At 60.1% G+C, this 42,161-nt stretch carries 38 protein-coding genes (1 of these 38 running past the window's edge); 13 read left to right on the top strand and 25 right to left on the bottom strand.

Translation table 11 applies throughout. The features are described from left to right. Window positions 1-58 precede the first annotated feature (58 nt). Window positions 59-1,192, bottom strand: coding sequence for an AAA family ATPase (locus AC07N8_RS23965; protein WP_493145958.1), 1,134 nt, complete (start codon window positions 1,190-1,192; stop codon window positions 59-61). A 176-nt stretch (window positions 1,193-1,368) separates the two neighbouring features. Here AC07N8_RS23965 and AC07N8_RS23960 point away from each other — a divergent pair, with 176 nt between their 5' ends. From AC07N8_RS23960 to AC07N8_RS23950, 3 genes are read left to right on the top strand one after another with little or no spacing between them, the layout of a single operon-like run. Next, window positions 1,369-2,472, top strand: coding sequence for an efflux RND transporter periplasmic adaptor subunit (locus AC07N8_RS23960; protein WP_483840882.1), 1,104 nt, complete (start codon window positions 1,369-1,371; stop codon window positions 2,470-2,472). Next, window positions 2,469-3,545, top strand: a complete 1,077-nt coding sequence (locus AC07N8_RS23955) for an efflux RND transporter periplasmic adaptor subunit (protein WP_493145959.1) — start codon at window positions 2,469-2,471, stop codon at window positions 3,543-3,545. Before AC07N8_RS23960 ends, AC07N8_RS23955 begins: the two co-directional genes overlap by 4 nt. After that, a complete protein-coding gene (locus AC07N8_RS23950) occupies window positions 3,542-6,592 on the top strand; it encodes an efflux RND transporter permease subunit (protein WP_483840884.1) in 3,051 nt (1,016 codons plus the stop codon). Before AC07N8_RS23955 ends, AC07N8_RS23950 begins: the two co-directional genes overlap by 4 nt. Before the next feature lie 127 nt (window positions 6,593-6,719). Here AC07N8_RS23950 and AC07N8_RS23945 read toward each other — a convergent pair whose 3' ends face one another. The 13 genes from AC07N8_RS23945 to AC07N8_RS23885 form a co-directional block, all read right to left on the bottom strand. Beyond that, on the bottom strand, window positions 6,720-7,349 hold the full coding sequence (locus AC07N8_RS23945) for a class I SAM-dependent methyltransferase (RefSeq protein ID WP_483840885.1): 630 nt from the start codon (window positions 7,347-7,349) through the stop codon (window positions 6,720-6,722). 163 nt (window positions 7,350-7,512) lie between these two features. Continuing rightward, window positions 7,513-7,872 carry a DUF6124 family protein gene (locus tag AC07N8_RS23940; protein WP_493145960.1) on the bottom strand — a complete coding sequence of 120 codons (360 nt, stop codon included), beginning with the start codon at window positions 7,870-7,872 and terminating at the stop codon, window positions 7,513-7,515. Between the two features lie 537 nt (window positions 7,873-8,409). Next, complete coding sequence (locus AC07N8_RS23935; protein WP_027922257.1) at window positions 8,410-9,054, bottom strand: methionine ABC transporter permease; 645 nt, start codon at window positions 9,052-9,054, stop codon at window positions 8,410-8,412. Continuing rightward, a complete protein-coding gene (locus tag AC07N8_RS23930; RefSeq protein ID WP_493145961.1) occupies window positions 9,044-10,165 on the bottom strand; it encodes a methionine ABC transporter ATP-binding protein in 1,122 nt (373 codons plus the stop codon). Before AC07N8_RS23930 ends, AC07N8_RS23935 begins: the two co-directional genes overlap by 11 nt. Window positions 10,166-10,167: 2 nt before the next feature. Further along, the gene (locus tag AC07N8_RS23925; RefSeq protein WP_493145962.1) at window positions 10,168-10,977 is read right to left on the bottom strand and encodes a MetQ/NlpA family ABC transporter substrate-binding protein; all 810 of its coding nucleotides are present in this window, start codon (window positions 10,975-10,977) and stop codon (window positions 10,168-10,170) included. 126 nt (window positions 10,978-11,103) lie between these two features. Then, the gene (locus tag AC07N8_RS23920) at window positions 11,104-12,462 is read right to left on the bottom strand and encodes an LLM class flavin-dependent oxidoreductase (RefSeq protein ID WP_493145963.1); all 1,359 of its coding nucleotides are present in this window, start codon (window positions 12,460-12,462) and stop codon (window positions 11,104-11,106) included. After that, window positions 12,462-13,655: an SfnB family sulfur acquisition oxidoreductase gene (locus AC07N8_RS23915; RefSeq protein ID WP_493145964.1), complete on the bottom strand. Its 1,194-nt coding sequence runs from the start codon at window positions 13,653-13,655 to the stop codon at window positions 12,462-12,464. Before AC07N8_RS23915 ends, AC07N8_RS23920 begins: the two co-directional genes overlap by 1 nt. Before the next feature lie 38 nt (window positions 13,656-13,693). Next, window positions 13,694-14,935 carry an SfnB family sulfur acquisition oxidoreductase gene (locus AC07N8_RS23910; protein WP_483840890.1) on the bottom strand — a complete coding sequence of 414 codons (1,242 nt, stop codon included), beginning with the start codon at window positions 14,933-14,935 and terminating at the stop codon, window positions 13,694-13,696. 368 nt (window positions 14,936-15,303) lie between these two features. Continuing rightward, window positions 15,304-16,068: a hypothetical protein gene (locus tag AC07N8_RS23905; RefSeq protein ID WP_483840891.1), complete on the bottom strand. Its 765-nt coding sequence runs from the start codon at window positions 16,066-16,068 to the stop codon at window positions 15,304-15,306. 492 nt (window positions 16,069-16,560) lie between these two features. Beyond that, entirely contained in the window at window positions 16,561-17,313 is a 753-nt protein-coding gene (gene tcyN, locus AC07N8_RS23900; protein WP_483840892.1) for an L-cystine ABC transporter ATP-binding protein TcyN, read from the bottom strand. 3 nt (window positions 17,314-17,316) lie between these two features. Then, window positions 17,317-17,982: a cystine ABC transporter permease gene (tcyL, locus tag AC07N8_RS23895; RefSeq protein WP_483840893.1), complete on the bottom strand. Its 666-nt coding sequence runs from the start codon at window positions 17,980-17,982 to the stop codon at window positions 17,317-17,319. Next, window positions 17,982-18,782, bottom strand: coding sequence for a cystine ABC transporter substrate-binding protein (tcyJ, locus tag AC07N8_RS23890; protein WP_483840894.1), 801 nt, complete (start codon window positions 18,780-18,782; stop codon window positions 17,982-17,984). Before tcyJ ends, tcyL begins: the two co-directional genes overlap by 1 nt. Before the next feature lie 368 nt (window positions 18,783-19,150). Next, the gene (locus tag AC07N8_RS23885) at window positions 19,151-20,143 is read right to left on the bottom strand and encodes a D-cysteine desulfhydrase (protein ID WP_493145965.1); all 993 of its coding nucleotides are present in this window, start codon (window positions 20,141-20,143) and stop codon (window positions 19,151-19,153) included. A gap of 190 nt (window positions 20,144-20,333) precedes the next feature. Between AC07N8_RS23885 and epsC the strand changes: the two genes are divergently transcribed. Continuing rightward, window positions 20,334-21,260: a serine O-acetyltransferase EpsC gene (epsC, locus tag AC07N8_RS23880; protein WP_027922246.1), complete on the top strand. Its 927-nt coding sequence runs from the start codon at window positions 20,334-20,336 to the stop codon at window positions 21,258-21,260. Window positions 21,261-21,631: 371 nt separating this feature from the next. Beyond that, entirely contained in the window at window positions 21,632-23,587 is a 1,956-nt protein-coding gene (gene betT / locus AC07N8_RS23875; RefSeq protein ID WP_177327593.1) for a choline transporter BetT, read from the top strand. Between the two features lie 17 nt (window positions 23,588-23,604). Here betT and AC07N8_RS23870 read toward each other — a convergent pair whose 3' ends face one another. After that, window positions 23,605-23,865 carry a hypothetical protein gene (locus AC07N8_RS23870; protein WP_483840896.1) on the bottom strand — a complete coding sequence of 87 codons (261 nt, stop codon included), beginning with the start codon at window positions 23,863-23,865 and terminating at the stop codon, window positions 23,605-23,607. Window positions 23,866-24,002: 137 nt separating this feature from the next. Further along, window positions 24,003-24,740: an SDR family oxidoreductase gene (locus AC07N8_RS23865; RefSeq protein WP_493145966.1), complete on the bottom strand. Its 738-nt coding sequence runs from the start codon at window positions 24,738-24,740 to the stop codon at window positions 24,003-24,005. 117 nt (window positions 24,741-24,857) lie between these two features. On the opposite strand from AC07N8_RS23865, the gene AC07N8_RS23860 reads away from it, so the two are divergent. From AC07N8_RS23860 to mgrA, 4 genes are all read left to right on the top strand, one after another. After that, window positions 24,858-25,748, top strand: coding sequence for a LysR family transcriptional regulator (locus AC07N8_RS23860; RefSeq protein WP_483840898.1), 891 nt, complete (start codon window positions 24,858-24,860; stop codon window positions 25,746-25,748). 128 nt (window positions 25,749-25,876) lie between these two features. After that, a complete protein-coding gene (locus AC07N8_RS23855) occupies window positions 25,877-26,059 on the top strand; it encodes a type II toxin-antitoxin system HicA family toxin (protein ID WP_483840899.1) in 183 nt (60 codons plus the stop codon). Further along, a complete protein-coding gene (locus AC07N8_RS23850; RefSeq protein WP_483840900.1) occupies window positions 26,056-26,520 on the top strand; it encodes a type II toxin-antitoxin system HicB family antitoxin in 465 nt (154 codons plus the stop codon). The genes AC07N8_RS23855 and AC07N8_RS23850 overlap by 4 nt, the downstream gene beginning before the upstream one ends. A 136-nt stretch (window positions 26,521-26,656) precedes the next feature. Further along, on the top strand, window positions 26,657-27,694 hold the full coding sequence (gene mgrA / locus AC07N8_RS23845; RefSeq protein WP_027922241.1) for an L-glyceraldehyde 3-phosphate reductase: 1,038 nt from the start codon (window positions 26,657-26,659) through the stop codon (window positions 27,692-27,694). A gap of 163 nt (window positions 27,695-27,857) precedes the next feature. Here the strand turns inward: mgrA and tauD are convergent, their stop codons facing one another. The 7 genes from tauD to AC07N8_RS23810 form a co-directional block, all read right to left on the bottom strand. Then, window positions 27,858-28,700 (bottom strand): taurine dioxygenase, encoded by an 843-nt coding sequence (tauD, locus tag AC07N8_RS23840; RefSeq protein ID WP_493145967.1) that lies wholly within the window; start codon window positions 28,698-28,700, stop codon window positions 27,858-27,860. Window positions 28,701-28,845: 145 nt separating this feature from the next. Next, on the bottom strand, window positions 28,846-29,679 hold the full coding sequence (tauC, locus tag AC07N8_RS23835) for a taurine ABC transporter permease TauC (protein ID WP_483840903.1): 834 nt from the start codon (window positions 29,677-29,679) through the stop codon (window positions 28,846-28,848). Beyond that, window positions 29,676-30,470, bottom strand: a complete 795-nt coding sequence (gene tauB, locus AC07N8_RS23830) for a taurine ABC transporter ATP-binding subunit (RefSeq protein WP_493145968.1) — start codon at window positions 30,468-30,470, stop codon at window positions 29,676-29,678. The genes tauC and tauB overlap by 4 nt, the downstream gene beginning before the upstream one ends. Window positions 30,471-30,486: 16 nt before the next feature. Further along, window positions 30,487-31,464: a taurine ABC transporter substrate-binding protein gene (gene tauA / locus AC07N8_RS23825; RefSeq protein WP_123436317.1), complete on the bottom strand. Its 978-nt coding sequence runs from the start codon at window positions 31,462-31,464 to the stop codon at window positions 30,487-30,489. 246 nt (window positions 31,465-31,710) lie between these two features. Further along, window positions 31,711-33,294 carry a glutamate--cysteine ligase gene (gene gshA, locus AC07N8_RS23820; RefSeq protein ID WP_493145969.1) on the bottom strand — a complete coding sequence of 528 codons (1,584 nt, stop codon included), beginning with the start codon at window positions 33,292-33,294 and terminating at the stop codon, window positions 31,711-31,713. A gap of 256 nt (window positions 33,295-33,550) precedes the next feature. Next, on the bottom strand, window positions 33,551-33,934 hold the full coding sequence (locus tag AC07N8_RS23815; protein WP_483840906.1) for a PaaI family thioesterase: 384 nt from the start codon (window positions 33,932-33,934) through the stop codon (window positions 33,551-33,553). Further along, window positions 33,934-36,258 (bottom strand): Tex family protein, encoded by a 2,325-nt coding sequence (locus AC07N8_RS23810; protein WP_493145970.1) that lies wholly within the window; start codon window positions 36,256-36,258, stop codon window positions 33,934-33,936. Before AC07N8_RS23810 ends, AC07N8_RS23815 begins: the two co-directional genes overlap by 1 nt. A gap of 361 nt (window positions 36,259-36,619) precedes the next feature. On the opposite strand from AC07N8_RS23810, the gene ompR reads away from it, so the two are divergent. After that, entirely contained in the window at window positions 36,620-37,360 is a 741-nt protein-coding gene (gene ompR / locus AC07N8_RS23805) for an osmolarity response regulator transcription factor OmpR (protein WP_427632099.1), read from the top strand. 114 nt (window positions 37,361-37,474) lie between these two features. Beyond that, window positions 37,475-38,788 (top strand): ATP-binding protein, encoded by a 1,314-nt coding sequence (locus AC07N8_RS23800; RefSeq protein WP_123436312.1) that lies wholly within the window; start codon window positions 37,475-37,477, stop codon window positions 38,786-38,788. Window positions 38,789-38,899: 111 nt separating this feature from the next. Here AC07N8_RS23800 and rimK read toward each other — a convergent pair whose 3' ends face one another. Together rimK and rimB are read right to left on the bottom strand one after the other, a co-directional pair. Then, complete coding sequence (gene rimK / locus AC07N8_RS23795) at window positions 38,900-39,805, bottom strand: 30S ribosomal protein S6--L-glutamate ligase (RefSeq protein WP_007949201.1); 906 nt, start codon at window positions 39,803-39,805, stop codon at window positions 38,900-38,902. Continuing rightward, on the bottom strand, window positions 39,802-40,281 hold the full coding sequence (gene rimB / locus AC07N8_RS23790; RefSeq protein WP_007949200.1) for a retropepsin-like aspartic endopeptidase RimB: 480 nt from the start codon (window positions 40,279-40,281) through the stop codon (window positions 39,802-39,804). Before rimB ends, rimK begins: the two co-directional genes overlap by 4 nt. A gap of 216 nt (window positions 40,282-40,497) precedes the next feature. Between rimB and AC07N8_RS23785 the strand changes: the two genes are divergently transcribed. Beyond that, on the top strand, window positions 40,498-40,905 hold the full coding sequence (locus tag AC07N8_RS23785; protein ID WP_027922234.1) for an RNA-binding S4 domain-containing protein: 408 nt from the start codon (window positions 40,498-40,500) through the stop codon (window positions 40,903-40,905). A gap of 413 nt (window positions 40,906-41,318) precedes the next feature. After that, window positions 41,319-42,161 carry the 5' portion of an Hsp33 family molecular chaperone HslO gene (hslO, locus tag AC07N8_RS23780; protein WP_483840908.1) on the top strand. It continues 60 nt past the right edge of the window, so the window shows 843 of its 903 coding nt (coding positions 1-843); the start codon lies at window positions 41,319-41,321; its stop codon lies off the right edge, out of view.

Raw genomic sequence — 42,161 nt, 5'->3', positions numbered from 1 at the left:
CCAAGGACGGTGAAGATCTCAAAGACCCGGTTTCCAGTGGACCGTAAGGCTGCTCCGCTTAAGTGAACAGCATTACGGTCTGGCCGAGGTTTTTCTCCAGCACGATGCAATTGCATTCCGGGTCTTCCTGCAACGCCGAAATCAACCGCCGCGCATGAGACACCACCCACACCTGGCACTGCTCCGAGGCCCGGATAATCAAGCGAGCCAAGGCCGGCAACAGGTCTGGATGCAGGCTGGTTTCCGGTTCGTTCAGCACCATCAACGTGGGTGGGCGGGGTGTCAGCAGCGCAGCGACCAGCAGCAAATAACGAAGCGTGCCATCCGACAATTCGGCGGCCGATAACGGCCGCAATAGCCCTTCCTGATAAAACTCAATGGCAAACCTCCCGCCCTGCAATGGCGCGATGTTCAGCCGCGCGCCGGGAAAGGCATCGCTGATCGCCGCCTGCAACGCCTCGGGATCGCCGATTTCCCTGATGGTCTGCAACGCCGCCGCCAGGTCACGACCGTCATGGTGCAACACGGGCGTGCGGGTACCGAGTTGCGGCTGGCGAACCGGTGCGTCGGCATCACTGCGAAAGTGATCGTAGAAACGCCAGCGCCGAATAAATTCACGCAGTTTCATGACTTCCGGCGTGGTGCGAAAGCTGCCGACCTGATCAAACAGGCTGTCGAAATCCGGCGTGTGTTGGGCCAGCACTTCCCACTGGCGACCGTCCCGGGCACGGACCATCGGGCCATTGCGGTCCACCAGCAGGCTGGCAGGACGGTAAGCGGCGCCGGCCCAGATACATTCTCGCTTGATCTCGGGGTCCAGCGAAAAATACGTGATGTGATCCGGTTGCGGCATCGGCAGGCCCAGAGCGATGGCGTAGCTGAAGTCTTCACCGGCAAAGCCCAGGCGCAAACGCATGGGCGATTGACGGACGCTGCCTTCGACCGAGACTTCACCATTGCGCATGCGCCGGGTGATGTTTTCCGGCCCGGCCCAAAAAGTTGAATCCAGCCCACCCTCACGGGCCAGCGCATTGACCACGCCGCCCTGAGCCGTTTCCGCCAGCAGGCGCAACGCGCGGTAGAGGTTGGATTTACCGCTGCCATTGGGGCCGGTGATCAGGTTCAACCGGCCCAACGGAATCACCAATTTATTGATCGAGCGGTAATTGGCCACCGCGAGAGTTTTGAGCATGCGTGTTCCTTGGGCGGGATCAATCGGCGGGCATTGTCAGGTACGCGCAGGCGTCTACGGCAAGTGTTTTCAGCAGAAATCGTTAAAAATTTTTTCCTCATAAGTCGGTCGTGCAAGGTCGCAACTTTGTTCTAAGCTCTCTGTCGTGTTGTCCAAAAAAAGGCCAAGGAGTTTGCATGGCGGTTTCCGGATTGAAAGTCATCATGGCCTTGAGTGTCGCAACCCTGCTGACGGCGTGCGACGAGAAAAAACCGATTCAGGAATACCTTCCAAGGGTATTCGTACAAGTGGTCAAACCGGCGGATTACGCGGCCTCGGTAACGCTGACGGGAGACATACAGGCACGCGTCCAGACCGAGCTGTCATTCCGCGTTGGCGGCAAAATCATCCAGCGTTCGGTGGATGTCGGTGATCGGGTGACCGCCAAGCAAGTGCTGGCGCGGCTCGATCCCAAGGATTTACAGACCAGCGTCGATTCGGCCCAGGCCCAAGTGGCCGCCCAACAGGCGCTGGTTAAGCAGAATGCCGCGGCGTTCGTACGCCAGCAAAAACTCCTGCCCAAGGGCTACACCAGCCAGAGCGAATATGACTCGGCGCAGGCAGCGTTGCGCAGCAGTCAGAGCGCCTTGGCCGCTGCCCAGGCGCAGTTGGCCAATGCCCGGGATCAACTGAGTTACACCGCATTGGTTGCCGATGCCCCCGGCATCATTACCGCGCGTCAGGCAGAAGTCGGTCAGGTCGTGCAGGCAACCATGCCGGTGTTCAGCCTGGCTCGTGATGGCGATCGGGATGCGGTGTTCAATGTGTATGAAGCGCTGCTGGCCGAGAAGCCGGCGGATCAAACCATTGTCCTCAGCCTGCTCGACAACCCCGCCATCAAAACCACCGGCACCGTACGCGAAGTGACCCCGTCAGTGTCCGCTCAGTCCGGCACCGTACAGGTCAAGGTTGGCCTCAACAGCCTGCCCGACGGCATGCAACTGGGCTCGGTGGTGAGCGCCACGGCCAAAGGTTCGGGCAAGTCGGCGATCGAGCTGCCGTGGTCGGCCCTGACCAAAAACATCAGTGAGCCTGCTGTCTGGCTGGTCGACGACAAGGGCCAGGCCCAATTGCACTCGGTCACCGTTCTGCGCTACCTGACGGGCAGGGTCATTATCAGCAAAGGCCTGCAGGAGGGTGACAAAGTCATCGTCGCCGGCGGACAGTTGTTGCACCCGGGCATGGAAGTCGAAATTGCCGAAAATACTTATAAGGATCTGAGTTGGGGAGCCAAGCCATGAAGCCTTTGTGGGCATTGCCCCTTGGATTGTCCCTCGGGCTGGTGCTGAGCGCCTGCTCGAAAAACGAGCCACCGCCGGAGCCGGTACGCCCGGTGCTGTCGGTCAAGGTCGAGGCGTTGAACGAAGAGGATCTGGGCCGGTTTGCCGGTAGCATCCAGGCGCGCTACGAAAGCAATACCGGCTTCCGGGTGGGCGGGCGCATCGCCAGTCGTAACGTCGATGTCGGGGCCGAGGTCGAGAAGGGCACATTGCTCGCGACCCTTGATCCTTCTGATCAACAAAACCAGTTGCGTTCGGCTCAGGGCGACCTGGCGAAAATCTACGCGCAATTGATCAATGCCAAAGCCAGTGCGTCGCGCCAGCAGGCCCTGTTTGATCGCGGAGTGGGTGCGCAAGCGCAGCTGGACGCCGCCCTGACCGATCTGAAAACCACCCAGGCCTCCCTCGAGCAAGCTCAGGCGGCGGTCAGCCAGAGCCAGGATCAACTCGGCTACACCGAGTTGCGCTCCGACCATAAAGCCGTGGTCACCGCATGGAACGCCGAGGCCGGCCAAGTGGTTTCTGCCGGCCAGCAAGTGGTGACCCTGGCGCAACCGGACATCAAGGAGGCGGTCATCGACCTGCCCGATACCCTGGTCGATCAACTGCCCGAGGATGTGGTGTTTCAGGTCGCCGCCCAACTCGATCCGAACACCAATACCACCGCGATCATCCGCGAAATCGAACCCCAGGCGCAGAGTGCCACGCGCACCCGTCGCGCGCGCCTGACCCTCGCTGAAACGCCGGAAGGCTTTCGCTTGGGCACCGCGATAAGCGTCACCCTGAGTTCGGCGATCAAGCCGCGCATCGAACTGCCTCTCACCTCGTTGCAGGAGGTCGACGGCAAACCCCGCATCTGGGTGATTGATACACAGAAAAAGACCGTGGCACCCAGGGACGTCAAGGTCATCAGCCGTACTGACAGCACCGTGGTGTTGGCCGGCGGCGTCAAGAACGGCGAGCGCGTCATCACGGCCGGCGTAAACAGCCTCAAACCGGGGCAATCAGTGAAATTTGACGAGGACAGTCAATGAAAGGGCCTTTCAACCTCTCCGAATGGGCCCTCAAGCATCAGTCGTTCGTCTGGTACCTGATGTTCGTCGCGTTGCTGATGGGGGTGTTCTCGTATTTCAACCTGGGGCGCGAAGAAGACCCTTCCTTCACCATCAAGACCATGGTGATCCAGAGCAAATGGCCGGGGGCGACGCAGGAGGAAACCCTCAAGCAGATCACCGACCGCATCGAGAAAAAACTCGAGGAACTCGATTCCCTCGACTATGTGAAAAGCTACACGCGCCCCGGCGAGTCCACGGTCTACGTGTACTTGCGTGACACCACCAGTGCCAAGGACATCCCGGAAATCTGGTACCAGGTGCGCAAGAAGATCAACGACATCAAGTACCAGTTCCCGCAAGGCATACAGGGACCGTCGTTCAACGACGAGTTTGGTGACGTCTTCGGATCGATCTATGCCTTTACTGCCGACGGCCTGACCTTGCGTCAGTTGCGCGATTACGTGGAACAGGCCCGCATGGAAATTCGCGGTGTGCCGGGTCTGGGCAAGATTGAAATGGTCGGCCAGCAGGATGAAGTGCTGTACCTGAACTTCTCCACACGCAAACTCGCAGCGCTGGGCATTGATGAGCGTCAGGTGGTGCAGAGCCTGCAAAGCCAGAACGCCGTGACCCCGGCGGGTGTCATCGAGGCCGGGCCGGAGCGGATTTCGGTGCGCACTTCAGGGAAGTTCGCCTCGGAGAAAGACCTGGCCGAGGTCAACCTCAAGCTCAACGACCGCTATTACCGTCTGGCCGACATTGCCGACATCAGCCGTGGCTACGTCGATCCGGCCTCGCCGGAATTTCGCTACAACGGCAAACCGGCCATCGGCCTGGCGATTGCCATGCAGAAGGGTGGCAACGTCCAGGCGTTCGGCAAGGCCTTGCATGAGCGGATCAACCAACTGACCGCCGACCTGCCTATAGGCGTCGGCATTTACAACGTCTCCGACCAGGCCGTGGTGGTGGAAGAGGCCGTCGGCGGCTTCACCAGTGCGCTGTTCGAGGCGGTGATCATCGTGCTGGTGGTCAGTTTCATCAGCCTCGGCGTGCGCGCCGGGCTGGTGGTGGCGTGCTCGATCCCGTTGGTGCTGGCGATGGTGTTTGTGTACATGGAGTACAGCGGCATCACCATGCAGCGGATTTCCCTGGGTGCCCTGATCATCGCCCTCGGCCTGTTGGTGGACGACGCGATGATCACCGTGGAGATGATGGTCACGCGCCTGGAGATGGGCGAGACCAAGGAGCAGGCGGCCACGTTCGCCTACACCTCGACCGCGTTCCCGATGCTCACCGGTACGTTGGTGACGGTGGCGGGTTTTGTGCCGATCGGCCTTAACGCCAGCTCCGCCGGTGAGTACACCTACACGCTGTTTGCGGTGATTGCCTGCGCCATGTTGGTGTCGTGGGTGGTGGCGGTGCTGTTCGCGCCGGTGATCGGCGTGCACATTCTCAGCACCAACGTGAAACCTCACGAAGGTGAACCCGGACGCATCGGCAAAGCCTTCAATGGCGGGCTGCTGTGGTGCATGCGCAATCGCTGGTGGGCCATCGGCATCACCGTGCTGTGCTTTGCATTGGCGTTATTCAGCATGCGCTTCGTGCAGAACCAGTTCTTTCCGTCTTCGGATCGACCGGAAATCCTGGTGGACCTGAACCTGCCGCAAAACGCCTCGATCGACGAAACCCGCAGGGCTGTCGATCGTCTCGAAGCCACGCTCAAGGACGATCCGGATATCGTGCGCTGGAGCACCTACGTCGGTCAGGGCGCCATCCGTTTCTACCTGCCACTGGACCAGCAACTGCAAAACCCGTTCTACGCGCAGTTGGTGATCGTCAGCAAAGGCAAGACCCGTGAGGCCATGATGCAGAAGCTTCGCGAGCGCTTGCGCAACGACTTCGTCGGCATCGGCAGTTATGTCCAGGCACTGGAAATGGGCCCGCCGGTAGGGCGTCCGATCCAGTACCGCGTCAGCGGCAAAGACATCGATCAGGTGCGCCGACATGCCATCGACCTGGCCACAGAGCTGGACAAGAATCCGCACGTTGGCGAAATCATCTACGACTGGAACGAGCCGGGCAAAGTGCTGCGGATCGACATCGCCCAGGACAAGGCGCGGCAGTTAGGGCTGTCTTCCGAAGACGTGGCCAACTTGATGAACGGCATCGTCAGCGGCCAGGCGGTGACCCAGGTCGACGACGACATCTATCTGATCAACGTGGTCGGTCGTGCCGTGGACTCCGAGCGCGGTACGCCGGAAACCCTGCAAAACCTGCAGATCCTCACACCGAGCGGCACCTCGATTCCGTTGCTGGCATTCGCCACGGTGCGCTACGAACTGGAGCAGCCGCTGGTGTGGCGTCGCGATCGCCTGCCGACCATCACCATCAAGGCGGCAATACGCGATGAGATCCAGCCGACGGACCTGGTGAAAATCCTCAAGCCGTCCATCGATGCCTTCGCCGCCAAGCTGCCGGCAGGCTACAAGGTCGCTACCGGCGGTACGGTGGAGGAGAGCGGCAAGGCCCAAGGGCCGATTGCCAAGGTTGTGCCGTTGATGCTGTTCTTGATGGCGACCTTCCTGATGATCCAGTTGCACAGCGTGCAGAAGCTGTTCCTGGTGGCCAGCGTCGCGCCGTTGGGCCTGATCGGCGTGGTCATTGCGTTGGTGCCGACGGGGACGCCGATGGGCTTTGTGGCGATCCTCGGGATTCTGGCGCTGATCGGCATCATCATTCGTAACTCGGTGATTCTGGTGACCCAGATCGATGAGTACGAGAAGAAGGGCTATGCGCCGTGGGACGCGGTGGTCGAGGCCACCGAGCATCGACGTCGGCCGATCCTGCTGACGGCTGCGGCGGCGAGCCTGGGGATGATCCCGATTGCCCGGGAAGTGTTCTGGGGGCCGATGGCCTACGCGATGATTGGCGGGATCATCATCGCGACGTTGCTGACGCTGCTGTTTTTACCGGCGCTGTATGTGGCCTGGTACAAGATTCGCGAACCGAAGAAAGAGGCGGCTTAAAAAATCGAGCGCTTCGCGCTCTATTCGTCGGAGCGCCGCCCGGAGCCGGCGCGCTCCCACAGGGTGATTTGTGAACGCCACAGATCCAATGTGGGAGCGAGCCTGCTCGCGAAGGGGCTTTGACGGGTTACACAGCCTTACGCCAAACACTCGCCAACCAAGGCTGCTGCTCCCGCGGCAGCCCCGCTGGCCGATAGTAATGCTCCAACTCCACAAACCCCGCCTCAATCAGCAAATCCTGCCACGCCGCAAGATCGTGATAAGCCCCATAACGCGGCCCATTCCAGCCTTCCTGATTTTCCCCGCGAGGATTGGAACTGAACAACACCCCACCCGGTTTCAACGCCCCACGCAATTGCTTCAACACCCGAGGCAGTTCCTGGCGCGGGATGTGAAACAACACCGCGTTGGCAAAAATCCCGTCGAAGCGCTCGGCCGGTAAATCAAGTTTCAAAAAGTCCTGCTGCCAGACTTCGCAACCGCTGTCCTCACGTGCCATCTGCGCAAACTTTTCCGAGCCGTCGAGGCCGACGGCGGTATGTCCCATGCGCGTGAACGTTTGCAAGTCGCGGCCGGGGCCGCAGCCGAAGTCGAGAATGTCGAACGGCGCCTCGCCCTGAATGTGCCGTAACAGGGCATCGATGTTCTGGCTGACATCGTGATCACGCGTGCCTTCGCGAAATCCTTCGGCCACCGAGTTGTAATGGCCCAGGGTGGTGGCGGTGATTTGCTGGAGGTCGTCGGGGGTCTGTTTCATGAGGGGCTGCGCAGGCAATTGGGGTTTGCCGAATATACGCCATCAACCCCGGGGCTGCTTCGCAGCCCATCGCGAGCAGGCTCGCTCCCACAGTGATTTATGTCGCTCACAAATCCCCTGTGGGAGCGAGCCTGCTCGCGAAAGCGGCATCACTGACAACCCATCACTCAGCCTGCTTCATCCCCAGGCAATCAATCGAGCGATCCACCATGGCTTTGGCAATCTCCAGCAAATGCCAGACCGAAAACACCATGGCGCGCTCCGCCCCTTTGAGGTGATCGCCACACTGATACGCCGTCACCGAAGCACAGCGCAGCAGGTCGGCGACATAGAGTTGGGTGTCTTCGAAGCTCACGTCTTTGCTGACGTTGTAGAAGCGCAATTCATCAGGCGGTGAGGGTTGATCACCCGTGAGGTAGAAATCAATGGCGCGGTAGAGCGCTGATCGATCCCTGGGCGGGTCGTCAGTGGTGGTTTCGTTGGTGGAGGTTTCGGGAGGCGGATCGGGTACGGATTTCTTCATTGGTAAAACTCCTAGTGCTAATGGGAGCCAACCGATATCGCGACTAAACGATCAGGGGTGGCGGCTGCGCACAGGTTAGTCGACCGGTCACTAGGCAACCCGGCGCACCCGAAGGTGCCCTGCGCACAGCCACCATAACGTTCAGGTAGTAGAACCTGAAATGAGGTGACGCTGTACGCCTAGTAAAATCCGGGCGACTAAACCCGATCACTGATGAGCAGTGACGGACCGAGACTAGCCACGGAAATTGGCAGGCGCAAGCGAGCGGAATGATCTAGGAAATGTCCTTCAAAGGAAAGGGAACGGACCTTCAGGAGCTCTGATTTTCCTGTACGAAAACTTCCCCCTTTAAGGTCGGTTATTACTGTGGCGAGGAGGCTTTTGTGGCGAGGGGGCTTGCCCCCGTTGGGTCGCGCAGCAACCCCAAAACCTGACGATCTGATTTACCTGACACACCTCGTTGAATGGCTTGGGGCTGCTTCGCAACCCAACGGGGGCAAGCCCCCTCGCCACAAAAGCTCGACCAGTGCGTCAGGTTCAGCGCTTGTTGAGCCCCCGAGCCAACCGATCCCCGCCCAGTTGGATGATTGCCACCAACACCACCAGCAACACAATCACCGTCAACATGATCTGGCTGTCAAAACGCTGATACCCATACCGGTACGCAATGTCGCCCAACCCTCCGGCCCCAATCGCCCCTGCCATGGCCGATGAGTTGATCATCGTCACCAGCGTAATCGTGAACCCGCCGACAATCCCAGGCAGAGCTTCCGGCAGCAACACATGCCAGACGATGTGCCAACGCCGGCAGCCCATCGCCTGCGCGGCCTCGATCAAGCCGAAATCGACCTCACGCAAACTGACTTCGGCAATCCGTGCAAAGAACGGCGTTGCGGCGATAGTCAGCGGCACCACGGCCGCCCAGACGCCATACGTGGTGCCGACAATCAGCCGGGTAAACGGAATCAGCGCCACCATCAGAATCAAGAATGGAATCGAGCGGAACAGATTCACAAACGCGCCCAATGCACGGTTCAGCGTCGGTGCTTCGTAGATGCCGCCCTTGGAGCTGGTGACCAGAAATACCGCCAGCGGAATGCCCACCAACAGCGCGATCAATGACGACACACCGACCATCAGGAAGGTGTCGATGAAGCCTTGCAGCAAGCGATCAAACCACATAACCCAGCACCTCCACCTGTTGTGCCCATTGGCTGGCGCGCTGGCATAAATCTTCGGCATCCAACGGCGAGCCGGTGACCGCCAACAACAACTGCCCCAACGCATGGCCCTGAATCCGTTCCACGCCACCTTGCAGCAAGCGCACGCGACCACCGAGGGCGCTGAACAACGCGGCCAGGTCCGGCTCGTCGGTGGCGCTGCCGGTGAACTGCAAACGCAGCACCACCGCCGCGTCCGAGGATGGCGGCAGTGGGCGCAAACGGCTTTGCAGTTCTTCCGGCAGGGCGTGTTGCAGCGGGGCGAGCAAGGTCTTGCTGACTTCATGCTGCGGGTTGCCGAAGACTTCCCAGACCGGCCCTTGCTCGACGATTTTGCCGTGTTCGAGCACCACGACGCGGTCGCAAATATCGCGGATCACCGCCATCTCGTGCGTGATCAGGACGATGGTCAGGCCCAGGCGCTGATTGATCTCGCGCAGCAGGCCGAGGATCGATTGAGTGGTCTCCGGGTCCAGCGCTGAAGTGGCTTCGTCACACAGCAGAATCGCCGGGTCATGCACCAACGCGCGGGCGATGCCGACGCGCTGTTTCTGCCCGCCGGACAACTGCGCCGGATAGGCGTTGTGCTTGCCTTGCAGGCCCACCAGTTCCAGCAGTTCGCGAACCTTCTGCTCGCGTTTGCCCTTGGGCACACCGGCGACTTTCAGCGGCAGCTCGACGTTCTGCCACACCGTTTTGGCCGACATCAGGTTGAAGTGCTGGAAGATCATGCCGATCCGTCGACGCAGCGCCACCAAGCGGTCTTCATCGAACTCGCCGATGTCCACCTGATCGATCAGCACGCGGCCGGTGCTCGGCTGCTCCAGCCGGTTGATGGTGCGGATCAGCGACGATTTGCCGGCACCGCTGCGGCCGATGATGCCGAACACTTCACCGTGCTGGATCGCCAGGTCGATGCCGTGCAATGCCGCCACCGGACCCTGCTGACCGTTGTAGGTTTTGCCCAGACCGATGAAACGTACGTGGGCGCGGTTCAGGTCCGGGTGCAGTTCGGTTTGTATAGCGTTATGGGGCTCTGGAATTTCCAGTCGCAGTTGGGTGGCTACCGTCATCCTCAGCTTTCCCAGCCAGCTTGGTAGAGCTTGCCGTGAGCCTTGTCCAGCGCTGCACGAACGGCCGGCGAATGCTGGTAGATGTCGACGAACTTGATCAGGCGCGGGTCGGTTTTGCTCTTCGGCTGGATCACGAACTGGATCACGTATTCCTTGTGGTCGAGGCCGTCGAACAGCAGCGCGGAACCGGCATCGAAGGTCTTCGAAAGACGGATGTAAGCGGGGTAGCCCTGGACCAGATCAGCATCGTCGTAGGCGCGCACCAGTTGCACGGCTTCGACCTGGAGGATTTTGATTTTTTTCGGGTTGGCGATGATGTCTTCTTCGGTGGCTTTGTAGCCGACTCCGGGTTTGAGTGTGATCAGGCCGGCCTTGGCCAGCAGTTGCAGGCCGCGACCGCTGTTGATCGGGTCGTTGGCGATAGCGACGCTGGCGCCTTGTGGGAGTTCGTCGAAGCTTTTGTATTTCTTCGAGTAGAGGCCGACGTTGTTGATGATTCCCGGTGCGAACGGCACCAGGTCAAAACCGGAAGCGGCCTTGGCGTTTTCCAGGAACGGGATGTGCTGGAAATAATTCACGTCGATGTCACCGGCGGCGAGGCTGACGTTGGGGGCGATCCAGTCGCTGAACTCCACCAGCTCGACTTTCAGGCCTTGTTTGGAGGCCTCTTCGACGGCGGCTTCGAGGGGGATGGCGAAGGCGGCGGTGGTGCCGATTTTCAACGGCGCGTCGGCGGCGAATACCACCGAGCTGAACAGGCCGAGGGCCAGGGCCAGTGCTTTGACTGGGTGAGAGAAGTAGGTCTTGGTCATGATGGTTTTCCAGTCAGTGCATAAATTTGGGGTGATTGGGCGGGCCTCTTCGCGAGCAGGCTCGCTCCCACAGTGGTTTTTTGGTGTTCACACATCCCTGTAGGAGCGAGCCTGCTCGCGAAGCTTTTAGCGGCGGTAAGCCGAGCCGATGTGTTGCTCAGGCAAATGCGCCTCTGCGTGAAACAGCTTCTCCCGCAAGCTGCCATCGTCATAAGCGGTCTTGTACGACCCACGCTTTTGCAACTCCGGAATCACCAGTTCAATGAAATCCACATAACTTTCCGGGGTGACAATCCGTGTCAGGTTGAAACCGTCCAGGCCGGTTTCGGCGATCCAGGATTCCAGTTCATCTGCCACTTGCTCAGGCGAACCGACCACCGTGATGTAGCGGCCGCCGAGGGCGTGTTGCTCGAGCAATTTGCGCCGGGTCCAGTCGTTGTTTTGCAGGTTTTTGGTCGCCGACTGGATCGCGTTGCTCTTCACGTACTGGATCGGTTCGTCGATGGTGTATTCGGAAAAATCGATCCCGGTCGATGCTGAAAAATGCGCCACGCCAGCCTCGGCACTGGCATAGCTCAGGTACTCGGCGTGCTTGGCCCAGGCCAGTTCTTCAGTGGCGCCGACAATCACGTTCAGGCCCATGAACACCTTGATGTCCTCGGGATTACGTCCGGCCTCAACGGCGCTGGCGCGGACTTTGTCCACTTGAACCTTGGTCGACGGTTTGTTCTGGCCACTGATGAACACGCACTCGGCATGGCGCCCGGCGAACAGCAAACCGCGATCCGAACTGCCGGCCTGGAACAGCACCGGTGTGCGCTGCGGTGACGGCTCGCACAGGTGATAACCCTCGACCTGATAGAACTCGCCCTTGTGCTCGACCTTGTGCACTTTCTCCGGTTGCGCGTAGATCCGTTGCTCGCGGTCGTTGAGCACCGCGCCGTTTTCCCAGCTGCCTTCCCAGAGTTTGTAGAGCACTTCCAGGTACTCCTCGGCCTGGTCGTAACGACGGTCGTGCTCGACCTGTTCGCTCAGGCCCATGGCCTTGGCGGCGCTGTCGAGGTAGCCGGTGACAATGTTCCAGCCGACCCGGCCACGGCTCAGGTGATCGAGCGTCGACATGCGTCGGGCGAACAGGTACGGCGGTTCGTAAGTGAGGTTGGCGGTCAGGCCGAAGCCGAGGTTTTTGGTCACGGCGGCCATGGCCGACACCAGCAGCAGCGGGTCGTTGACCGGCAGCTGGATCGATTCTTTCAGCGGCACGTCCACCGAGTTCTGATAGACGTCGTACACGCCGACGATGTCGGCGATGAACAGTCCGTCGAACAGCCCGCGCTCCAGCAGCTGCGCCAGTTCGGTCCAATATTCGATGGTCTTGTACTGCGTGGAATTGTCCCGTGGGTGCGTCCACAGGCCATGGTTGATGTGCCCGATGCAGTTCATGTTGAACGCGTTGAGCAGGATTTTCTTTTTCGCGTCGGCCATCAGATGGTCCCTCGTAGCGGAGGGTTTTCATCGTTGAGGTAGTAGTTGCCCACCGCGTGATACTTCCAGCGCACCGGGTCGTGCAGGGTATGCACGCGGGCGTTGCGCCAGTGCCGGTCCAGGCCGTGTTCGATCAGGGTCGCCTGGCTGCCGGCCAGTTCGAACAGCGTGCTGCCGGCGGCGAGGGAAATTTCGGTGCTGATGGCCCGGGCTTCGGCGACGGCAATCGAGGCGGCGGCGACAGTCTCGGCGTTGGTGTCGGCCTGGGCCTTGTCGAGGAATTCGCCGGAGCGTTCCAGCAGGGCTTCGGTGGCGTGCAGGCGAATGCTCAAGTGCCCGAAACTCTTGATCGTCAGCGGGTCGTCAGTGGCTTTTTCATGGGTGGCGTCGATCCATGGTCGGGTTTTGGTGCGCACAAAATGCAGCGCGTCTTCATAGGCGGCGCGGGCGATGCCGGTGTCGATGGCGGCGTGGAGGATTTGCGCGAGCGGGCCGACGGTGGTCGGGCGTTCGAATGCACTCTGGAACGGGATCACGTCCTCGGCCGCCACGTACACGTCTTCGAACACCACCGAACCGCTGCCGGTGGTGCGTTGGCCAAATCCGCTCCAGTCGTCGATGACGGTCAGGCCTTTGCTGTCGCGAGGGACGAAAGCCAGTTGCTGCACACCGTGTTCATCCACCACCGAGGTCGGGATGCGTTGCGCGTAAATCGCGCCGGTTGCGTAGAACTTGCGACCGTTGATGCGATAGCCGTCGCCATCACGCTTGAGGCTGGTGACGCGGTCGTGAGCGGTTTTGGTGCCGAGTTCGGCGAGTGCATTGCCGAATCGCTGGCCGGCCAATACTTCGGCGTACAGCCGTTGTTTCTGCGCAGGGCTGCCGTTCACGCGCAGCACTTCGAGGGCGTAGAAATGGTTCTGGGGGATTTGCCCAAGCGAACCGTCAGCCTGGGCAATCAAGGCGATTACCTTGGCCAGCGTCACGTTGGACACACCGGCGCCGCCGTACTCCTTGGGTACGCTGATGCCCCACAGGCCCGAGCGGGAAAACACTTCGAGTTCCGGGTACGGTAAACGGCGTTCGCGGTCGCGTAGCGCGCTGTCGCGTTTGAAATCGTCAGCCAAGTCACTGGCGACGACCAGGGCTTGCTCATCGCTGGTTATGACCGCGACGTGGTGGGAATAAGTCATGTGTTTCTCCAGAGATCTGGTCAAAAGGGTACGGGTCGTCAGATCCAGGAATGCCGCGCCGGCAAGGTGCCGTTGAGGTGATAGGTGCCGACGGCGTAATACTTCCAGCGCACCGGGTCGTGCAGCGTGTGCACGCGGGCGTTGCGCCAATGGCGGTCGAGATTGAATTCGGCGAGGGTGGCGCGGCTGCCGGCCAGTTCGAAAAGCTTTTCGCTGGCCAGCAGCGAGATTTCGGTGGTCAGCACTTTGGCTTCGGCCACGGCAATCGAGGCGCGTGCGGCCGACTCGGCGGTGACGGGGGCGGCGTTGACCTGATCCAGTACTTGCCCGGCCTTGCGCAGCAGCGCTTCGGCGGCGTGCAATTCGATTTTCAACTTGCCGATATCCGCAATCACGTACAGGTCATCGCTGGCCCGTTCGACCTTGGCGTCGATCCATGGACGCGCGCGGGTTTTCACGAATTCGATGGCGTCGTCGATGGCGCCCCGGGCGATCCCCGCGTCGATGGCGGCTTGAATCAGTTGCGACACGGCGCCCTGCAGGTTCGGCTTGTCGTTGATCTTCCAGTTGTCCACAACCAACTCGGCGTCGACCCGCACGTTGTTGAGCAAAATAGTGCCGCTGGCGGTGGTGCGCTGACCGAAGCCCGACCAGTCATCGACGATGCGCAGCCCCGGCGTGCCGCGACGGACGAAGGCCAGCACTTGCTTGCCGTCGTCGTTCAGCGCCTTGACCGCGACCCAGTGGGCGAACAACGCGCCGGTGGAGTAAAACTTCTGGCCATTGAGGACAAAACCGTCGCCGTCGACGGTAATGCGCGCCTTGAGTTCCAGAGTGTTTTTTGTGCCGCGCTCAGGCCCGGCATTGCCGATGCGCCAACCGTCGAGCACGCTTTTGAACAGCTGTTTTTTCTGCGCTTCAGTGGCACTGCCCAGCACCAGGTTGAGAATGCCGAACTGGTTCTGCGGGATCTGCCCCAAGGCCGGGTCTGCCGCGGAAATGATCGCGAACACCTCGGCGACGGTGACGAAAGAAACCTGTGGGCCACCGTACTCACGGGGGATGGCAATGCTGCCTAAACCGCTGCGGGTGAACTGTTCGATTTCCGACCATGGCAACTTGCGCTGCCGGTCACGTTTGGCTGCGTGAAGACGAGCTACTTGCGCCAGATCATGGGCGGCTTCGATGGCTTGTGCGTCGTTGCGCAAGACTTGCGCGGGCAACAACAGGGGGGCGATGTCCAGATCACTCTGAACGATTGCATCTGCCAGACTGGACATCAGTGCCGCTCCTTGGCTGCACGCAATGCCCTGGCGATCTGCACTGGGGTGATTGTGTTCCGGACCATACCTACCTCACATCTCATGGGATCGTCGCGGAGTGGCGACGAATAAAATCAAGAATGTCCGGTGGTCCGGTGCATATACCCTAAGCGCGTATAAAAAATTAATAAACTAACTTTTAGGAATATACATAGAAGGGTGTTCTAGAGAGGTCACCGCAATCCCTGTGGCGAGGGAGCTTGCTCCCGCTCGACTGCGCAGCAGTCGCAAACTGGCTAACGCATTTCAACTGGGAAAAATGCGATTTCAGATTTTGGGGTGCTTCGCACCCAGCGGGAGCAAGCTCCCTCGCCACAGGTTTGGTGTCATTTTTTGCGGGGCTCGGCCGCCATCAACATCTCCTTCGGCCGGGCCTTCAGATAGGGATTGGCGCAGCCAATCTTCAGCCAGCGCGGGGGTGCCCAACGCGAGTTGTTGCCCACGCGGTCGAGGATGCAATAGGTCACTTCCAGCCGCAGGTCTTCGCCGGCTTCGAGAATGATTGCCGGCGGTACCCAGACCTGAATCGGCTGGCCCACCTCGTCTGCCTTGAGCCGGGGCAGGTCCATGCGCACATCGCCCCAGCGCAGGGTGATTTCATCGTCGACGGCCATGTTCAGATAAGGTTCGATGGTCAGCGGTACGCCACGCTTGATCTGGTTCGGATTGACCCCTTGGCGGCGGATGGTTTCGGGGAGCCCCACCGGTGCCAGGCTTTGGTTTTCATCGCCGCACAGGGCTGGTAGCGGGCCACCAGGGCAATCCAGCTTGATCTGGACCCGCGTCGCCGGTGACAACGCAGGCCCTTGCCCCACCTGCATGACCTTGTAATGAATGCGTACGCTGCCGTTGGCAATGAAGCTTTCCGGCACGCGCAGGCCAATCACTTCACCGACGTCGTCGGCGTCCAGTACGCGGGAAGCGACGTAGCAGTTGTCCCAGAACAGTTCGATCAGGTCGCCAGCGTCCATGCCGGGGTAGGGCGCCACGTCGATCATGAGATGAGTCGCGGCAATCATGTTGACCCCGGCCTTGTGCGATTGCGCCAGGGTCGGGGCCGCAAGTTCGGGTGTGTTCGAAGTGCTTGTCATGGTTTTTCTCCTTGAAGCCTTGCAGCGAAGTTCCGTTTCTGAAAGTTCAAAGGCGCGCATTACCCGGCAACAAATCGGCTTGTTACTTGGAAGTTGGAAGTAAGCTGAAGTGCAAAGGTTGGCGCCTGTTGGCGACTAGATAAGAGTGCGCTTGAATAGGTGTCAATAGAGTTGGCTAGTTAAGTGTTGGATCACCTGTTATTCAGAATAATCCTACGTGCTGAAGTTAATATGCCGCAGCACGCTGTCGAACATGGCCACGATTTTAACCGCGCACTCATGATGCTGATGGCTGAGACTTGCGCGGCATCGGGCGCAGGGTTTAGCAAATCTTAGGTGAGAAAGACCTGTTGCAGGACATATATATGTACCGCACAAGGCATCCGATAAATTATCTAAGATGTAAGTGAAAAGAGTCGGTGGGAAGGGCGTTTGTTGGCAGGGTAGTTGTCACTTCCATCCATGGAAGTTAACAAGTAGTGAAGCGATGTTTCAGTGAGTGTTGTTCAGAAACTTGCTGAGGAACTGTTTTGTTCGTTCTTCTTTCGGGTTGGCAAACAGCGCTTTTGCTTCGCCTTGTTCAACGATCACACCCTTGTCGAAAAACACCACACGATTGGCCACATCCCGGGCAAAACCCATTTCATGCGTGACGATGACCATGGTGCGCTTCTCCTCGGCGAGACTGCGGATGGTCGCCAGCACTTCACCGACCAGTTCCGGATCGAGCGCCGAGGTCGGCTCATCGAACAGGATCACTTCCGGCTCCATCGCCAGCGCCCGGGCAATCGCCACGCGCTGTTGCTGACCACCGGAAAGGCGTCGCGGGTAAGCATCTTCCTTGCCCGCCAGGCCAACCCTGGCCAAGAGCTTTTTGCCCAGGACAACGGCTTCGGCGTGCGGGATCTTCTTCACGATGATCGGGCCTTCGATGACGTTTTCCAGAGCAGTGCGGTGCGGGAACAGGTTGAAGTTCTGGAACACGAAGCCGACGTGTTGGCGCAGGCGTCGTACCAGACCTTGCTGCTGGTTCAGCGGGCGGCTGCCATCGATCTCGATGTCGCCGACCTTGATCCGGCCGCTGGTGGGTTCTTCCAGAAAATTCAGGCACCGCAGGAACGTGGTCTTGCCCGAGCCGCTGGGCCCGATGATCGCCACGACCTCGCCTTCCTTCACTTCAAGATCGATGCCGTTGAGCACGACTTGACCCTTGAACTGCTTTGTCAGTTTTTCCACGACAATCATGGGTCAGGACTCCTGGTCGTGCCGATTGACCCGCGCTTCCAAGGTGTTCTGCAGGTGCGACAGCACCGTGGCCAGAATCCAGTAGATCAGCGCGGCGGCAAGATACATGGTGAAGACTTCGAAAGTCCGGGCGGTAATCAGCTGCGCCTGACGGAACAGTTCCGGCACCTGAATGGTGGCGGCCAGTGCCGTGTCCTTGACCAGCGAAATGAAGCTGTTGCCCAGCGGCGGCAAGGCCGTGCGCATCGCTTGCGGGATGATCGCCCGGCGCAGGGTTTGCGCGCGGGTCATGCCGATACTCGCGGCGGCTTCCCACTGACCGCGCTCGATGGAGCTGATCGCGGCACGCAGGATTTCGCAGGCGTAGGCCGCCATGTTCAGCGAGAAGCCGATCAGGGCGGCCGGCAGCGGATCAAGTTCGACACCCAGTTGCGGCAAGCCGTAATAGATCACGAACAGTTGCACCAGCAACGGCGTGCCGCGAAAGAACGACACGTAGATGCGGGCGATCCAGCTCACCAGCTTGAAGCGCGACAGGCGCATCAGTGCCAGGCCGAAACCCATCACCAGGCCGAAGAACATTCCGCCCAGGCTGAGGATCACTGTGTAGTACGCGCCCTTGAGCAGAAAGGGCGCGGAATCCAGTGCGAGTTGGAAAGCTTCTTCCATTATTGAGTGACGTCAGCGCTGAAGTATTTTTCCGAAAGCTTTTTCAGGGTGCCGTCGGCACGCAGCTCATCGAGGGCCTTGTTCACGGCTGCCAGCAGTTCCGGCTCACCTTTGCGCAGGGCAATACCGGCTTCCTGGCGGGAGAACGCTTGACCGGCAGCGACGGTTTTCGGTGCTTTCTTGGCGTATTCAAGCGCAGCCAGACGGTCGATCAGGATGGCGTCGGTACGGCCATTGTTCAGGTCGGCGAACTTGGTCGGATCATCGTCGTAGGTGCGCACGTCAGCACCCGGCACGTTGGCGCGGACCCACTGTTCGTAGTTGGTGCCCAGGCCTACGCCGACTTTCTTGCCGGACAGGTCAGCGGCAGTCTTGATGTTCAGCGCGGCTTCCTTGTCCTTCAGCACCAGCGCCTGAATCCCGGAGACGGTGTACGGTTCGGAGAAGTCATACTTCTTCTTGCGCTCGTCGGAGATGGTGACCTGATTGACCACTACGTCCAGGCGCTTGGATTCCAGAGCAGCAAGAATACCGTCCCACTTGGTTGGCTGAATCTTGGCTTTGACGCCCAGCTTTTTAGCCAGTGCTTCGGAGAGCTCGACTTCGAAGCCGGCCAGTTTGCCGTCGGCGTCAACGAAACTGAACGGTGGATAAGTGCCTTCCAGGCCGACGTTGATCACGCCAGCATCCTTGATTTTTTGCAGTTGCTCACCGGCAACGGCCTGGCCGAGCAAACCAGCGCTCAGCGCCAGGCCCAGCGAACCAACCAGCAGGTTTCGACGTAGTGCGGAAAAATTCATGACAAGCCCCTGTGTTTTCTTATGGAAGACGCTTTAGGAATGTTGGCAAATCCGGGATTTGGACGACTGCGATATCCTGCCCTAAAGCAGCATATGCGTCTCGCTGCAAATTCGCCTGCGGCGCGACTATATGATGATGCCTATAGATTGGAAAATACTAAATATTGATCTATTTATACCTTAATAGAATATGCGGTGGACGCAACCCCTGTGGCGAGGAGCTTCTGTGGCGAGGGGGCTTGCCCCCGTTCGGCTGCGCAGCAGTCGTCAGACTGACTCCATATGACTTGAAGGCGCCGGGGGTCGCTTCGCAACCCAACGGGGGCAAGCCCCCTCGCCACAGGCAACCCCCCTTATCACAGGGGAACTTAGAACGCCGAGGTATACGCAAACAACGCCGGTGCCCCACCGGTGTGCAGGAAGATAATCGGCCCCTCGTCGAAGCGTCCGCGTCCGATCCCGTCCAGCAACCCGGCCATGGCCTTGCCGGTATACACCGGGTCCAGCAGCAAGCCTTCCTGACTCGCCAGCAGCTTCACGGCTGCCAGTGTTCCAGCATTCGGCTCGCCATAGCGCGGCCCGAAATATTCGTCCCACAGTTCAATTTTGAAACTCGCTGGCAGCTGCACGCCGAGCAGTTCGGCCGTACGTTCGGCGAGCCCCTGGACTTTCGGTCGCTGGTCTTCATCACTACGGGAAACCGTGACGCCAATCACTGGCAAATCCGGCAGTGCTTCACTCAGCGCCAACGCCAGACCGCTGTGGGTTCCGGCGCTGCCCGAGGCCAGGACCACGGCGGCGAAATTCAAACCGGTATCCTTGATCTGCTCGGCCAGTTCCAGCCCGGCGCGCACATAACCCAACGCGCCCAGCGCATTCGAGCCACCAATCGGCACCAGGTACGGCTTCTTGCCGTTGTTGCGCAGGCGATCGGCCAGGGCTTGCAATTGCTCGTCGGCGTTGTCGAGGTTTTCCACCAGCTCGACCTTGGTATCGAACAGGTCCAGCAACAGGCGATTGCCATTGCCGAGATAATTGGCGTCGTCGGTGCCCAAAGGGTTTTCCAGCAGCGCGACGCAAGCCAGGCCCAGTTTGGCGGCAATGGCCGCGGTCTGGCGCACGTGGTTGGACTGGAGCGCTCCTGCGGTGATGAGCGTGTCGGCGCCTTGTGCCAGTGCATCGGCGGCGAGGTATTCGAGCTTGCGCAGTTTGTTGCCGCCCATGGCCAGTGGCGTCAGGTCATCGCGTTTGACGTACACATCGCGGCCCAGCCAGGTCGACAAGCGTTCAAGTTTTTCCAGGGCGGTGGGGTGGCCAAGTAAATCGAGACGGTTAAAGCGAGCGAGCTGTTGTTTGATCATGGGTCCGTACTGGCGGAGAAAGATGAAAGGACTATAGGCACGCCCATTTGCCTGGGCAACCGCCAATCGCTTATAGCCAAAGATTCTTAGCTCTGCACAATTGGTTCTTAATTCGGCCTCAAGACCTTGCCGTAAAGTAAACGCCGTCAGCGCGGCCAGACAGTCCGGCCGCCCGTGAGGAGTTTTTACCGTGAGCGAGCGTTCCAGTCATTGGCAACTGCAGACCATCGTCAGCCAACTGCGCACGGCGCGTTCGCAGTGGCGCGCACAAAATGGCCGTGCCAGCACCGAGCAGGGCGGGCGCGAATTGCCTTCCCGAGCGGCCATGGCGGAGATTCTTGAAGCGCTCTGCGGGGCATTGTTCCCGATGCGCCTGGGGCCGGTGGATTTGCGCGAAGAGAGTGAAGACTTCTACGTCGGCCACACCCTCGATGTGGCGTTGAACGCGCTGTTGGCCCAGGCACGACTCGAATTGCACTATGCCGCGCGCCACAGTCAGCAGGCGGAGGCGGACATCGAGGCGAAAACCATTCAGATCATTCAGGACTTCGCGCTCGCTCTGCCGGGGCTGCGCAGTTTGCTGGACAGCGATGTGCTGGCGGCCTATCACGGCGACCCGGCGGCACGCAGTGTCGATGAAGTGTTGCTTTGCTATCCGGGCATCCTGGCGGTGATTCACCATCGCCTGGCGCACCATTTGTACCGCGCCGGGTTGCCGTTGCTGGCGCGGATCAGCTCCGAAATCGCCCACTCGGCCACCGGCATCGACATTCACCCTGGCGCGCAGATTGGTCGCAGCTTCTTCATCGATCACGGGACAGGCGTGGTGATCGGCGAGACTGCGATTATCGGCGAGCGCGTGCGGATTTATCAGGCGGTCACGCTGGGCGCCAAGCGCTTCCCGTCTGATGAAGACGGTCAGTTGCAGAAGGGCCATCCGCGGCACCCGATTGTCGAGGATGATGTGGTGATTTATGCCGGGGCGACGATTCTGGGGCGGATCACCATCGGCAAGGGTTCGACCATTGGCGGCAACGTGTGGCTGACCCGCAGCGTGCCGGCGGGTTGCAACCTGACGCAGGCGAATTTGCAGCATGATGACGGGACGCAGAAGTAGGCCTTTGAATCTCCGTTGACTGCACTGGCCTCTTCGCGAGCAGGCTCGCTCCCACAATGGATCTCTGGTGCACACAACGTTGTGACCGACCAGGAACCCTGTGGGAGCGAGCCTGCTCGCGAAGCTTTTAAATCCTGCTTATTTCCTCCCTTGAGCTAGCGTACAAACCGTACCGCCGAGCCCAGGGATTAGTCCTTAGCCCCCTATTCATGTTTAACTTGAACGTTCATTCAAGTTAAATCGGCAGTTCGCTGCCCGCTCACAACAGGAGGCTTGCCTTTGCTGAGTCTGATTTCTACAGCCAAGTTTTACCCCGTCGAGGTGCACGTTTCATGAGTGCATCGTCTATCCCACCCAGCGGCCTGGTCCGCATGAATCCGCCGGTGTTCTACTTCTCGGCGAGCTTCATTTTGCTCTTCGGCATTGTCGTCATCGCCATGCCCGAGCAAGCCGGTGCCTGGTTGCTGGCAGCGCAAAACTGGGCGGCCAATACGGTCGGCTGGTACTACATGCTCGCGATGACCCTGTATCTGGTCTTCGTGGTGGTCACCGCCTTGTCCGGCTACGGCAAGATCAAGCTCGGTGCCGACCACGACGAACCCGAATTCAGTTACCTGTCCTGGGCCGGCATGTTGTTCGCCGCCGGGATCAGCATCACGCTGTTTTTCTTTTGCGTGTCCGAGCCGCTAACGCATTTGGCGCAACCGCCTCAAGGCACGGCCGGTACACCGGAGGCTGCGCGTCAGGCGATGCAGATTCTGTTTCTGCACTGGGGCCTGCACGGCTGGGGCGTGTTCGCTTTTGTCGGCATGGCGCTGGCCTACTTCGCCTACCGGCACAACCTGCCACTGGCCTTGCGTTCGGCGCTGTATCCGCTGATCGGCAAGCGCATCAACGGTCCCATCGGTTATGCGGTGGACGGCTTCGGCATCATCGCCACGGTGTTCGGCCTCGGTGCCGACATGGGCTTCGGTGTGCTGCACCTCAACTCCGGGCTGGACTACCTGTTTGGCATCGCTCACACCCAGTGGATACAGGTCGGCCTGATCACGCTGATGATGGGCGCGGCGATCATCGTCGCGGTGTCCGGTGTCGATAAAGGCGTGCGGGTGATGTCCGACATCAACATGCTGCTGGCCTGCGCGCTGCTGCTGTTCGTGTTGTTTGCCGGCCCCACGCAGCACCTGCTGAACACGCTGATCCAGAACATCGGCGACTACCTCGGCGCCTTGCCGATGAAGAGTTTCGACCTGTACGCCTACGACAAACCCAGCGACTGGCTGGGCGGCTGGACGGTGTTTTACTGGGCCTGGTGGATCGCATGGTCACCGTTCGTGGGCCTGTTTATCGCGCGGATTTCCCGTGGCCGCACGATCCGCGAATTCGTCTTCGGCGTGTTGCTGATCCCGCTCGGTTTCACCCTGGCGTGGATGTCGATCTTCGGCAACAGCGCCATCGATCAAGTGCTCAACCATGGCATGAGCGCGCTCGGCATGTCGGCCATCGACAACCCGTCGATGACCCTCTACTTGCTGCTGGAAACCTATCCGTGGAGCAAAACGGTGATCGCCGTGACGGTGTTCATCAGCTTCGTGTTCTTCGTCACCTCGGCCGACTCCGGCACGGTGGTGCTGTCGACGTTGTCCGCCAAGGGCGGCAACCCGGATGAAGACGGGCCGAAATGGCTGCGGGTGTTCTGGGGCGCGATGACCGCGCTGGTGACCAGTGCGCTGTTGTTCTCCGGCAGCATCGATGCGTTGAAGTCGGCGGTGGTGCTGACCTCGCTGCCGTTCTCGCTGATCTTGCTGTTGATGATGTGGGGGCTGCACAAGGCGTTCTACCTGGAGTCGCAGAAGCAGATCGCGCAACTGCATTCCCTGGCGCCGGTGGCCGGCTCACGGCGCGGCGGCTGGCGTCAGCGCCTGAGTCAGGCGGTGCACTTCCCGTCCCGGGATGAGGTGTACCGTTTTCTCGATACGACGGTGCGCCCGGCGATCGAGGAAGTGTCGGCGGTGTTCGTCGAGAAGGGTTTGAACGTGATCACCCAACCGGACCCGGTCAACGACAGCGTCAGCCTGGAAATCGGTCACGGTGAAGAGCATCCGTTCATTTATCAGGTGCAGATGCGCGGTTACTTCACGCCATCCTTTGCCCGTGGCGGCATGGGCTCCAAGCAGCTCAACAACCGTCGTTACTACCGGGCAGAGGTGCATTTGAGCGAGGGCAGTCAGGATTACGATCTGGTGGGTTACACCAAGGATCAGATCATCAACGACATCCTTGACCAGTACGAACGGCATCTGCAGTTTTTGCATTTGGTGCGTTAGTAACGCGGGGTCTGTCTTCAGGCCTCTGCGCTCAACACCATGAACAGCACCAGCGCCGCCACCGGCACACTGAACACCACCGTGCCAATCCCCAGCTCCGAGCTCAAGGACTGGCCGGCAGTGACCACGCCGATGGCGCCGTTGATCACCGTCAGCGCCAGCCACAGGACCACGAAGCAGTAGGTCAGGGTCTGGCGGCTGAAGCCGACTTTCTCGCCGATGAACAGCATCATGGCGAGGAGGGCCAGGCCGAAGGTGATGATGATGGCTGTGTGCATGGTGAGGTCCATCCTTCAGATTTTTGTTGCCTGATCGGCCGCCTTCGCGAGCAGGCTCGCTCCCACATTAGACCTCGATCTCATGTGGGAGCGAGCCTGCTCGCGAAAGGGTCACTATGGTCTCGGATTGAGCATAGTTAAACCAACCCACCATTAGCGCGCAAAATCTGTCCATTGACCCAGGCCGAATCCGGCCCCACCAGAAACGACACCACCCGAGCAATATCCTCCGGCTGGCCCAGGCGTTCCAGTGGAGGCATCTTCGCGAAACTTTGAATCTGCTCCTCACTCTTGCCATGCAAAAACAGCTCGGTGGCCACCGGCCCCGGCGCCACGGCATTCACGGTGATGTTGCGTCCGCGCATTTCCTTGGCAAACACCTGGGTCAGCGATTCCACCGCCGCTTTGCTGGCGATGTACACCGCGTAACCCGGCAAGTTAAGGCCGACCGTGCTGCTGGAAAAATTGACGATCCGCCCGCCGTTGTTCAAGCGCGTCGCCGCTTCACGCAAGGTGTTGAACGTGCCGCGTGCGTGAATGTTGAACGTCTGTTCGAACAATTCATCGGTGTGCTGCGCCAGCGGCAGCACCTTGAGGATGCCGGCGTTGTTGACCAGCGCATCGACTTTCCCCAGTTGTGTTTCGGTCTCGTCGAACATCCGGCGCACGTCGTCGGCGTTGGCCACGTCAGCCTTGATCGCTATGGCTTGATGGCCGGCCTGACGCAACTCCACCACCAGGGCCGACGCTTCAGTGGCGCTGCTGGCGTAATTGATCGCGACGGCGAAACCGTCGCTGGCCAATTGTCTGGCGATTACAGCGCCGATGCCGCGCGAGGCGCCGGTGACGATGGCAACTTTCTGAGTAGCAGTCATGGTGTTGATTCCTGATGAGGGGGCTCGGTGTGAAGCCAGATTCACATGTTTACTCAGGCCGATAAATGCACGAGAGTTGCCTTGACTGTTCAATAATCGCCAACAATCGGAGGCTGCGTGGATCAAGTCAAAGCGATGAAGGTGTTCGTGCGCATTTACGAGCGCAGCAGCTTCACCCTGGCGGCCGAAGACCTGAACCTGCCGCGTGCCACGTTGACGCATACCCTGAACCAGTTCGAAGCCTGGCTCGGCACGCGGTTGCTGGAGCGTAGTACGCGCAAGGTGCGCCCGACGCTGGACGGCGAGGCGTATTACCTGCGTTGCGTGCAACTGCTGGCGGAACTGGAAGAGGCTGAACTGGCGTTTCGTGGCTGTGCACCGAAAGGCCGGTTGCGCGTCGACCTGCACGGCACGCTGGCGAAAAGTTTTGTGATCCCCGCATTGCCGCAGTTCATGGAACGCTATCCGCAGATCGAACTGTCCATCAGCGAGTCCGACCGCTTTGTCGACTTGATCGCCGAAGGCGTCGACTGTGTACTGCGCGCGGGTACGTTGAGTGATTCGGCACTGATCGGAAAACGCATCGCCAACCTGCGCCAGATCACCTGCGCCAGCCCCGCGTATTTGCGCAAATTCGGCGAACCAAAAACCCTCGACGACCTCAAGCATCACCGCGCGGTGAACTACGTCTCGCGCACCAGCGCCAAGTTGTTTCCGTTCGAATTCATGGTGAATGGCGAACTCAAGGAAGTCGCCATCGACGGCGCGCTGTCAGTGTTCGGCGCGCAAATCTACGCCGCCTCCGCCATTGCCGGGCTCGGGCTGATCCAGTGCCCGCATTACCGGATGGAAACCCAGATTGCCCAAGGGCTGGTGCAGGAAGTCCTCACCGACACACCACCCCCGCCGATGCCGGTATCGGTGCTGTATCCGCATAACCGCCACATGTCGCCACGGGTTCGGGTGTTTGTGGATTGGTTGGGGGAGGTGTTTGCGGGGGCGAGGTAGCCGGTGGTCTACGGCCACTCTTACCGGCTTGCATTCTGTTAATATTTATCAGAGTGTGTATCGTGTGTATAAATCCTGTGGTCATCGCGTAATGTGCTCGGCAGATGCTGCCCACAAGGACGAAGGTGATGCGAAGTCGGGAAATGATCAGGATGATCGAGGAGGATGGTTGGTATCTGGTGGTCGTCAAAGGCAGCCACCATCAGTACAAGCATTTGTATAAGCCAGGCAGGGTAACGATCAAGCACCCTGATTCGGATCTTCCAAAAGGGACGATCAACAGCATATTGAAACAGGCGGGTCTGAAATGAGGCCCGACATCGGAAACGAGAGCCTCAAAGAGGCCACATCACAGGAAGGACTCACCGAAATGAAATTCCCGGTCGTTCTGCACAAGGATGCCGACTCAGAATACGGAGTGATTATCCCGGACGTGCCGGGTTGTTTCTCCGCTGGCGCTACGGTGGCGCAGGCATTTGAAAACGTGAAGGAGGCGTTGGCGTTGCACTATGAAGGCCTGGTCGCCGATGGTGACCCATTGCCTCTGGTGCGAGAGATTGATGCTCATCTGGATAACCCCGATTACGCGGGCGGAGTGTGGGGGGTGGTCGAGTTCGATATCACGCCGTACTTCGGCAAGTCAGTGCGCTTTAATGCCACGCTTCCAGAGCAGTTGCTTGAGCGTATCGACCAGACGGTCAGGCGAGATCAGCGATACAGCTCAAGATCCGGGTTTTTAGCAGCTGCCGCGTTGCGTGAGTTGTCGGCATAAAGTGGGTCAGATTAAAAATCTGTGAAACGTTTCAGCATTTTCTCGAGTCCGAGGTTTATCGGCGTTTGTCTGGGCGTATGCTGGGCAACTTGCGAAGCAGTCGATACCACATTCAAGACCGACAAGAGAGGATTCGATGACCTACACCGCTGCCGAAAACCGCTACGATTCCATCCCTTACCGCCGCGTGGGTCGCAGCGGTCTGGTGCTGCCGGCACTGTCCCTGGGCCTGTGGCACAACTTCGGTGACAGCACGCCGATCGATACCCAGCGCGCGTTGTTGCGCACCGCGTTCGACCTGGGCATCAACCACTTCGACCTGGCCAACAACTATGGCCCGCCGTACGGCAGTGCCGAGATCAACTTCGGTCGTTTGCTGCGTGAAGACTTCAAGCAGTATCGCGATGAGTTGATCATCTCCAGCAAAGCCGGTTGGGACATGTGGCCTGGCCCTTACGGGCAGGGCGGCGGTTCGCGTAAATACGTGCTCGCCAGCCTGGATCAAAGCCTGCAGCGCCTGGGCCTGGATTACGTGGACATTTTCTATTCGCACCGTTTCGACCCGGACACTCCGCTGGAAGAAACCGCCAGCGCACTGGCCACCGCTGTGCAACAAGGCAAGGCGTTGTACATCGGGATTTCGTCGTATTCCGGGGTGAAGACCCGTGAAATGGCGGCACTGTTGAAAGAGTGGAAAGTACCGTTGCTGATTCACCAGCCGGCCTACAACCTGCTCAATCGCTGGGTTGAAAAGGACCTGCTGGACGTCACCGACGAACTCGGCACTGGCGTGATTGCTTTCACGCCGTTGGCGCAGGGGCTGCTGACCGATAAATACCTTAATGGCATTCCGAAGGATGCGCGGGTCAATCGTCCGGGCGGTGGTTCGTTGCAGTCCTCGCACCTGTCTGAGGCCAACATTGCGCATGTGCGAGGGCTCAATGAGATAGCCAAGCGCCGTGGGCAGAGTCTGGCGCAACTGGCATTGGCCTGGACGCTGCGCGATCCGCGGGTGACCTCGGCGCTGATCGGCGCGAGCCGGCCGGAGCAGATTATCGAGAACGTCGGGGCGTTGAAGAATTTGAGCTTTAGCGCAGAAGAATTGGCGGAGATTGACCGGTTTGCCCAGGAAGGCGGGATCAATCTTTGGGAGAAGCCTTCGACGGCTGAGTAAGCGATTGGCGCCGGACTATTCGGCGCCTGTTAGATAGCTTTCGCGAGCAGGCTCGCTCCCACAGTGGATGGGTGGTGGCCACACACTTTGTGGACAACCACTAACCCTGTGGGAGCGAGCCTGCTCGCGAAGGGGCCCTGACAAACACAGAACTATTCAGGGATCACCGGAAAAACGGCACATCCCCCAACACCGTCGCTCGCTGCATCACCCGCCGCGCCGGCCGGTAATCGTCCACCGCGTAATGCTGGGTCACGCGGTTATCCCAAAACGCCACGTCATCCTTCTGCCAGCGCCAGCGAATGGTAAATTCCGGCCGCGTTGCGTGGGCGAACAACAACTTCAAAATCGCTTCACTCTCGGTTTCCGACAGCTCATTGATCCTCGACGTGAAGCCTTCGTTGACGAACAACGAGCGGCGTCCGCTCACCGGGTGTGTGCGAATCACCGGGTGCGACAGCGGCGGATTCTTGCGTCGCGCTTCTTCCCACTGAGCCAGCGCTTCTGGTGTGTTGCCATAACGCTCCAATGGAAACGAACGGGTGAAGTCGTGGGTCGCCGTCAGCCCTTCGAGCAAGCTTTTCATCGGTGCCGACAACGCTTCATACGCGGCAATCCCGCTGGCCCACAACGTGTCGCCACCAAACTCCGGCAGCAGCTTGGCGCTGAGCACCGCGCCCATGGCCGGGGTCGGCAGGAAGGTCACGTCGGTGTGCCAGATCGCGTTGTCACGCACGTCGGTGACGGCGGTATCGAGGATCAATACTTCTGGTTGTTGCGGCACATTCGGGTAGATCGGGTGGATGTGCAGGTCACCGAAATTGGCGGCGAATCGTGCCTGCTGTTGTGGGGTGATCGGCTGCTCACGGAAGAACAGCACTTGATGTTTGAGCAGCGCCTGTTCGATGGCGTTGCGTTGCTCCGGGGTCAGCGGCTGGCTGATGTCGACGCCGCTGATCTGTGCGCCGAGGGCGTAGCTTAAAGGAACGATGGTCAACTGGCTCATGGTGGTTCTCTTCGAATTCGGGGGTCGTGCTTTGTGTGGGAGCGAGCCTGCTCGCGAAAGCGGTGGATCAGTTGCAGCAGCTTTGGCTGACACTCAGCATTCGCGAGCAGGCTCGCTCCCACAGGGTTTTTCACCACGCAATGGTTCAGTGAGCCTGGCCGTGCCACGGCACCAGTTTGCGTTGCAGGGCGCGCAGGCCCATTTCCATGGCGAAGGCAATCAGTGCAATCACCAGAATCCCCAGTACCACCACGTCGGTGACCAGGAACTGCGCGGCCGACTGCACCATGAAGCCCAACCCGCTGGTGGCGGCGATCAATTCGGCGGCGACCAGCGTCGACCAGCCCACCCCCAGGCCAATGCGCACGCCAGTCAAAATGTCCGGCAAGGCACTCGGCAGAATCACATGACGAATCAACTGCGCCCTAGTAGCGCCCAACGATTGCGCCGCCCGTAATTTGGCCGGGTCAACGGTGCGCACACCGGTGGCGGTGGCGATGGCAATCGGGGCGAAAATCGCCAGGTAGATCAGCAACACCTTCGACAGCTCACCAATGCCGCACCAGATCACGATCAGCGGCAAATAGGCCAGCGGTGGAATCGGGCGGTAGAACTCGATCAGCGGGTCAAGAATGCCGCGCGCGATGCGGTTATGGCCGATGGCGATGCCGACTGGCACCGCCGTCAACACGGCAAAGCCCAGGCCCAGGCCGATTCGGCTGAGGCTCGCGCCCAAGTGTTGCCACAACGTCGAATCCATATAGCCGCTGGTCACCAGCAGCCAGCCTTTTTGCAGCACGGCGGACGGCGGCGGCAGGAACAGCGGCTCGATCATTCCCGTGGCGGTGACGGCCCACCAGAGAGCAACGAGGGCAACCAGCGTCAGTACGCTGATCCAGCGAGTGCTCAAACTGCGGCGAACCGGAATCACGGTCGAACCGGGTTTCACCGCGATGGCCGGAATTTGATAGCTGCTCATGCGCGCTCCTGCCGCGTGGCGGCGCTGCGTTGGGAGAACACTTTGGCGAGTACGTGTTCGCGGGTTTCGATAAAACGAGGGTCGGACTTGATGGCTCGGGCGGATTCACCGGCGGCATAACGCTGGCCGAAATCCAGACTCAGACGCTCAACGATTTGCCCCGGGTTCGGCGCCAGCAGAATCAGGTCGGTGGCGAGGAACACGGCCTCTTCAATGTCATGGGTAATCAGGAATACGGGTTTGGCGGTGCGTTGCCAGACTTGCAGCAGCAACTCTTGCATCTGCTCGCGGGTGAAGGCGTCGAGGGCGCCGAAGGGCTCGTCCATGAGCAAGACACGAGGATCGGCAGCCAAGGCGCGGGCGAGGCCGACACGTTGCTTCTGGCCGCCCGAGAGCTGCCAGATACGACGGTTTTCGAAACCGGTCAGGTCGACCAGCGCGAGCATTTCCCGGGCGCGGATTTCACGTTTTTCCCGGGAGACACCGGCCAGTTCAAGTCCGAATCCGGCGTTGGCCAGCACGTCCTGCCAAGGCAGTAATGCATCGTCTTGAAACACCACGCCACGCTCGGCGCTCGGGCCCTTGACCGGCACGCCGTCGAGGGTGATACGCCCGGCGCTCGGTTCGACAAAACCGGCAATCAGGTTCAACAGCGAAGTCTTGCCACTGCCGGACGGGCCGAGGGCGACCAGCAATTGCTGGGGCCCAAGACTCAGGGAAATATCCGCCAGTACCGGTTCCGGACTGCCGGGGTACTGTGCGCTGATGCGCTCCAGCTGTAGCAAGGCCATCGCAGTGAACTCCCGATCAGTTGGTGATGAACTTGGCGCTGACGTACGGGGCGTAATCCGGCAGCACGGCTTCGACCTTGCCTTGTTCCTTGAGGAACGTGGCGGTGTCGGTGATGGCCTTGGTGGTCGGCGCGCCGAGGGTGATCACTTGATCAGCCGCCAGCGGGTAGACGTTGCCTTGCAGCAGCAACGGAATATCGCTGGCCTTGGCACCGGAGAGTTTCACCAGTTTGTCGACGTTGGATTGATTGGCGAGCCAGGCTTTCGGGTCTTTGCGGTAGTCGGCGTAGGCGTCCAGGGTCACTTTGGCGAACGCGGTGACGATTTCCGGGTGCTTCTCGGCGAAGTCTTTGCGCACGATCCAGGCATCAAACGTCGGCGCGCCGAACTTGGCCAGTTCACCCGAAGTGATCAGCACTTTGCCGTTTTCCTTGGCCACGCCCAGGGCTGGGTCCCAGACGTAGGTGGCGTCGATGTCACCGCGTTTCCACGCGGCAATGATCGCGGGCGGGGCGAGGTTGAGCACGGTGACTTTCGACGGGTCGATGTTCCAGTGCTTCAGCGCAGCCAGCAGGCTGTAGTGACCGGTGGACACGAAGGGCACGGCGATTTTCTTGCCGATCAGGTCTTGTGGCGTCTTGATCCCGGAACCGTCGCGAGCGACGAGGGCTTCGGCGGCACCGATCTGGGTGGCGATGAGGAAGGTTTCGACCGGGACTTTGCGGGTGATCGCGGCGGTCAGGGGGCTGGAACCGAGGTAGCCGATCTGCACGTCGCCGGAGGCAATGGCGGCAATGATGTCGGCGCCGTTGTCGAATTTGCGCCAGTCGATTTTGGCGTTGGTGGCTTTTTCGTAGGCGCCGTCGGCCTGGGCAACTTTCGCCGGGTCCACGGTGGTCTGGTAAGCGACGGTAACGTCAGCCGCCTGGGCAAAGAAGCTCGCTGCAGCCAGAGAGGCGGCCGCCAGGAGGCGAAGAGGGAAATGCAGTTTCATTGGGAAGCTCCTTGTCAGGCGACCGAGAGTCGGCGTGAAAGGAGACTAAATGATCTAAGAATCCGAAAATAAATAACTTTTTCGAATTAGCTTATGTGTGGAAAATACTAAAAGCGACCGCTTCGCGGTCATCGCGAGCAGGCTCGCTCCCACCTTGGATCTGCGGCGTGACTCACACTTTGTGAACACCCTAGATCCCTGTGGGAGCGAGCCTGCTCGCGATAAGGTCCGCAGGACCTTCCGGGGTCAGTTACTGATCGCCAGAATACTCGCCTGATACGACCCGACAAACACATCGAAATCGCCGACTTCGTTCTGCTCCAGCTCAACCTGAGCCGCCAGCGACGAACGCGCCAGGGTTTCAAATTTCGCCTGGTCTTCGACACTCAACGGCTCACTGCGGAAATACTCCGCATGCGCGCGGCTCTGACGCAGAGAGAACTGAGCAAAGCTTTCCTTGTGCTCGGCCATCGCCGCCAGCACCTGGGCAGAAGGCGTCAGGGACGGATCCCTGACCTTGGCCAACTGAACATCCAGCGCCTTGCTATGAGCATCGCCACCGTGGCTCTGATCGAGCATCGCGGCCAACGGAGCGATCTGCTCCAGCAACTCGCTGGCCCACTCTTTGAGGTCCACCGGCTGCCCGTCGCGGTGCAATTGCAGACCCGGACGGCGACCTTCCTTGACCACACTGAGGAAGTTCGAGGTGGCGTTGCTGCAGGATGTATTGGTCAGCAGCGGGCTGTCGTTCAACGCGCAATACAGCAGGAACGCGTCGAGGAAGCGCGACTCGGTGAGGTCGATGCCCATCGGCAGGAACGGATTGATGTCCAGGCAACGCACTTCAACGTACTGAATGCCACGGGCCACCAACGCCTGAATCGGCCGTTCGCCGGTGTAGGTCACGCGTTTCGGGCGAATGTTGGAGTAGTACTCGTTTTCGATCTGCAGGATGTTGGTGTTGAGCTGAACCCACTCACCGTCCTTGTGCGTGCCGACTTCAACGTACGGCGCATACGGCGTGGCGACCGCTTTGCGCAGGCTGTCGGTGTAGCTCGACAGGTCGTTGTAGCACGGCGTCAGACCGGCCTGGGCGTTGCTCTGGTAACCCAGGTCGCTCATGCGCAGGCTGGTGGCGTACGGCAGGTACAAGGTGTCCGGGTCCAGTTGTTCCAACTGGTGCGAACGACCGCGCAGGAAGCCGGCGTCCAGCGCTGGCGAGGCGCCAAACAGGTACATCAGCAGCCAGCTGTAGCGGCGGAAGTTACGGATCAGCGCGATGTAGGCCGAGGACTGATAGTCGCGGTCGGTGCCGACAAAGCCTTCCGATTCCTTGAGCAGCGGCCAGAGCTTTTCCGGCAGGGAAAAGTTGTAGTGAATCCCGGCGATGCACTGCATGGTCTTGCCGTACCGCAGGGCCAGGCCCTTGCGATAGACGTACTTGAGCTGACCGATGTTGGACGTGCCGTAATAGGCGATCGGGATGTCTTCCTCGGCCGGCAACGGGCACGGCATCGAGGGGCTCCACAGAAACTCGTTGCCGAGCTTGCTGTAGGCAAAGCGATGGATCTTGTCCAGGCTCGCCAGCGTATCCGCCGGATCGGGCAGGGCGGGCGTGATGAACTCCAGCAGCGACTCGGAATAGTCGGTGGTGATTTGTTCGTTGGTCAGCGCGGAACCCAATTCTTCCGGGTGCGGCGTTTGCGCCAGGCGACCTTCGCCGGTCACGCGCAGGCATTCACGTTCGATGCCGTGAAGGCACTGTTCGAGCAGAGAGAGGTTAGCGCGCTCGCCAAGCAGGGCCAGGCGGCGGTTGAGAAGTTCGCTCAAGTTGGATTCCTTCACGCGTCAGTCGCCCCAATATGGGGGTGGGCAAGACGGTCTACAAGGGTGAAGTTAAAACTGGCGTTTTCGCCTGGTTTTGGATCGGCGCAATCCCTGTGGGAGCGAGCCTGCTCGCGAAGAGGGAGTGTCAGTCAACATTGATGTTGTCTGATACACCGCCTTCGCGAGCAGGCTCGCTCCCACAGGAAACTTCGGCGCTGCGGTCACAGCGCTGAAATTAACTCAAATTGATGACGAGTAGCTACAGGACAGCGAACGTGCCTTGCGCTTTTGCGACCAGTTTGTCGCCTTGCATCACATCGGCCTCGACCACCAGTGTGCGGCGGCCCGGGTGGATCACTCGCGCCGTGCACATCACTTCACCGTCCGAGACGGCGCGAATGTAGTTGATCTTGCATTCGATGGTCGCGCTCTGCTGGTCAAAGCCATGAGTGCTGGAACAGGCCAGCCCCATGGCAATGTCCACCAGACTGAACAAGGCCCCGCCGTGCAGCTTGCCAGCGCGATTGCGCAGCTCTGGCTCAAGCACTAGGGCGACGTGCGCCACCCCGGTTTCCAGGCTGTGCAAGCGACACCCCAGCAGCTTGAAAAAGGCGCTTTCGGTGTACCCGGCAGGGATGTCCATCAGCGTTTTTTCAACTGCTTGGCGTTGGCGAACAGCGAAGCCATAGCGTTGTTGGCCGGGGCCGCTGCCGTGGTTTCCTTGCGCGGTGCAGTGTTCTGGGACTGGCGTGGTGCCGACCCCGGACGTGCGCCGCGAGCGCCGTCGATTTTCTCGCCCGGGGTGTCGCTCATGCGCATCGACAGGCCTACGCGTTTGCGCGGGATGTCGACTTCCATGACCTTCACCTTCACCACATCACCGGCCTTCACTGCTTCACGTGGGTCCTTGATGAACTTCTCCGAAAGCGCAGAGATGTGCACCAAACCATCCTGATGCACGCCGATGTCGACGAACGCGCCGAAGTTGGTCACGTTGGTCACGACGCCTTCGAGGATCATGCCCAGTTCGAGGTCCTTGAGGTCTTCGACGCCTTCCTGGAACTCGGCGGTCTTGAACTCTGGACGCGGGTCACGACCCGGTTTTTCCAGCTCTTGCAGGATGTCGGTGACCGTTGGCAGACCGAAAGTTTCGTCGGTGTACTTCTTCGGATCGAGACGCTTGAGGAAGCTGGCGTCGCCGATCAGCGAGCGGATGTCACGGTCGGTTTCGGCGGCAATGCGCTGCACCAGCGGATAGGCTTCCGGGTGAACGGCCGACGAATCCAGTGGGTTGTCGCCGTTCATCACGCGCAGGAAGCCTGCGGCCTGCTCGAAGGTTTTTTCGCCCAGGCGCGCGACTTTCTTCAACGCGGCGCGGGTTTTGAAGGCGCCGTGTTCGTCACGGTGGCTGACGATGTTCTGCGCCAGGGTCGCGTTGAGGCCGGAGATGCGAGCCAGCAGCGCCACGGAGGCGGTATTGACGTCGACGCCCACGGCGTTCACGCAGTCTTCGACCACCGCGTCCAGGCCACGGGCCAGTTTCAGTTGCGACACATCGTGCTGGTACTGGCCGACGCCGATGGATTTCGGATCGATCTTCACCAGCTCAGCCAGTGGATCCTGCAAGCGACGGGCAATCGACACCGCGCCACGGATCGATACGTCCAGATCCGGGAATTCCTTGGAAGCCAGTTCCGACGCCGAGTAAACCGATGCGCCAGCCTCGGAGACCATGACCTTGGTCATTTTCATCGCCGGGTATTTTTTGATCAGTTCAGCGGCCAGCTTGTCGGTTTCGCGGCTGGCGGTGCCGTTGCCGATGGCGATCAGGTCGACCGAATGTTTGGCGCACAGGGCGGCAAGAACGGCGAGGGTCTGATCCCACTTGTTGTGCGGCACGTGCGGGTAAACCGTGGCGTGATCCAGCAGCTTGCCGGTGGCGTCGACCACGGCGACCTTGCAACCGGTGCGCAGGCCCGGGTCGAGACCCAGTGTGGCGCGCGGGCCGGCCGGAGCCGACAGCAGCAAGTCGTGCAGGTTGTGCGCGAACACGTTGATCGCTTCGGTTTCCGCGCCATCGCGCAGTTCACCCAGCAAATCGGTTTCGAGGTGGGTGTAGAGCTTGACCTTCCAGGTCCAGCGCACCACTTCGCCCAGCCATTTGTCGGCGGCGCGGTTCTGGTTCTGAATGCCGAATTGCTGGCCGATCATGCCTTCGCACGGGTGCATGGTGCCCGGCAACTCGTCGCCGACTTTCAGCGCCGAACTCAGAATACCTTCGTTACGGCCACGGAAAATGGCGAGCGCGCGGTGCGATGGCATGCTTTTCAGCGGTTCGTCGTGTTCGAAATAGTCGCGGAACTTGGCGCCTTCCTCTTCCTTGCCGGCAATGACGCGGGCACTGAGGGTGGCTTCCTGCTTCAGGTAGCTGCGCAGTTTGTCCAGCAAACCGGCGTCTTCGGCGAAGCGTTCCATGAGGATGTACTTGGCGCCTTCGAGGGCTGCCTTGACATCGGCCACGCCTTTTTCGGCGTTGATGAAGCGTGCGGCTTCGGTGTCCGGGGTCAGGGACGGGTCGTTGAACAGACCGTCGGCCAGTTCGCCGAGGCCGGCTTCCAGGGCGATCTGGCCCTTGGTGCGGCGCTTCTGCTTGTACGGCAGGTACAAGTCTTCGAGGCGGGTCTTGGTGTCGGCGAGTTTGATGTCGCGCTCAAGTTGCGGGGTCAGCTTGCCTTGCTCTTCGATGCTGGCGAGGATGCTGATGCGCCGTTCGTCGAGTTCTCGCAGGTAGCGCAGACGCTCTTCCAGATGCCGCAACTGGATGTCATCGAGGCTGCCGGTCACTTCTTTTCGGTAACGGGCGATGAAGGGAACGGTAGAGCCTTCATCGAGTAGCGCGACGGCCGCTTCGACCTGTTGTGGGCGTACACCGAGTTCCTCGGCGATGCGGCTGTTGATGCTGTCCATAAAACCACCTGACAAATTGTGAAAGCAGGCTCGCAGGCGCAGAGATAGAGGCTCTGCGAGTCTGGTTGAGCGGCCTGGCCTGCGCCGCTGCCTGGATCAAAGGGCACCCCATTGACCCGTGAAATCGAACAATTACTGCGCGCGCCCGGGAAATAAATGGCGCCGTTCTGTAGTACCTGTCTGATGTTGCCTGACACAAAAGGCCGCGCATTATAACCAGCGTTCGACCGTTCGGGGGCATCGCAGACTGGAGGGACAATGGCCGGCTTGCTGGCGGTGGAGGAAAAATCTGCTAACAATGCACACGGTGCGTATAACGGCAGCTACGCCATAATGCGCGCCGAGCTAAAAGGAGCATCTAATGAGCAGCACTGCAAACATTGCTGAAGGCGAAAAAATTCTTATTGTTGACGACGATCCAGGGCTGAGCAGCCTGCTGGAACGCTTTTTCGTCAGCAAGGGCTACCGTGCCCGCGCCGTACCGAACACCGAGCAAATGGACCGCCTGCTGGCGCGCGAAGTGTTCAACCTGGTCGTCCTCGACCTGATGCTGCCTGGCGAAGACGGCTTGACCGCCTGCCGCCGCCTGCGCACGGCGAACAATCAGATCCCGATCATCATGCTGACCGCCAAGGGCGATGAGCTGAGCCGTATCAAGGGCCTGGAACTGGGCGCCGACGATTACCTGGCCAAGCCGTTCAACCCGGATGAGCTGATGGCCCGCGTCAAAGCGGTCCTGCGTCGTCAGTCGACGCCTGTGCCAGGTGCACCGGGTAGCGAAGATGAAAGTGTCACCTTTGGTGATTACGAACTGTCGCTGGCGACCCGCGAGCTCAAGCGCGGTAATGAAGTGCACATGCTCACCACCGGTGAGTTTGCGGTCCTCAAGGCCTTGGTCATGAACGCGCGTCAGCCATTGACCCGCGACAAACTGATGAACCTGGCCCGTGGCCGCGAGTGGGATGCCCTGGAGCGCTCCATCGACGTGCAGATTTCCCGTCTGCGCCGGATGATCGAACCTGATCCGTCCAAGCCGCGTTACATCCAGACTGTCTGGGGCGTGGGCTACGTGTTCGTTCCGGATGGCGCCGCTACCAAGTGATCGGCGATTTGTAGGAGCGGGTCTTGCGGGCAGTAGTCAGATGACTTTGTCCGCAGACTCGCGATCCGCAATATGCGAGCATCGCTCGCTCCTGCAAGTGTGTAGCGGTTATCCATGAAAACCCCCGTTTGGTTCCCCCAAAGCTTCTTCTCCCGCACCCTTTGGCTGGTGCTGATCGTCGTCCTGTTTTCCAAGGCGCTGACCCTGGTTTATCTGTTGATGAACGAAGACGTGCTGGTGGACCGTCAATACAGCCACGGAGTCGCCCTGACGCTGCGCGCCTACTGGGCCGCCGATGAAGAAAACCGCGCAAAAATTGCCGATGCCGCCACCCTGATCCGGGTTGTGGGGGCGGGTGTGCCGGAGGGTGAACAGCATTGGCCGTACAGCGAGATTTACCAGCGGCAGATGCAGGCCGAGCTGGGTGCCGATACTGAAGTTCGATTACGCATGCACTCACCGCCAGCGCTGTGGGTCCGGGCACCGAGCCTGGGCGATGGCTGGCTGAAAGTGCCGCTGTATCCGCATCCGTTGCGTGGCCAGAAAATCTGGAACGTGCTCGGCTGGTTCCTCGCCATTGGCTTGCTGTCGACTGCGTCGGCGTGGATTTTCGTCAGTCAGCTCAATCAGCCGTTGAAACGTCTGGTGTATGCCGCAAGGCAACTTGGCCAGGGACGCAGCGTGCGTCTGCCGATCAGTGACACGCCCAGCGAAATGACCGAGGTGTATCGCGCTTTCAACCAGATGGCCGAGGACGTCGAGCAGGCCGGACGAGAGCGCGAGCTGATGCTGGCGGGGGTGTCCCACGACTTGCGTACGCCTTTGACCCGATTGCGCCTGTCCCTCGAGTTGATGGGGGATCGAACCGACCTCACCGACGACATGGTGCGCGACATCGAGGATATGGACGCGATTCTCGACCAGTTCCTGGCGTTCATTCGCGATGGCCGTGACGAATCGGTGGAAGAGGTTGACCTCAGCGACCTGGTTCGCGAAGTTGCTGCGCCGTATAACCAGAACGAAGAAAAGGTACGTCTGCGCCTGGAGCCGATCCAGCCGTTTCCGTTGCGTCGGGTGTCGATGAAACGCCTGTTGAACAACCTGATCGGCAATGCCTTGCATCACGCGGGCAGTGGCGTTGAGGTGGCGGCTTATGTCTCCGGCGATACCAGCGCACCGTATGTGGTGCTGAGTGTCATGGACCGTGGGGCGGGGATTGATCCTTCCGAGCTGGAAGCGATCTTCAATCCATTCACCCGCGGGGATCGTGCCCGGGGTGGCAAGGGGACTGGTTTAGGGCTGGCGATCGTGAAGCGGATTGCTTCGATGCATGGCGGGAATGTCGAGCTGCGCAATCGGTCCGGTGGCGGACTGGAAGCGCGAGTGCGGTTGCCGCTGGGGCTGATGTTGCCTCGGGATGCGGTTTAACAGCTGACATCCTGGCTGGGGCTGATGGCCCCTTCGCGAGCAGGCTCGCTCCCACACAACTGTGGGAGCCTGCTCGCGAAGGCGGCCTCGCGGCCGCCATAACAATCTGGATTAACCCTTCCCTTTGGTGCGCGTCATGTTCGGCCCACCATTCTTCTCCAGATGCTCAATGATGATCCCCGCCACATTCTTCCCGGTGGTGGTCTCGATCCCTTCCAGGCCCGGTGACGAGTTCACTTCCATCACCAGCGGCCCGTGATTGGAGCGCAGGATATCCACACCCGCCACCGCCAGCCCCATCACCTTCGCCGCACGCAATGCGGTCATGCGTTCTTCGGGGGTGATCTTGATCAGGCTGGCGCTGCCACCCCGATGCAGGTTGGAACGGAATTCCCCTGGCTTGGCCTGGCGCTTCATCGCTGCGATCACCTTGTCGCCGACCACGAAGCAACGAATGTCCGCACCGCCGGCTTCCTTGATGTATTCCTGAACCATGATGTTCTGCTTCAGGCCCATGAACGCTTCGATCACCGACTCCGCCGCCGTCGCGGTTTCACACAACACCACGCCAATGCCTTGGGTGCCTTCCAGCACCTTGATCACCAGCGGGGCGCCGTTGACCATGTCGATCAGGTCGGGAATGTCATCCGGGGAATGCGCGAACCCGGTCACCGGCAAACCGATCCCGCGACGTGACAGCAATTGCAGCGAGCGCAGTTTGTCCCGCGAGCGGGCAATGGCCACCGATTCATTGAGCGGAAACACGCCCATCATTTCAAACTGACGCAACACCGCGCAGCCATAAAACGTTACCGACGCACCGATCCTCGGGATCACCGCATCGAACCCTTCCAGCGGCTTGCCGCGGTAGTGGATCTGCGGCTTGTGGCTGGCAATGTTCATGTAGGCGCGCAGGGTGTCGATCACCACCATTTCGTGGCCACGCTCGGTACCGGCTTCAACCAGACGACGAGTGGAATACAGACGCGGGTTCCGCGACAGCACAGCGATCTTCATGCAACACCTGTGGAGGAGGTAGATACCGGGAACACCGGCTTGTCTTGTACGTACTTGATGCCCGGATTGACCACCAGTTGGCCGTGAATCAGGGCTTTGGAACCGAGTAACAGGCGATAACGCATGGATTTGCGGCAGGCGAGCGTGAACTCGACCCGCCAGACCCGATCACCGAGGGCCAGGGTGGTGCTGACCACGTAGCGCTTCTGCGCGTGGCCATTGGAGCTTTTAATGGTTTTCATCGTCACCAGCGGTGCTTCGCAGCGTCGATGACGCAGTTGCACCACCGTGCCCAGGTGCGCGGTGAAGCGAACCCACTGCTCGCCATCGCGCTCGAACGGCTCGATGTCGGTGGCATGCAGGCTGGAGGTACTGGCACCGGTGTCGATTTTTGCCCGCAGGCCCGCGACTCCCAAATCCGGGAGCGCCACCCACTCGCGCAGACCGACAACGGTCAAATGATCAAATGTCTTCAAAGTTGCTCAACCGGTAGAAACCGCACGGTCCGCAAGCGGCCGAATTCGCGGTATTCACGCAGAATAATGGTTAAAAGGCGACAGATATCTACGGCCCGGATTTCCAGCCCTCCGAGGAGGTTCTGGAATGCATGCATTGTAATCCGCGCCGGTGGAATTCTTGGTACGACTGAAACGGTAGTACAGTTCACCAATATTTCAGAATGAGGAAATCCCATGGCACAAAAAAACGAAGAGGACGACAAAGTCCGTCTCGATAAATGGTTGTGGGCTGCACGTTTTTACAAAACCCGAGCCTTGGCCAAGGCCGCGATTGAAAGCGGCAAGGTGCATTGCCGTGGCGAGCGCTGCAAACCAGGCAAGGAGCCAAGAGTAGGCGATGAATTTGTGATTCGCGCAGGTTTCGAAGAGCGCACGGTGGTGGTTCAGGCCTTGTCGATCGTTCGCCGTGGCGCGCCGGAGGCTCAGACGCTGTATGCCGAAACCGAGGCCAGCATCGCCAAGCGCGAAAACGCCGCCGCCCAGCGCAAGGCAGGCGCGTTGGGGATGACCACCGATGGCAAGCCGAGCAAGAAACAGCGCCGGGATTTGTTCAAGTTCCGTGGCAGCAGCAACGACGAGTGAGTTGCAGCCATCGCGGGCAAGCCCGCTCCCACAGCGATATACGGTCTACTGTGGGAGCGTGCGGTGCGACGATTCGACTTGCCCGCGATCGAGTGCGCAGCACTCGCCAGTCGCCACCGGATCTTGGGGAAGACTTGTAATTACCCGATTGAGTAACCATATCGGGTGATTCGCCAGCGGCGCATCGAGCGGACAAACAGCCACTCGTCGAAAATCACACACAGCCTCTGACCTGTAGGCCATAACCAGAAGGCCAGCAGTGCCAGACACGCAAAATCGCGAGAGCCCTAACCGGCGGACGTTCCACCTTGCTTGGAACAACCCCCGGATTGTTCATAAAATACCGGCCATGCCGAACACACGCGATTTTTGACCGTTGAACCCCATTGTCACCCATTCAGATACCCAGACCTATGACCGACCTACCGGATAACGACTTCACCCAACGCTTCATCTTCGATGACAGCGACACCCGTGGCGAGCTGGTCTCGTTGGAGCTCAGCTACGCCGAAGTCCTGGCCAAGCACGCCTATCCGGAACCGGTCCAGCAACTGCTCGGCGAACTGATGGCGGCCGCCTCGCTGCTGGTCGGTGCGCTGAAGTTCGATGGCTTGCTGATCCTTCAGGCCCGTTCCGACGGCCCGATCCCGCTGCTGATGATCGAGTGTTCCAGTGAGCGCGATATCCGCGGCCTGGCCCGATACGAGGCCGACCAGATCGCCCCTGACGCGACACTGGCCGACTTGATGCCCAACGGCGTCCTGGCGCTGACGGTCGACCCGACCCAGGGTCAGCGCTACCAGGGCATCGTCGACCTCGACGGTGAAACCCTGTCCGAATGCTTCACCAACTATTTCGTCATGTCCCAGCAGGTCGGTACGCGCTTCTGGCTGTACGCCGATGGCCGTCGTGCCCGTGGCCTGCTGCTGCAGCAACTGCCCGCCGACCGCTTGAAAGACGAAGAAGAACGCGCCGCCAACTGGCAGCACCTCACCGCGCTGGCCAGCACCCTGACCGCCGATGAGCTGCTGAGCCTGGACAACGAAACCGTGCTCCATCGCCTCTACCACGAAGAGCAGGTGCGCCTGTTCGACGTACAGAAACTGCGCTTCCGTTGCAGCTGCTCGCGCGAACGTTCGGCCAATGCCTTGGTCAGCCTGGGTGTGGAAGATGCGCAAAACCTGGTCGTCGAACACGGTGGCAACATCGAGATCGATTGCCAGTTTTGCAATCAGCGCTACCTGTTCGATGCCGCC

It is taken from the genome of Pseudomonas sp. GW821-FHT10C09 (assembly GCF_059415465.1).
The sequence above is the reverse complement of the archived record's forward strand: the minus strand, read 5'-3'. Positions and strand labels throughout refer to the sequence as shown.

Excerpts from the sequence above, each read along its gene's own strand:
- AC07N8_RS23945 (WP_483840885.1), bottom strand. The coding sequence starts at position 7,349 with ATGAAACAGACCCCCGACGACCTCCAGCAAATCACCGCCACCACCCTG.
- AC07N8_RS23965 (WP_493145958.1), bottom strand. The coding sequence starts at position 1,192 with ATGCTCAAAACTCTCGCGGTGGCCAATTACCGCTCGATCAATAAATTG.
- AC07N8_RS23955 (WP_493145959.1), top strand. The coding sequence starts at position 2,469 with ATGAAGCCTTTGTGGGCATTGCCCCTTGGATTGTCCCTCGGGCTGGTG.
- AC07N8_RS23800 (WP_123436312.1), top strand. The coding sequence starts at position 37,475 with ATGAAAACCCCCGTTTGGTTCCCCCAAAGCTTCTTCTCCCGCACCCTT.
- AC07N8_RS23930 (WP_493145961.1), bottom strand. The coding sequence starts at position 10,165 with ATGACGGTAGCCACCCAACTGCGACTGGAAATTCCAGAGCCCCATAAC.
- AC07N8_RS23960 (WP_483840882.1), top strand. The coding sequence starts at position 1,369 with ATGGCGGTTTCCGGATTGAAAGTCATCATGGCCTTGAGTGTCGCAACC.
- tauB (WP_493145968.1), bottom strand. The coding sequence starts at position 30,470 with ATGGCCTTGCTACAGCTGGAGCGCATCAGCGCACAGTACCCCGGCAGT.
- AC07N8_RS23865 (WP_493145966.1), bottom strand. The coding sequence starts at position 24,740 with ATGACTGCTACTCAGAAAGTTGCCATCGTCACCGGCGCCTCGCGCGGC.
- AC07N8_RS23925 (WP_493145962.1), bottom strand. The coding sequence starts at position 10,977 with ATGACCAAGACCTACTTCTCTCACCCAGTCAAAGCACTGGCCCTGGCC.
- tauC (WP_483840903.1), bottom strand. The coding sequence starts at position 29,679 with ATGAGCAGCTATCAAATTCCGGCCATCGCGGTGAAACCCGGTTCGACC.
- AC07N8_RS23870 (WP_483840896.1), bottom strand. The coding sequence starts at position 23,865 with ATGCACACAGCCATCATCATCACCTTCGGCCTGGCCCTCCTCGCCATG.
- AC07N8_RS23940 (WP_493145960.1), bottom strand. The coding sequence starts at position 7,872 with ATGAAGAAATCCGTACCCGATCCGCCTCCCGAAACCTCCACCAACGAA.
- AC07N8_RS23855 (WP_483840899.1), top strand. The coding sequence starts at position 25,877 with ATGCGAAGTCGGGAAATGATCAGGATGATCGAGGAGGATGGTTGGTAT.
- tcyN (WP_483840892.1), bottom strand. The coding sequence starts at position 17,313 with ATGATTGTCGTGGAAAAACTGACAAAGCAGTTCAAGGGTCAAGTCGTG.
- tauD (WP_493145967.1), bottom strand. The coding sequence starts at position 28,700 with ATGAGCCAGTTGACCATCGTTCCTTTAAGCTACGCCCTCGGCGCACAG.
- AC07N8_RS23905 (WP_483840891.1), bottom strand. The coding sequence starts at position 16,068 with ATGACAAGCACTTCGAACACACCCGAACTTGCGGCCCCGACCCTGGCG.
- AC07N8_RS23785 (WP_027922234.1), top strand. The coding sequence starts at position 40,498 with ATGGCACAAAAAAACGAAGAGGACGACAAAGTCCGTCTCGATAAATGG.
- rimK (WP_007949201.1), bottom strand. The coding sequence starts at position 39,805 with ATGAAGATCGCTGTGCTGTCGCGGAACCCGCGTCTGTATTCCACTCGT.
- tcyJ (WP_483840894.1), bottom strand. The coding sequence starts at position 18,782 with ATGAATTTTTCCGCACTACGTCGAAACCTGCTGGTTGGTTCGCTGGGC.
- ompR (WP_427632099.1), top strand. The coding sequence starts at position 36,620 with ATGAGCAGCACTGCAAACATTGCTGAAGGCGAAAAAATTCTTATTGTT.
- betT (WP_177327593.1), top strand. The coding sequence starts at position 21,632 with ATGAATCCGCCGGTGTTCTACTTCTCGGCGAGCTTCATTTTGCTCTTC.
- AC07N8_RS23815 (WP_483840906.1), bottom strand. The coding sequence starts at position 33,934 with ATGGACATCCCTGCCGGGTACACCGAAAGCGCCTTTTTCAAGCTGCTG.
- AC07N8_RS23910 (WP_483840890.1), bottom strand. The coding sequence starts at position 14,935 with ATGTCCAGTCTGGCAGATGCAATCGTTCAGAGTGATCTGGACATCGCC.
- tauA (WP_123436317.1), bottom strand. The coding sequence starts at position 31,464 with ATGAAACTGCATTTCCCTCTTCGCCTCCTGGCGGCCGCCTCTCTGGCT.
- AC07N8_RS23810 (WP_493145970.1), bottom strand. The coding sequence starts at position 36,258 with ATGGACAGCATCAACAGCCGCATCGCCGAGGAACTCGGTGTACGCCCA.
- AC07N8_RS23915 (WP_493145964.1), bottom strand. The coding sequence starts at position 13,655 with ATGACTTATTCCCACCACGTCGCGGTCATAACCAGCGATGAGCAAGCC.
- AC07N8_RS23885 (WP_493145965.1), bottom strand. The coding sequence starts at position 20,143 with ATGATCAAACAACAGCTCGCTCGCTTTAACCGTCTCGATTTACTTGGC.
- mgrA (WP_027922241.1), top strand. The coding sequence starts at position 26,657 with ATGACCTACACCGCTGCCGAAAACCGCTACGATTCCATCCCTTACCGC.
- AC07N8_RS23850 (WP_483840900.1), top strand. The coding sequence starts at position 26,056 with ATGAGGCCCGACATCGGAAACGAGAGCCTCAAAGAGGCCACATCACAG.
- AC07N8_RS23950 (WP_483840884.1), top strand. The coding sequence starts at position 3,542 with ATGAAAGGGCCTTTCAACCTCTCCGAATGGGCCCTCAAGCATCAGTCG.
- AC07N8_RS23920 (WP_493145963.1), bottom strand. The coding sequence starts at position 12,462 with ATGGCCGACGCGAAAAAGAAAATCCTGCTCAACGCGTTCAACATGAAC.
- tcyL (WP_483840893.1), bottom strand. The coding sequence starts at position 17,982 with ATGGAAGAAGCTTTCCAACTCGCACTGGATTCCGCGCCCTTTCTGCTC.
- AC07N8_RS23935 (WP_027922257.1), bottom strand. The coding sequence starts at position 9,054 with ATGTGGTTTGATCGCTTGCTGCAAGGCTTCATCGACACCTTCCTGATG.